The organism is Roseateles sp. P1_C6 (genome assembly GCF_056406315.1).
The window spans coordinates 450,579-505,572 of record NZ_JBFUAK010000005.1 but is presented as its reverse complement, the minus strand read 5'-3'; the positions used below and the strand labels follow the sequence as shown (position 1 = coordinate 505,572).

Genomic DNA, 54,994 nt, shown 5'->3' with positions numbered 1-54,994 from the left:
GGCGACGGAGCGCCTGCTGCGCGGCCTGCCGGGCTGACGGGTTTCGCGGGAGCGAAACAGGGCGCTGGCACGCCCCGTGCTAACCCTAGGGTCAGGAGGGCCGGCATGCCCGCGTGGGAGGCGCCGGTCGTGATCCAGCTCACGGAGTCCACCATGTTGCACCACCCGCGTGCGCCCACCGATGCACCAAAGCGAGCGGCCTCTGCACCCAGCCAGACGGCGGGCGAGCTGTATGGCAAGTTGATCAACCTGTCGGGCCGCCGCCGGTTCACGTCACAGCGCGTCGTGCTCTATGCCGTGCTGGCCTCTCAGGGCCGCGAGGGCGCGCTGGGCACTGCACACGACGCGCTGTCGACGTTCCGTGATGCCCACCGCGCGCTGCTGGAAGGCGAGCTGTCCCCCGCCGTGCTGGGCGGCGACCTGAAGCAGGCCTACTTCGGCCCCGACCGCGCGGACGATCGCATCTGCGCCTTCATCGACCTGGCGCAGCGCGCTCTCGACGCCATCTCCGCCAAGCTGCGCAGCACGCCGGGCCTGCTGGAGGAACTGGTGGAGAGTGCGACGCCGCTGCTCGCGGTGTTGAACCGCCTGACCCAGGTGCACGAGGACCTCGCGCGCCAGCAGGCCGCCTCGGCCAAGAAGCAGCTGACCAACGTGATGGGCGACATCGAGCTGATTGCCAAGCACGCGCGCATCGTGTCCTTCAACGCCCAGGTCGTGGCGGCACGCGCCGGCACCGCGGGCCGCGAGTTCGCCGTCGTGTCGGGCGAGCTGACGCAGATCACCGGCAAGCTGGACGGCCTGGTGCGCGAGGCGGTGCGCAGCGCCGTGGCCTGAGCCGTCAGGCCGCAGGTCGCAGCGGGCAGCTGGCGCCGGTCTCTGGCGTCTCGGCCAGCCGCGTCGCCAGGTCGGCCCGCAGCCCCTGCAATGCCGCGATGCGCGCGTCAACATCTGACAGCTTGCGTGCCAGCGTCGCGCGCAGTGCCGGCCCGGCGTCTTCGCCCTGGGCCAGCAGCGGCAGGTCGGCGGCGATCTCGGCCAGCGTGAAGCCCAGCTGCTGCGCCGTGCGCACATAGCCCAGCCACTGCACGGCTTCCTCGGGGTAGTCGCGGTAGCCGTTGTCGCTGCGGCGCGCCTGCAGCAGGCCGCGCTTCTCGTAGAAGCGCAGGCTGTCGCGGCTCAGGCCGGTCAGCGTGGAGAGGGTGCCGATGCGCATGCGATGACGAACGAGGAAGAAAAGGGCTTGACCCTGGAGCGTAGTCCAGGGTCGAGCATGCCGGCTCTGTCGGCCCCATCGTCCTTCGCGACGCTTCACGCATGCCTTCTTTCAGCACCTCCCGCTTCCTGCGCGTCGTCTGGTTCAGCGCGCTCTACGACCTCCTCGTCACGGCGCCGTTCGCGACGCCCTGGACCTTCGAGCTGAACCGCGCGCAGCTGAGCGCGATCAACCAGGCGCTGGGCGGCCAGCCGCTGCCGGTGTTCGACGCCTTTCAGACGCTGTTCGCGCTGCTGATGGGCAGCATCGTGCTGGTCTGGTCGGTGCTGCGGCTGCGCGGGCCGACAGTGCAGTTCGGTCGCTACGACGCGGCGGGACGGGGGCTGTTCAGCCTGTGGATGGGTTGGGCCTGGTGGCAGACGGGTGCACCGTTGCTGCTGCTCTTCATCGTGCCCGAGCTGGCCTGGGCCGTGGTGCAGGGCTGGCGTGTGCAGCCGGGCCGTGGCAGCGTCACTCGGGGGTTGGGCTTTGCAGGTGGTTGACCGCTTGAAGGTCCTGTCGTCCTGAGCGGCGCCTCGAACGCGAGGCTGACGCTATCGCCGCTCGAGCAGCGCCTTCAAGGCGGCCAGGTCGGCCTGCATCAACCCGGCATCGCGCTCGACGGCGGCGTCGTCCATCCCGGGTTGCCGGAACAGCCCCAGCATGACCTCGCTGCCAGCGCCATTGCGCATCACACGCATCGGCACGTAGACCTCGCTGTCGTCGGCCAGGATCACCGTGTGATCGGCCACGCCGAAGTCGTTGCGCGGCGCAAAGCGCATGCCCACGGTGCCATCCGCCGTGACGGCTTCCCAGTGGTCGCCCGCCTGGCGGACCTCCGCGCCCAGCCCGCCTGCCCAGCGAGGCAGGTTGCGCGGGTCGGCGACAAAGTCATAGACCTCGGCGGTTGGCCGGGCAATGGACACGGTCAGGCAGCGCAGGGCGTTCATCGCTCAGCCGGCGCGTTCGAGCATCGCCTGCAGCAGCACGTTGCACCCCGCCTCGATGTGCTCGGGCTTGGCGTCCTCGATCTCGTTGTGGCTGATGCCGTCCTTGCAGGGGATGAAGATCATGCCGGCCGGTGCCAGGCGGGCCATGTAGACGGCGTCGTGACCGGCGCCGGACACCGCGCGCATGTTGCTGTAGCCCAGCGTGTCAGCGGCCTTCTGCACGGCGGCGATGCAGTCGGCATGGAAGGGCTGCGCCGGGTAGGCGCTGACGGGCGTGATCTCGATGGGCAGGCCGCTGTCGGCACTCAGCTTGGCGGCCACCGCGCGGATGTCGGCGTCCATGGCCTCGCACAGTGCGTCGGTCGCGTTGCGCAGGTCGATGCTGAACTTCACGCGGCCGGGGATGACGTTGCGGCTGTTGGGGTGCACCTGCACCATGCCCACCGTGCCGCGCCCGTGCGGCGGGTGGCGGTGGGCGCAGGCGATCACTTCCTGCATCAGCTTCGTCGCCACCTGCAGCGCGTCCTTGCGCAGCGCCATCGGCGTGGGGCCGGCGTGTGCCTCCATGCCGGTGACGACGCAGTCATACCAGCGGATGCCCAGCACCCCGGTGACGACGCCGATGGTCTTGTCGTGGTCCTCCAGCACCGGGCCCTGCTCGATGTGGGTCTCGAAGTAGGCGCCGATGGGGTGGTCGCCGGGGACTTGCTCGCCGATGTAGCCGATGCGTTCCAGCTCGCCCTTCACCGTCTTGCCTTCGGTGTCCGTCGCTGCGTAGGCGTGCTCCAGCGTGAACGCGTTGGCGAACACGCCCGAGCCCATCATGACGGGCACGAAGCGCGAGCCTTCCTCGTTGGTCCAGAACGCGACCTCGATGGGGGCTTCGGTCTCTATACGAAAGTCGTTCAGCGTGCGCACGACCTCGATGCCGGCCAGCACGCCGTAGTTGCCATCGAACTTGCCGCCGGTGGGCTGGGTGTCGATATGGCTGCCGGTCATGATGGGCGGCAGGCTGTTGTTGCGGCCCGCGCGGCGCATGAAGCCGTTGCCTATTCTGTCGATGGTGACCGTCATGCCGGCCTCGCGTGCCCAGCGCGTGACGAGGTCGCGGCCCTGCTTGTCGAGGTCGGTCAGCGTCAGGCGGCAGACGCCGCCCTTCTCGGTGGCGCCGATCTGCGCCAGCTCCATCAGCGAGTCCCACAGGCGCCGGCCGTTGACGCGCAGTGTGGAGATATCGGGCTTGGTGACGGCGGTGTCCATGATGGGCTCCTCAGAGCTTCGTGCCGAAGCGGAGTTTGTTGTGGTCGGGGTCCACGAGCAGGAACTCGCGCACGCCCCAGGGCATGTCTTCGATGGGCTTCGTCGGCTGCACGCCTTTCGCCATGAAGGCGGCATAGGTGGCATCGGCGTCCGGCACCCAGAAATAGACGGCGCCGCCGGGCGCGCAGTCGCCGGCGTGGCCGCTCAGGAAGATCGTCTGGCCCTCGCGCGTGATCTGCAGGAACAGCGGCAGGCCGGGTTCGAACTGGTGCTGCCAGTCGATGCTGAAGCCGAGCTGGTCGATGTAGAACGCCTGCGTTCGTGCCGCGTCCGTCATGCGCAGCTGCGGGATGACGGTTTGCGTGCTCATCGCGCGACGGCGGTGGGCGCCAGGTCGTGGGCGCGCTTGGCGGCGGCGTCGAACTGCGCGCCGAACGGCGGCCGCTTCAGGTAGCGCCCCTTGCCCTGCTCGGCGCGCAGGTCGCCGTGGGCGAACACGACGCGGCCTTGGGCGATGGTGTGGCTGGGCACGCCGCGCACGGTGCGGCCCTCGAAGATGTTGAAGTCGTTCTTGGAGAACTGTGTCTTGGCGCTCAGCGTCTTGGTGCCAGCCGGGTCCCACAGCACGAGGTCGGCGTCGGCGCCCTCGGCGATGACACCTTTGCGCGGGTACATGTTGAAGAGCTTCGCTGCGTTGGCGGACGTGATGGCGACGAACTCGCTGGGCGTGAGGCGGCCGGAGTTGACGCCCGCGTCCCACAGCACGGCCATGCGCTCCTCGACGCCGCCGCAGCCGTTGGGGATCTTGGCAAAGTTGTCCTTGCCCATGCCCTTCTGCTCGGCGCAGAAGGTGCAGTGGTCGGTCGCCGTGGTGTGCAGTTGGCCCGACTGCAGGCCGCGCCACAGGAACTCCTGGTGGATCTTGGGCCGGAAGGGCGGGCTCATCACATAGGCCGCGGCCTTGGCGAAATCGGGGTCGCGGTAGACGCTGTCGTCGATGAGCAGGTGGCCGGCCAGCACCTCGCCGTAGACGCGCTGGCCACGGGCGCGCGCCCGCGCAATCGCCTCGGCGCTTTCGATGCAGCTGACGTGCACGATGTAGATGGGCACGCCCAGCACGTCGGCGATGGCGATGGCGCGGTTGGCGGCTTCGCCCTCGACCATGGGCGGGCGCGACATCGGGTGGCCTTCGGGGCCGGTGATGCCCATCTTGGCGACCTCGGCCTGCAGCAGGTAGACCAGCTCGCCGTTCTCCGCGTGCACGGTGGGCATGGCGCCCAGTTCCAGCGCGCGCTTAAAGCTGTTCACCAGCGTCTCGTCGTCGCACATGATGGCGTTCTTGTAGGCCATGAAGTGCTTGAAGCTGTTCACGCCTTCCTCGCGCACGAGGGTGCCCATGTCGTCGCTGACGCTCTGGTCCCACCAGGTCACGGCGACGTGGAAGGCGTAGTCCGTCGCGGCCTTCTCAGCCCAGCCGCGCCAGGTGCGGTAAGCCTCCATCAGCGGCTGCTGGGGGTTGGGGATGACGAAGTCGATGATGGACGTCGTGCCTCCGGCCAGTGCCGCGGCCGTGCCGGTGAAGAAGTCGTCCTGCGTGACCGTGCCCATGAAGGGCAGCTGCATGTGGGTGTGCGGGTCGATGCCGCCGGGCAGCAGGTACTGGCCGGTGCCGTCCAGCGTGACGGTGCCGGCCGGTGCCTCGCGCACGGCGCGCTCGCCGATGGCCGCGATGCGGCCGTCGACGCAGAGCACATCGGTGCGGGATTCGGCGTCGGCATTGACGACGATGGCGCCGCGGATCAGAAGGGAAGTCATGTCGCGTTCCTCGCGAGTTGCGGTTGCACCTTGCCGGCCATCAGCGCGCCGTAGATGACGGCGGCAAGCCCCAGGCCGACGAACCAGGCGTAGGTGTAGATGAGCTTGAAGGCCGGCGCCACGTCGGGCACGGCGGCGGGGAAGGCCGCGTTCATGAAACCCGGCACATTGGGCAGCACGCCCAGGACGAAGGCGATGATGGCCGCGCGGTTCCAGCCGCCGTGGTAGTGGTAGCTGCCGTGCTCGCGGTAGAGGTCGTCCACCACCAGATCGGTCTTGCGCAGCAAGTAGTAGTCGACGATCAGGATGCCCGCGACCGGCCCCAGCAGCGCCGAGTAGCCGATCAGCCAGGTGAAGATGTAGCCCTCGGTCGAGGCCAGGATCTTCCACGGCATCATGACGATGGCCAGGCCCGCCGTGATGATGCCGCCCAGCTTGTAGCTGATGCGCCCCGGCGCCAGCGCTGAGAAGTCGTAGGCCGGGCCGACGAGGTTGGCCGCGAGGTTGACGCTGACCGTGTCGATCAGCAGCACGATGAGGGCGATCAGCACGGCGGCGCCGGTCATGCGGCTGGCGAGGTCCACCGGGTCCCACAGCGCCTTGCCGTAGATGACGACGGTGGCCGACGTGACGAACACCGCCAGCGCGGCGAGCAGGCCCATGGGCAGCGGCAGGCCGATGGCCTGACCCACCAATTGGTCGCGCTGCGTCCTGGCGAAGCGCGTGAAGTCGGGAATGTTCAGCGCCAGCGTCGCCCAGAAGCCCACCATGGCCGTCAGCGACGGCCAGAACACGGCCGAGAACTGGCCGGCCTTCTTGCCGCCGTCCACGAACGCCGAGGGCTGGTCGAGGATGGGGCCGAAGCCGCCCGCCTTGTCCCAGGCCCACCACAGCAGCACGAAGCAGATGACGATCTTGATCGGCGCGGTGTAGGTCTCCAGCTTGCGGATGGCCTCGATGCCGTGCACCACGAACCAGAACTGCAACGCCCAGAACAGCAGGAAGCAGCCGAACTGCGCGGCGCTGATGCCCAGCACGGGCAGCGGGTCACCGCCCAGCGGGTGGCCCAGCAGCACGCCGGCCAGCGTGAAGATCATCTGCCCGCCGAACCACGTCTGGATGCCGTACCAGCCGCAGGCGACCAGCGCGCGCAGCAGCGCCGGCAGCCGCGCGCCCTGCGTGCCGAAGGAGGCGCGCGCCAGCACTGCATACGGAATGCCGTACTTGGCGCCCGCATGACCGATCAGCAGCATGGGCACCAGCACGATGAGGTTGCCCAGGAACACCGTGCCCACAGCCTGGCTCCAGCTCATGCCCGACTCGATGAGGCTGGCCGCCAGCGTGTAGGCCGGGATGCACATGACCATGCCCACCCACAGCGCCGCGAAGTGGTACCAGCGCCAGGTCCGCTGGGCGGCCGTGGTCGGGATCAGGTCCGGGTTGCTCAGCGTCGGGTCGGTCATGGGCAGCTTCCTTGCGGTTCAGGTGTTCTGCGGGAAAGCAAATTGCGGACCCTTGGGCAGGGAGTCCGGCCAGCGCTGCATGACGGCCTTGTGCTTGGTGTAGAAGCGCACCGCCTCGGGTCCGTAGGCGTGGTGATCGCCGAACAGGCTGCGCTTCCAGCCGCCGAAGCTGTTGAAGGCCATGGGCACCGGCAGCGGCACGTTGACACCCACCATGCCCACCTGGATGTGGTGCACGAACTCGCGCGCCACATGGCCGTCACGCGTGAAGATGGCGACGCCGTTGGCGTATTCGTTGGCCTCGATCAGTGCGATGGCTCCGGCCAGGTCGGGCACGCGCACGACGCACAGCACCGGGCCGAAGATCTCCTCGCTGTAGCAGCTCATGTCGGCCGACACGCCGTCCAGCAGCGTGCCGCCAACGAAGAAGCCGTCCTCATGCCCCGCCACGCGGTGGCCGCGCCCGTCGACCACGGCCTTGGCCCCGGCGGCCACGCCCTCGCCGATCAGCTTCTCGACACGTTGCTGCGAGGCGCGCGTGATCAGCGGCCCCATCTCGATGCCGGCGGCATGGCCTTCGCCGATCTTCAGCGCGGCGACCTTGGGCGCCAGCGCCGCCACCAGCGCGTCGGCCGCATCGCCCACCGCCACCGCCACCGAGATCGCCATGCAGCGCTCGCCGGCCGAGCCATAGGCCGCGCCCATCAGCGCGTCCACGGCCTGCTCCAGGTCGGCGTCGGGCATGACGACCATGTGGTTCTTGGCGCCGCCCAGCGCCTGCACGCGCTTGCCGTGGGCGGAGCCCACCTTGTAGATGTGTTCGGCCACGGGCGTGGAGCCGACGAAGCTGACCGCGGCGATGCCGGGGTGGGCCAGGATGGCGTCGACGATGTCCTTGTCGCCCTGCACGACGCTGAACACGCCGTCCGGTAGGCCGGCTTCCTTCAGCCAGGCCGCCATCAGCAACGACGCCGATGGGTCGCGCTCGCTGGGCTTGAGGATGAAGGCATTGCCGCAGCCGATGGCCAGCGGGTACATCCACATCGGCACCATGGCCGGGAAGTTGAACGGCGTGATGCCGGCCACGACGCCCAGCGGCTGGCGCACGCTCCAGGCGTCCAGGCCGCGCGCGACCTGCTCGGTGTATTCGCCCTTGAGCAGTTGTGGCATGGCGGTGGCGAACTCGATGTTCTCGATGCCGCGCGCCACTTCGCCCAGCGCGTCGGGCGTGGTCTTGCCATGCTCGCGCACGAGGGCGTCGGCCAGGATCTCGCGGCGCTCCTGCACGATGGCGAGGAACTTGAACAGCACGCGCGAGCGGGCCAGCGCCGGGGTCTGGCCCCAGGCCTTGGCGGCCTTGGTGGCCGACGCCACGGCGGCGTCCAGGTCGGCCACGCTGCCCAGCAGCAGCTTGCCCTGCACGGCGCCGGTGGCGGGGTTGTAGATGTCCTGCTGGCGCTCGCCGCTGCCGCGCGTGACGGCGCCGTTGATCCAATGGCCGACTTCGTAGGGACTCATCGCAATTCCTTCAAGCGCAACCGGCACGCATGGGGTTGTTCGGATGCGTCGTCCAGTTGGCGTAGGAGCCGTCGATGACGCGTCCGGTGCGCGCATCGGTCTCCCCGGGCTGGAGGGCGCGCATCGCGATGGTGCCAGGGACCGGGCAGATCGACACGCACAAGTTGCAACCCACGCACTCGGCGTCGTTGACCTCGAAATGGCGCTGGCCGTTCTTGGTCGCAAAGATGGCCTGGTGCGAGGTGTCCTCGCAGACCACGTGGCAGCGCCCGCACTTGATGCAGCTGTCCTGGTCGATGACCGCCTTCTCGACGTGGTTCAGGTTGAGCTGGTTCCAGTTCTTCACGGTGGGCACCGCGCGGCCCTGGAAGTCCGAGAGGCTCTTGTAGCCCTTCTCGTCCATGAAGTTGGACAGGCCCGAGCACATGTCCTGCACGATCTTGAAGCCATAGACCATGGCGGCCGTGCAGACCTGCACCGTGCCGCAGCCCATGGCGATGAACTCGGCCGCGTCGCGCCAGGTGGTGATGCCGCCGATGCCGGAGATGGGCAGGCCGGCCGTGGCCGCGTCGCGCGCGATCTCGGCCACCATGTTCAGCGCGATCGGCTTGACCGCCTGGCCGCAGTAACCGCCGTGCGAACCGAAGCCGTCGGTGACGGGGCTCATCGTCATGCGGTCCAGGTCCACGCCCATGACCGAGTTGATGGTGTTGATGAGGCTGACCGCATCGGCGCCGCCGTTCTTTGCCGCGCGCGCCGGGAAGCGCACATCGGTGATGTTGGGCGTCAGCTTGACGATGACGGGCATTCTCGTGTGCTTCTTGCACCACTCGGTGACCTGCTGGATGTACTCGGGCACCTGGCCCACGGCCGAGCCCATGCCGCGCTCGCTCATGCCGTGCGGGCAGCCAAAGTTCAGCTCCACGCCGTCGGCGCCGGTGTCGGCCACGCGCTCCAGGATGGCCTTCCAGCTCGCCTCGTTCACCGGCACCATCAGCGACACGATCATGGCCCGGTCGGGGAAGTCGCGCTTCACGCGCTTGATCTCGTCCAGGTTGGTCTGCAGCGGCCGGTCGGAGATCAGCTCGATGTTGTTGAAGCCGATGACGCGGCGGTCCTGGCTCCACAGCGTGGCGTAGCGCGGGCCGTTGACGTTGACGACCGGCGGGTCTTCGCCCAGCGTCTTCCAGACCACGCCGCCCCAGCCCGCCTCGAAGGCGCGGCGGACGTTGATCTCCTTGTCGGTCGGCGGCGCCGACGCGAGCCAGAAGGGGTTGGGGCTCTTGATGCCCAGGAAATCGGTGCTCAGGTCAGCCATGGGCCACCCCCATCAGTTCGGCGTGAATGGATTCGGCGGCGCGCTTGCCGTGCTCGACGGCTTCCACGGTCAGGTCGCGGCCACCGACGCGGCAGTCGCCGCCGGCCCAGACGCGCGCGAGGCTGGTGCGGAATTGCGCGTCCGTCTTGATGCGGCCACCTTCCAGCGCGATGGCGGCGCCGGCCGGTGCCGTCTCGTAGGTCTGGCCGATGGCGCGCAGCACCATGTCGGCCTCGAGGAAGAACTGCTCGCCGGTGTCGACCAGCTTGCCGCCTTCGAGCTTCGTGGCCGCGAAGCGCATGCCGCGCAGCACGCCGCCTTCGGCCTCGACGCCCAGCGGCCGCGCCCAGCAGCGGATGGTCACGCCGTGGGTCTGCGCCCATTGCTGCTCGTGCGTGGACGCCGACAGGCCGTCCATGCCGCGGCGGTAGACCATGGTCACCTGCTCGGCGCCCAGCAGCCTGCTCTGCACTGCCGCGTCCACGGCCGTCATGCCGCCGCCGATGACGACGACCTTGCGGCCCACCGGCACGATCTCGGGCGCGCTCTGGCGCAGCTCGGCGATGAAGTCCACCGCGTCGCGCAGGCCCGCCACCTGCGGCTCGGCAATGCCCAGCGCGTTGACACCGGCCAGGCCCAGGCCCAGGAAGACCGCGTCGTATTCGGCCAGCAGGCCGTCCAGCGTGATGTCGCGGCCGAGCCGGCGGTTCAGCTGGGGCGTGATGCCGCCGATGCTCAGCAGCCAGTCGATCTCGCGCTGCGCGAAGCCGCCGGCCACCTTGTAGGTCGCCAGGCCGTACTCGTTCAGGCCGCCCAGCTTGGTGTTGGCGTCGAACAGCGTCACGTCATGCCCGCGCCGCGCCAGCCCATGCGCGGCGGCCAGGCCTGCCGGCCCGGCGCCGATGATGGCCACGCGCCTGCCCGTTGCGGCTGCACGCTCGAACAGCGGTTTGGCGCCCGGGTTGGCGAGATGACCCTCGACCGCGTAGCGCTGCAGCATGCCGATCTCCACCGGCTTGCTCTCGTTGGTGTTGCGCACGCAGGCCTGCTCGCACAACACCTCGGTCGGGCAGACGCGCGCGCACATGCCGCCCAGCGGGTTGGCCGTCAGGATGGCCTCGGCGGCGCCGCGCACGTTGTCCTGCGCGACGCGCTGGATGAAGCTGGGGATGTCGATGCCCGTCGGGCAGGCCGTCTGGCAGGGCGCGTCGTAGCAGTAATAGCAGCGCTCGGCCTCGATCAGCGCCTGCGTGCGGTTTAGCGGCGGGTGGGCGTCGGCAAAGTTTTGGACGTACTCGTCGGGTGCGAGTCGGCCGGATTTCAGGTCAGCAAGGTCCACGGGAATCTCCGGGTGGGCAACAGGCAAACATTACTACCCTGTAAAACTTGACCTAAGCGTAAAAACCCGCAGGGCCGGCTTGGTGCGCGCCGTCAAAATGCGGTGCATGACCGACACCGCGACCGTGACGCGCACCCCGCGCGCCGCCACCCTGCGCAAGCAGGAGGCCATCCTTGCCGAGGCCGAGCGCCAGTTTGCCCGCTTCGGTTTCGAGGGCGTCAGCCTGGACAGCATCGCCGCCACGCTCGATCTGTCGCGCCAGAACCTGCTCTACCACTGGCCCAGCAAGGAAGACCTCTACCGCGCCGTGCTGGACAGCGTCATGGGCGAGTGGATGGCCAACATGAACGCCATCACCGAGGCCCACGAGCCCAAGGCGGCCATCGAGAGCTATGTGGCCGACAAGCTGCGCTTCAGCCGCGACCGGCCCAGCGGCAACGCCGTCTTCACGCGCGAGATCATGGCCGGCGCGCCGCGCTACACCGACGTGCTGCGGGCCCAGGTCATGCCGCTGCTGCATGCCGACGTCGCGCGCTTCGAAGGCTGGGCGGCCGAGGGCCTGATCCAGCGCGTTGACTTCACGCACCTGATGTTCCTGATCTGGTCGTCCACCCAGGCCTATGCCGACCTGGCGCCGCAGTTCGCCCTCTACATGGGCAAGCCGCGGCTGGAGGAGGCCGATTTCGAGGCCGCGCGCGCGCTGATCACCGGCCTGATCTGGCGCAGCCTCGCGCCATGAGCACGCGCCGCGTCCTGCTGGCTGCGCTGGCGCTGGCGGCCACCGGCCTCGCCCAGGCCGCGCCGCCCGCCGGCCTGGTGGCCCGGCTCAAGGCCCAGGCCGATGCCTGGGACCGGGCCATCCTCGCCAAGGACCGCGCCGCCATCGAGGCCAACATGGCCGCCGACTTCCGCCAGATCGATGCCCGCGGCAATGTCGAGACCAAGGCCAGCTTCGTCGACGGCCTGGTGTCTGCCGACCTGCAGCTGGACCCCTACACCGTCGAGGACTTCGAGGTGCGCGTCTACGGCGACACGGCGCTGCTCAGCGGCCGCACGCGCATGACGGGCCGCTACCAGGGCCAGGCCTTCAACAGCCACTACCGCTACATCGACATCTACGTGCGTCGCGGCGGCGCCTGGAAGATCGTCAGCGTGCAGATCAGCCGCATCCCGGACTGAATCCGGCGCGGGGCAGGGGGTGCGCACCAGTTTCTGCGGCGCCCCGGCCGGGGCCGCGCTTAAGCTGGCGCCATGCCCCCGAACGCCCTGCACACGCTGCTTGCCGACACGCTGGCGCGGCGCCGTGCCATCAACCCGGCCTATTCGTTGCGCGCCTTTGCGCAGTCGCTGGGCGTGCATCACGCGACGCTGACGCGCCTGCTGGCCGGCCGCACCATTGCCAGCGGCCGCTGCGTGCAGCGCCTGGGCCGGCGGCTGGGGCTGGACGACGCCGAGGTCCGCCAGCTGAGTCTGGCCGAAGCCCGCCGCGGCGTCTGCCGCGCGGTCACGCGGCGCGACTTCCGGCCCGATTCGCGCTGGCTGGCCGCCATGACCAACCTGCCGCTGGACGCCGTCAACGTGGCGTTGCAGCGCCTGCTGGTCGACCGCGTGCTGGTCATGCGCGGCCGCGACGACTGGCAACTTCAATCCCCCACCGAGGCCCGCAAATGAGCGCAACCGTTCCCGCCGCCGTCACGCACTGGCAGATCGTCACCCCCGACCCCGACAAGGCCGCGCAGTTTTACGGCCGCGTGTTCGGCTGGGCGATAGGCGCCAACAACGCGATGGGCTACCGCCAGATCCCGGCCGCGCCGGGCGGCATCGCCGGCGGCATCTGGCCCGCGCCGCCCGGCGCGCCCAGCGGCGTGCAGGTCTACGTCAGCGTGCCCGACGTGGCCGCCACGGTGGCCGCCGCGACGGCCCAGGGCGCCAGCGTCATCGTGCCCGTCACGGCGCTGCCGGACGGCGACGTGATGGCCGTGCTGCTGGACCCGCTGGGCATGGCCTTCGGCCTGATGCAAGCCCGCCAGCCCAGTTGAGTTGCGCGCGGCCGCGGCTCAGGCTTCGGTCCGGGTCGACTCGTCGTGCATCACCCAGCGACCCTTGCCGGTGCGCTTGCCGGCCAGCATGGCCTGGTCGGCGCGCGTGATCAGCGTGTTGGCGTCGCGGCCATGCTGGGGGTACATCGCCACGCCGATGCTGATGCCCACGTGCACCTCCGTGCCGCCGGGCAGCGCGATGGGCGTGTCGAAGGCGTCGAGCAGCCGGTTCAGCGCGTGCTTCTCGTCGTAGAGCCCGCTGAGCTGGTTCAGCACCAGCACGAACTCGTCGCCGCCGATGCGGGCCACCACGTCGTTGCCGCGCACTCTGGCGCTCAGGCGCGCCGCGGTGGCGCGCAGCAGCGCGTCGCCGGCGTCATGGCCCTGGTTGTCGTTGACGGCCTTGAAGCCGTCCAGGTCCAGGTAGCAGATGGCCAGCCAGCGGCCGTTGCGCTCGGCGTCGCGCAGCAGGAAGGCCAGCCGCTCGAACAGCAGCTGGCGATTGGGCAGGCCGGTCAGCACATCGTGGAAGGCCAGGTGCCGGGCCTGCTCCTCGCTGCGCTTGATGGCCGTGATGTCCATCATCAGCCACAGCGACTCGCCGTCCGGCAGCGCCGTGCCGCTCAGGTCTATCCAGACCGCGCTGCCGTCCTTGCGCCGCATGCGCAGCTGCGTGCGGTAGCTGTTCAGCGACGCCAGCTGCTGGTAGGCCCGGCCGACCTGGGCATAGGACTCGTCATCCAGGTAGAGCAGCCGCGCCGGCGCGCCGGCCAGCTCGCCCGGTGCATAGCCGAACAGCCGCGCGAGCGCCGTGTTGTGCCAGACCTCCTGCCGTTCGCGCAGCTTGACCATGCCCACCAGCTCGTTGTCCAGCAGCGCACCGCGCTCGGCCGCCAGCAGCGAGATCTGCGCGCGCGCCCGCACCTGGCGCGCCTGGGCGCGGTAGATGACGGCCGAGAACGTCAGCAGCACGGCCTCCAGCAGCAGCAGCAGCGCGCCCAGCTCCGCCATCTGGCGCCGCCAGGGGGCGAAGAAGTCGTCGGTGGCCAGGCCGACCTGGATCAGCAGCGGGTGGCCCGCCACCTGGGTGTAGGCGGTGACGCGCTCGACGCCGTCCAGCGCCGAGCGCGCGACAAAGCTGCCCTGGCTGGGGTTGGTCGCCAGCGCCGCGCTCAAGGCCTCGGACATCCGGGCCGTGCCCAGCCCGGCGTCGGGGTCGCCTTCCTGCGGTGAATAGCGGGCGATCAGGCGCAGCGAGCGCGAGCGCAGCGCCACCGCGCCCTTGGCGCCCACGTCGGCGAGCCGGAAGTCCTCCGTGAAGCGGGCGGTGCCCAGGCCGCCGTAGACGACGCCGATGAAGCGCCCGGCCTCGTCAACCCGGGCGCGGGCCAGTATCAGCCCCCAGCCCTTCTTGAGCCGCCCCTGCAGCGGCTCGGACACGGCCAGCCGCGTCGGGTCCGCGCGCGCGGCCACGAAGTAGTCGCGGTCGGCCACCGACACCGTGCCGGTGCCGTCGGCGTCCGGATTGAGCACCCGGCCCTCGGCGTCGGTGATGCGCGTGATGTCGCGCGCCTCCAGCGGCCCCGTGGCCCGCAGCCGCTCCACCTGGTTCAGCGCGGACAGCAGCGTGTTGTCGACCAGCTGCAGCGTGGAGGCCACGCCGATGCCCAGCGTCTGGGCCAGGTCCGCGGCACTGGCGCGGCCGCGCTCCTCGTGCGCGCGGCGGCTGGCCAGCAGCGTCAGCACGGCGGCCAGCGCAATGATGGCCAGCACGACGAGATTGCCCAGGACCAGGTAGCGCCTGAAGCGCGCCAGGCTGGCGGACAACTGCAGCGGTGAGGTCTGCGGCATGCGTGAGGCAGCGGCGGGCTACGCCATGGCCGTACGCCGCGGCCACTCCCTGTTGTGCGTGCATCCTAGAGCCAGTCGGCCCCGGCCGGGCGGGGTCAGCGCTGCCAGCCGGCGTCGCGCGCGGCACGCTCCTGTTCGGCATTCAGCGCCTCGCCGGCCATCTGGGCGTCCATCGCGGCCAGCACGGCGGCGGGCAGCCCGCTCGCCGCCTGGCGCATCGCGCCGTCGGCCCGGGCCGGCTCCAGCGTGGCCAGCTGCTGCAGCGCCCAGGTGCCGCCGGCTTCACGGCAGGCCAGGCCGGCAACGGCAGAGGTCGAGAAGCTGCGGCAGTAGCGCCCGTCCTTGGCCTTGAAGCTGACCTGCACGGCCACCGGGCCGGCCGGCGCACTGGCCAGCTGGCGGTCCAGCGCCTGCGCGACGGCGCCGGTCGCCACCAGCTGCGCCGTGGCGGTGCCCTCGCCCGACGGCGCCAGACGCGTGCCGATCAGCGTGCCCAGCATCAGCGTGGCGGCCATGCCGCCCCAGGCGGCCCAGCTGGCCATGCCGCGCCGCTGCGCGCGCACGGCACCCAGCTCCACGACCTGGGCCGCTGGGGCCGGCTCGGCCAGCAAGGCCTTGAGCCGGTCCGGCACGGGCTCGTTCAACACGCCGTCGAAGGCGGCCGCCATGCGGCGGCGCTCGGCGTTCAGCTGTTGTTCATCGTTCGGGCTCATGGCCACTCTCCCAGCAATTCCTGCAGCGCCTCGCGGGCGCGGGCCAGGCGGCTTGTCACGGTGCCCACCGGCACGCCCAGCGTCTCGGCGGCTTCCTGGTAGCTCAGGCCCTCGACGAGCACCAGGCCGACGACGCTGCGGTGCTCGTCGCTGAGCCTGGCCACGGCCTTGCGCACGAGGATGGCGTCCAGCTGCGAGCCCGTCGCCGCGCCGTCGCCCACGTGCTCGCCGTCCTCCTCGGGCAGGAAGGTCTGCCCGCGCCGCTCGCGGGCGCGCAATTCATCGATCCAGGCGTTCTGCATGATTCTGAACATCCAGCTGTCCAGACGCGTTCCAGGCGTCCACTGGTCGGTGCGGGTCAGCGCCTTCTCGATGGCGACCTGCACCAGGTCGTCGGCGTCTTCGCGGGAATGGGCCAGCGTGCGGCCGAAACGGCGCAGCCGCGGCAGCAGCTCGGCGATGGCCTGGCGAAGTTCGGGAAGGGCTGCGGGCATCGATACAGGGACAACGGACGAGGCATGGATTTTCTTCCCTGGCTCGCTCGTTATCCTCACAAAAGCATCGAGCGCCATGAAAACCTGTCTCGCCCTGTCCATCGCCGCCGCGCTGAGCCTGCCCGCGCAGGCCCAGTTGCGCCTGCCGCAACTGCCCGGCGTGTCGCGCCTGCCCGGTGTCGTCGACCGTGTGGTGGACCGCGTCGTGCAGCCGCTGCCGGAGCTGCTGTCGTCGACCGCTCAGCTGGTGGACCTGCGCGTGACGAACGTGCGCGATCTGCTGCGCCGCCACCCGGACGTCGTCGAGGCCGACCCGCGAGGCGAGCTGATCCGGCGCCAGGAGCTGGTGCTGGTGTCGCCCAGCGACGCTGCGCTGGCCGCCGCCGCGGGCCTGGGCCTGGTCAAGCTGCGCGACGAGTCCTGGCCCGAGCTGGACCTGCGCGAAGTGGTGCTGCGCGTGCCGCCCGGGCTGGACACGGCCGACGCGCTGGCCAAGCTGCGTGCGCTGCAGCCGGACCTGCAGGCTGACTTCAACCATCTCTATACACGCAGCGGCGATGTGGCGGCTGGCACCGGCGCCAAGCCCGTGGCGCCGCCCGGCGCCTTGCGTGTCGGCCTCATCGACGGCGGCGTGGACCGCCGCCACGCGGCGCTGCGCCACGCGGGCGGCGGCAGCTTCGGCTGTGGCGACAAGCCTGTGCCCAGCGAGCACGGCACGGCCGTCGCGTCGCTGCTGGTCGGCCGTGACCGCGGCTTCTCGGGCGCGGCGGTGAAGGCCGAGCTGTTCGCCGCGGACGTGTACTGCGACAAGCCCGATGGTGGCTCGGCCGAGGCCGTCGTGCGCGCGCTGGCCTGGATGGCGCGCGAGCGCGTCGCCGTCATCAACGTCAGCCTGGTGGGGCCGCAGAACCGGCTGCTGGAACAAGGCGTGGCGGCGCTGGTCAAGCGCGGCCACCTGCTTGTCGCGGCCGTCGGCAACGACGGCCCGGCCGCGCCGCCGCTGTTCCCGGCGTCGTACGGCGGCGTGGTGGGCGTGACGGGCGTCAACCCCAACCGCCGCGTGCTGCCCGAGGCGGCGCAGGGCCCGCAGGTGATGTGGTCGGCACCCGGCGCCGAGTTGGCGGTCGCGCGCAGCGGCGGCGGCTACGGCGTGGCGCGGGGCACCTCGTTCGCGGCGCCGCTGGTGGCCGGTCTGCTGGCCGCCGAGCTGCGCGAGCCCGATGCCGCCGCCGCTGCGGCTGCCGTCGAACGCCTGGGTGCGACGGCCATCGATCTCGGCGCACCGGGCCGCGACCCGGTCTACGGCCGCGGCTTCATCGCCGAGGACTTGCGCGTCGTGCCCGAGCAGTTGCAGGCGCGGCAAAGCCGCTGACACAAAGCGTTGCATTCATCCGGGAAGGATGTCTGCAGCGGGGTCGTTGTGATCAGTGAAAGGGACGGAATGGCCGGCCCTTGCCAAGCAACCACCCCGGAGATCCATCATGTTTGCAACCCGTCGCACCCAAGTTCTTCGCACCACGCTGAGCGTCGCCGCCTTGGCCGCCAGCCTGTTCACTGCACAAGCCCACGCCGGCCTGCTCGGCGGCGGTGCCGGTGGCGGGCTGACCGGTGGCCTCACCGGTGGCTTGAACGGCGCGCTGTCGCCGCGCCAGCTGGACGTCGGCGGCAAGGCCAACGGCAGCGCCAGCGGCTCGGCCGATGGCTCGCTGGTCAAGGGCACGCTGGACAAGACCAAGGGCGCCGTGGGCGGCGCCAAGGACACGGCCGCCGCCAAGGTCGGCGATGCCAAGACGGCCGCGCAAGGCCAGGTCGACACAGCCAAGGGCACCGTCGGCGACGTGAAGACCACGGCCACCGACAAGGTCGGCGAGCTGAAGACCACGGCCCAAGGCGCCAAGGACTCGCTGGGCTCGACGGCCGGCAATGGCGGCGGCAGCGCCGACGGCAGCGTCAGCGGCGCAGTGAACGGCACGGCCAACGGCGTCAGCGGCAGCCTGGCTGGCCAGGGCAGCGGCATGCTGAGCGGCGCGCTGAAGCAAGGCGACACGCCGGCCGCAACGACACCGGCCACGCCGGCGACTCCCGCCGCACCGGCCACGCCGTCGACCAACACGCCTGCGGTGCCGGCCACGCCCGCCGCGCCGGCGGCGCCGGCGACGCCCTCGGCGTCCGCCAAGCCTGGACCGCTGGCACTGGGTGGCACGGCCAGCGGCAGCGCCAGCAAGAAGGAAGTGGGCGGCAACGCCAGCGGCCAGGCCGCCGGCCGCAACGGCCAAGCCTCGGGCAGCGCCTCGGCCAAGGCCTCGCGCACCGACAACGGCGTCGCGCTGGACGCCGCCGCGAACGGCTCGGCCAAGCGCTGATCGACGGTCTGCCTGAATGACAAGGGCGGCCTGCGGGCCGCCCTGTCTTTTGGCAGTGCCGCACGGCCTGCCGAAGATGGCGCAGATGCGCCGCTTCATCCTCACGGTCTGCGCCCTTGGCTTTGTGCTGTGCATGGCACTGCTGCTGCTGTCCTGGCTGGCGCCGTTGCAAGTCGAACGCTGGGCGCGCGCGGCCATCGAGCGCGATGTGCGACGGCGCGCGTCGCTGCAGTTGCTGGCGCCCACCGTCGTGCTGCTGGGTGCGGCGGCGTTGGTGGCCTGCTGCTACCTGTTCTCGCAGAACTGGCTGCAGACCATCCTGCTGAGCGACTACGTCGGCTGGACCTATGCGCCGTGGTTGGGGCTGGTCATCGCGGCGCTGGCGGACGTCGTCTGGAACCGCGCGCGCATTTGCTCGATGCTGGTCAACGGCGTGCTCAACGGGGTGGGCGCAGCGGCCAGCGCGGTGCCCTGCTGAGCCTCAACCCTTGCGGCTCAGCCGCCACATCGCCACGCCGCCGCACAGCACGGTGAACCCCAGCAGCACGGCCATCGCCATCTCCGGCGCGATCCAGCGGAACTTGGTCACGCCGCCGGCGGCGAAGACGAGCTGGTTGAGGTGGAACTGCGGCCAGAACGGGGCCTGGAAGTGCATGGACTTGGGCAGCGGGAAGAACACGCCGGACAGGTACAGCCCCGGCAGGTAGAGCAGGTGGGCATAGGCCGGCGCCGTGGTGCCGCTGGCGAGTGCGCCCACCATCAACCCCAACGCACAGAAAGGGATGGCGCCCGCCACCAGCACCGCGCTCATTGCGGTGAACTGGCCGGCGCTCAGCTGGGCTTGGCCGCTGACGGCCGTGACGGCGAGGATGGGCGCGTAGGCGATCACGCCCGTGACGACGCCGGCGACGATCTTGGCCGTCAGCCACGCGCCGGGCGGCGCGGGCTGGGCGCGCTTGAGCGTCAACAGGCCCAGCTCGCGTTCCATCGCGATGGAGGGGCAGGTGGCGAACACGGCGGCCATGGTCACGGCCATCAGCGAGAAGCCGGCGAACATGAAGCGCGCGGCGTCCGGGTCCTTGGCGGTCTGCTCGCCGGCCACCGCGAAGGCAAACAGCAGGTACAGCGCCACGGGCAGCACGAACATCGGCAGCGCGAACGCCGGTGAGCGCAGCAGGCGCACGAGTTCGAGGCGGATCTCGATGGCGTAGGGCGACGCCGAGCGCCTGGGCGCCGCGCTGGGCAGTGGTTGGGTCAGCGTGGTCATGCGGCCTCCTGGGTCAGTGCGTTGAATGCGTCGTTGAGCCCGGCCTGCTTCACTTCCAGGCGGGAGAGCTTGGGGTCGGCCGCGAGCAGGTGGCGCACGACGGACTCGGCATCGGTGGCGACGATGGCCAGTTGGTCGTGGTCGCAGGTCACGTCGACGACGCCCGGCCACTGCTGCACGTCGCCCGGCACCAGCGAGGTCTCGCAGCGGATGTGCCGGCGCGACACCAGCGCGCGCATCTCGGCCACGCTGCCCGAGGCAATGACGCGGCCCTTGCCCAGCACGGCCACGCGCGTTGCCAGCGCCTCGGCTTCTTCGAGGTAGTGCGTCGTCAGCAGGATGGAGCAGCCCTCGCGCAGCAGCGCGCGGATGTTGGCCCACATCAGCTCGCGGGCCTGGAGGTCGAGGCCCACGGTGGGCTCGTCCAGGAACAACACCTTGGGCCGGCCGCAGATGGCGATGGCGAACTGCACCTGGCGCTTCTGGCCGCCGGAGAGCTTGCCGTAGGGCCGGCTCGCCAGCGCCGTGATGCCAGCGCGCTCCAGCGCCTCTTTCACGCTCAGCGGCTGCGCGTAGTAGCTGGCCGACAGCGCGACCAGTTCGTGCACCTTCAGGTCTTTCGGCAGCTCGACGGCCTGCATCATGACGCCCAGCCCCTGGCGCCGCGTGATCTCCTGCGGCGAGCCGCCCAGCAGCTCGACGATGCCGGCGTCGGCATCGTGCAGGCCCAGCCACAGCGAAATGGCGGTGGACTTGCCGGCGCCGTTGGGGCCCAGCAGCGCCAGCAATTCGCCTCGCCTGAGCTGCAGGTCGACGCTGCTCAGCGCGGCCAGCTGGCCGTAGCGCTTGGACACGCCGCACAGGGACGCGACGACGGCGTCGTTGGCCGGCTGCTGCGCGAGCACCGCCACCGCGTGGCGCGGATAGGCCTTGCCGTTGAGTGCCTTGCCGATGACGGTGGCGCGCACCAGCCAGTGGTAGCTCAGCAGCAGGATGGCGAGGCTGCCCAGCACGACGACCGGGTACTTGACGCCCCAGTGCAGCGGCCAGTCGCCCACCCAGACCTGCAGTGCCATGACCAGCGGCAGATGGGCGAGGTAGATCCAGTAGGACGCGTCGGAGACGTAGCGCAGGGCGGGGTTGTGGCCGGACAGGAAGCGCAGCGCCAGGCCCGTGAGCGCGAAGCTCCAGCACCAGGCGGACGCAACGAAGGACAGCGCGAAGATCAGCTTGGGCTGGTTGGGCATGCCAAACGGCGGCTGGGTCTTCAGGATGTAGAGGCAAACGGCCGATGAGGCCACGGCCAGCGCCAGGTGCAGCCGCCAGCGTGCCCGCAACGCGGTCAGCGCACCCGGCGCGCGATGCACCAGCCAGCCGAACGCGAATGCGGTGCCGAAGCCGACGGTGGCGGGCAACTGCGGGATCAGCGACTGGTCCGGTGTGGGGATGCCGACCCAGGGCATCCACATCGGCAGCGCCAGCAGGCAAGCCGCCAGCGGCAGGCCCAGCATCAGCGCGCCGGCCGGCCAGCGCACGGCGCCGGTGACGACGCGGTCCAGCAGGCCGCGCAAGATCTGGCCCCGGTCCAGCGCCGCGACGGCGGCGCGCACCAGCAGCGCACCGGCATACAACCACAGCAGCTGGTACAGGAACCACAGATGGAAGAGGGGCAGGGCGCCGAATTCCTTGGGCATCTCCGGCGGCGCGGGCGGCGCGCCGTTGAAGACCTTCTGCATGCCCAGCCCCCAGACGAAGATGATGGCGACGAACAACAGTGGCCAGCCGACCAGCATGGGCACGGCGATGCGCTTGCCGCGGTTGGCCCAGAAGCCGGCGGTGCCCAGCTTGCCGTGCAGCAGCCGCGCGAAGTAGCCGGCGATGAAGAAGAACAGCGTCATGCGGAAGCTGTGCGCGACGAAGCCTGCGTCACCCAGGAAGGCGCTGGGCGAGTTGTCGCTCATCGCCCACATGCCTTTGGGGATGCCGGGGATGAAGGACATGCTGGCGTGGAAGGCGACGCCCAGCAAAAGGGCAAAGCTCCGCACTGCGTCGAGGGCGTGCAGCCTCTCGCCGTTGGGTTGGGGGGTCATGAAGTCTCCTTAGAGAGCGTCGCGGCGGCGCGCCGCAAAGAGAAGAGGCAGGGCCAGCGCGATCAGTGTCAGAGCCAGTTCGGCGGTCAACAGCAGCCAGAACGCGGTGTTCCAGACGGGCGACGCCGCCCCCATGTATTGGCCGATCTCGGCGATGCGGCCCACGCCCATCATGAAGAGCGAGACCGACATGTTGGTCAGGATGATCAGCGCGCCCATGGCGGCTTCGGAGTGGATGTGCAGCGCGCCGCACAGCACCAGCGCGAAGTTCAGCAGCAGGAAGACGCACAGCAGCACCCCATAGGGCAGCAGGCCGTCCGCGATGCCCGGCATGGCCAGGATCAGCGCCAGCGCGCCGGCGCTCAAGGCAGCCCAGGGCAGCAGGAAGCAGGCGAGCAGGCCCAGCAGCTTGGCGCGCACGTAGTCGGCAGGTGCCAGCGGCAGGCTCAGCATGAACAACAGCGAGCGCTCCTTGCGTTCCTGTGCCACGCCGAACAGCGCCAGCATGACGCCCAGCGCGATGACGGCCGTCAACCAGACGATGAAGCCGATGTTGAAACCCACGTCGCCGGCGGTCGCGCTCAGCAGGCCGGCAAAGCCGGCGGCGGTGGCGCCGACCAGCAGCCAGCGGTAGACATGCAGCTCCTTGGCGACGAGCTTGCGTGTGATCAGGTTCATGACGGGCGCGCCTCCTGGGCCTGACGGCTGTGCATGACGGTGGCGACGAAGACTTCCTCTAGGCTCATGCGGTGCACGGCCTGCACCGGCGCGCCGAGGCGGGCGAGGAAGTCGTCGCTGAAGCCGTCGACCGTCAGCGTGACGTTGGGGCCGTCCACGTCGCGGCGCACGATCTCCGGCAGCCGCCAATCCGGGACACCGTCCGGCAGGCGCAGCCGGAGCGTGCGCCAGCGTTCCAGGAAGTCGTCCTTGTTGTCCGACGCGACGACGCGGCCGCGGTCGATGAAGCTGATGCGGTCAGAGATGCGCTCCACGTCCACCGTGTTGTGCGACGAGAACAGGATGGCGCGGCTGTCATCTCGCAGCACGTCCATGAACTCGGTCAGCAGTTCCTGGCGGGCGACCGGGTCCAGCCCCGACGTGGGTTCGTCCAGCACCAGCAGGCGCGGCCGGCGGGCCAGCGCCAGCAGCAGCAAGGCCTTGGCCTGTTCGCCGGTGGACAGGCTTCTGGCCGTCTGCCCTGCATGCAGGCCGAAGCGCTTCAGCAGCCGGGTGGCGTAGGCCGCGTCCCAGCCGGCGTAGAGGGCCGCGACAAAGTCCATGTGCCAGGCCAGCGTCGCCTGCGGCAGCAGCCGCATGTCGTCGCTGACGAAGCCCACCAGGGCCTTGGCGGCGGCCTGGCTGCGCGGCATGTCGTGGCCCAGCAGGCGGATCTCGCCGGCGTCTGCGGTCAGCAGCCCCATCAGCAGCCGGATCGTCGTGCTCTTGCCGGCGCCGTTGGGGCCCACCAGGCCCATGATCTGGCCGGGTTCGAGGTCCAGCGACACGTCTTCCAGCGTGAAGAAGCGGAACGCCTTGCGCACGCCTTTCATCTCGATGACCTTGGTGCTCATGGGGCGGGTTCCTGGGTGTTCAGCGCGTCGCGCAGTCGTTCGGTGAGTTCGGGCTCGGTCATGCCGAGCGAGCGGGCGATCTCGCCCGCGGCGGCGAGGTGGGTGTCGAGCTGGGCCAGGCGCATGTCCTTGGCCAGGCCTTGCGCGTCGGCCACGAACGACCCCTTGCCGTGGCGGGTGACGATGACGCCTTCGGACTCCAGGTCCAGGTAGGCGCGCTTGACGGTGATGACGCTGACGCGCAGGTCGGCGGCCAGCGCGCGGATGGACGGTAGCTCCTGCCCCGCCGGCCAGTCCCCGGCGGCGACGCGCTGGCGGATCTGCTCCACGATCTGGAGGTACATCGGCCTCGCGTCGGTCTGCGAGATGAAAAGACTGCTGTGCATAATGTGTATACACAGAATATATGCACAGTCGACTGAATGCAAGCGCCGAAATGACCAAGGGCGGCCCGTGGGCCGCCCTGTCGGTGTGACGTCAGCCGCCGCTCAGAGCTTGAGCAGCGCCTCCAGGTTGACGCGCAGCCTGAATTCCGCCGGCGCCAGGCTGGCGACGATGGCCTGCGCGGCCAGCCGCGTGTCGCGCGGCACCGGGTTGCTCAACGGGCTGCCGCTCTTGCCGATCAGCGCGGCGACCAGCGGCTCCGTCGCGCTGAAGCCGCGCTTGAAGACGATGCCGACCTCGCCATTGGCCAGGCGCACGATGCTGCCCGGTGGATACAGGCCCACGGTCTTGATCAGCGCGGCGCCGGCCTCGTCGGGCTGGCCCAGCTCGTCCAGGTAGACGGCGCGTGCCGCGGCGGCACCGCTGAGCGCCTGGCGGCTGCGGCGGGGCGACAGCCGCGCGCCGAACAAGTCGATGCGGCGCAGCAGCCTCGCCAGCCGCTCGCCATCGCTGCGGCTGCTGAGCGGGCCCGGGCCGGCTTCGTGATGCAGCCGCACCGCCGTCAGCCAGGTGCCATCGGTGACGCCGACCTGTGCCAGCCGAGTGGCGGCGCGGTCGCCGTGCGCGGCCAGCGCCTGGCGCTGCGCGGGCGTCGCCGGGTCCACTTGGTTGGCGAGGCGGTCATGCGCGGGGCCGGCGCCGTAGTTCATCGTCAGCGCACCGCCCTGCAAGGCCGCGCGCAGGTCGGGGCCGAGCTGCAGCTGCTGGGCGACGAGATCCGCCAGCAGCAGCGACAGCAGCGCGTGGCGGGCGCTGTAGTCGCCGAACTCCTGGCTGCTCTCGAAGATGAGCAGCAGCAGCGTCGCATCGGGGTGGAAGTGCAGGCGCTTCAGCGCGGCGTCGCGCACCTGCACCAGGCGCGTGCTGAAGTCGACCGGCTCGGCCTCGCGCAGCAGCGCATGCGTGTGCAGCAGCAGGTCGGACCAGGCCTCGCGTGGGCCCTGCTCGACCTTGCTCGGGACCAGGGTGTCCAGCCGGAAGCCGGTGTCGGCCTTGGCGATGTCCGACAGCGGCACGTCCTGCATGACCAGCGTGTCGAGGCGGTGGGCCAGCGCCCGCTGGTACTCCACCGTCTCCTCGGCGTTCACGAAGGCGCCACCGTCCACGAGGCTGCGCACCAGCGGCGAGTCACGCAACACCTGGCCGCGCGCGAACAGCAGCTTGCCGCTGGCGTCGAACAGGTTGTAGGGCAGCGTCATGCCCAGGCGCAGCGTGCGGGCGGGCAGGGGGATGAGGTCGGCAGGCATGAATCTGTTGATTCTGTACGGCCATTCGGCATCTGCAAGCCGAGCTTGAGCGCTGGCGAAGGGCCGCCTGCGTAGAATTCCCGGCTCATCCGAGGAGCGCTGCGAGGAGTTTCCCCAGGCTCGGATCGTTTCAAACGGCGCTCATCGATCTCCCGCGTGGACCGCCATCGATGACCATCTCGCCGCCCCCTCTCAAACTTTCCGGCCTGGAGCCGGTCGCCATCGACGCCGGCAGCCTGTTCGTCAACATCGGCGAGCGCACCAACGTCACGGGCTCCAAGGCCTTCGCCCGCATGATCCTCGCGGGCCAGTTCGAGCAGGCGCTGGCCGTCGCGCGCCAGCAGGTCGAGAACGGCGCGCAGGTCATCGACATCAACATGGACGAGGCCATGCTGGACAGCCAGGCGGCCATGGTGCGCTTCCTGAACCTGATCGCCGGCGAGCCCGAGATCGCCCGAGTGCCCATCATGATCGACTCGTCCAAGTGGAGCGTCATCGAGGCCGGCCTGAAATGCATCCAGGGCAAGGGCATCGTCAACTCCATCAGCCTGAAGGAAGGCGAGGCCGAGTTCCGCCGCCAGGCCAAGCTGGTGCGCCGCTACGGCGCCGCGGCCGTCGTGATGGCCTTCGATGAGAAAGGCCAGGCGGACACCTTCGCGCGCAAGACCGAGATCTGCGCGCGCGCCTACAAGGTGCTGGTGGACGAGGTCGGGTTCCCGGCCGAGGACATCATCTTCGACCCCAACATCTTCGCCATCGCGACGGGCATCGAGGAGCACGACAACTACGCGGTGGACTTCATCGAGGCCACGCGCTGGATCAAGCAGAACCTGCCCGGCGCCAAGGTGTCGGGCGGCGTGTCCAACGTGTCGTTCAGCTTCCGCGGCAACGAGCCGGTGCGCGAGGCCATCCACACCGTGTTCCTGTACCACGCCATCCAGGCGGGCATGGACATGGGCATCGTCAACGCCGGCATGGTGGGCGTCTACGACGACCTCGACGCCGAGCTGCGCGAGCGCGTGGAAGACGTCGTGCTGAACCGCCGCGCCGACGCCGGGGAGCGCCTCATCGAGATCGCCGACCGCGCCAAGAGCGCCGGCAAGGACGACTCGGCGCGCCTGGCCTGGCGCGCGGGCGACGTCAACCAGCGGCTGTCGCACGCGCTGGTGCACGGCATCACCGACTTCATCACCGAAGACACCGAGGAAGCCTGGCAGGCCATCCTGGCCAAGGGCGGCCGGCCGCTGCACGTCATCGAAGGCCCGCTGATGGCCGGCATGAACGTCGTCGGCGACCTGTTCGGCGCCGGCAAGATGTTCCTGCCGCAAGTCGTCAAGAGCGCCCGCGTGATGAAGCAGGCCGTGGCCCACCTGCTGCCCTACATCGAGGAAGAGAAGCGCCTGCTCATCGAAGGCGGCGGCGACGCCAAACCCAAGGGCAAGATCGTCATCGCGACCGTCAAGGGCGACGTGCACGACATCGGCAAGAACATCGTCACGGTGGTCTTGCAGTGCAACAACTACGAAGTCGTCAACATGGGCGTCATGGTGCCGGCCCAGGACATCCTGCGCAAAGCCAAGGAAGAGGGCGCCGACATCATCGGCCTGTCGGGCCTCATCACGCCCAGCCTGGAAGAGATGCAGCATGTGGCGGCCGAGATGCAGCGCGACGACTACTTCGCGTCGCGCCACATGCCGCTGCTGATCGGAGGCGCGACGACCAGCCGCGTGCACACGGCGGTCAAGATCTCGCCGCACTACGAGGGGCCGGTCGTCTACGTGCCCGACGCATCGCGCGCCGTGGGCGTGTGCACCGAGCTGCTCAGCGACGACCGCGCGGCCGCCTACATCGCCGAGCTGAAGGCCGACATCGAGAAGACCCGCGAGCTGCACGCCAACAAGAAGCAGACGCCGCTGGTGACGCTGGAACAGGCACGTGCCAACAAGGCGGTGCTGGACCTGGCCCGCGTGCCGCCCGCGCCCAAGTTCACCGGCCGCCGCGTGCTGAAGAACCTGGACCTGGCCGAGCTGGCCCGCTACATCGACTGGGGCCCGTACTTCCAGACCTGGGACCTGGCCGGACCGTATCCCGCCATCCTCGACGATGCCGTCGTCGGCAGCGAGGCGCGCAAGGTGTTCGCCGACGCCCAGGCCATGCTGAAGAAGATCATCGACGGCCGCTGGCTGCATGCGCATGCGGTCTTTGGCCTGTACCCGGCCGCGCGGGTCAACGACGACGACATCGCGATCCGCAGCGAGCCACCCATGGTCTGGCACGGCCTGCGCATGCAGTCGGAGCGTCCTGTTGTCGAGGGCGTGAAGCGACCCAACCGCTGCCTGTCCGACTTCGTCGCCGAGCAGGGTGACCACATCGGCCTGTTCGCCGTCACGGCGGGCCTGGGGGTGGACAAGAAGGAAGCCGATTTCCTGGCCACGCACGACGACTACTCGGCCATCATGCTGAAGGCCCTGGCCGACCGCTTGGCCGAGGCCGCCGCCGAATGGCTGCACGAGCGCGTGCGCCGCGAGTTCTGGGGCTATGCGGCGGACGAGGCCTTGTCCAACGAGGCCCTGATCGCCGAGAAATACCAGGGCATCCGCCCGGCGCCCGGCTACCCGGCCTGCCCGGACCACCTGTCCAAGCGCGATCTGTTCCGTGTGCTGGCCCCCGACGAGATCGGCATGGGCCTGACCGACAGCATGGCCATGACGCCGGCCGCGAGCGTCAGCGGCTTCTACCTGGCCCACCCCGATGCGGCCTACTTCAACGTCGGCCGCATAGCCGACGACCAGCTCGCTGACTGGGCCGCCCGCTGCGGCCTGAGCGAGACCGATGCCCGGCGGGCATTGGCGCCGTTGCTCGGCTGATACGCACGACCCGCGGCGGCGGGCCATTTGTAACTGAAGCGGCCTTGTCCTACAGGGTGGGCCGCGGGGTGGCGGCATCCTTTCGTCATCGTTCAAACACAACGGAGTCCCCATGTCGACCCCCACACTCCCCGTCAAGTCCACGCAGATCGTCGCCGGCGTCGCCGTCGTGCTGGCGTTGCTGGGCGGCGCCTACGCGGTGGGCCGTTCGCAGGGCGTCAGCACCGAGCCGGTCGCCGAAGCGACTGCCCCCATGCCCGCGCAAACGCAGGAACGCCAGCCGCAGCGCCTGGCCAGCGCCGACACGGCCCGCGAGACGCACACCGCTCGCCCGGCGCCTGAAGTGCAGGCCCAGCCCGCGCTGTGCCAGAGCTGCGGCCGCGTGACCGCGGTGCATACCGAAACCCGCCGCGGCAAGGGCAGCGGCGTGGGCGCCGTGGGTGGCGCCGTCGTCGGCGGCCTGCTGGGCAACATGGTGGGTGGCGGCAATGGCCGCAAGCTCGCCACCGTGGCGGGTGCCGTGGGCGGCGGCTACGCTGGCAACGAGATCGAGAAGAACCAGAAGAGCTACACCGTCTGGGTCGTGCAGGTCGAGGAACGCGATGGCCGCATCCGCCGCTTCGAGCGCAGCGCCGATCCGGGCCTGCGTGTCGGCGACGAGGTGCGCCTGACCGAAAACGGCTTCACCCGCGCATGAGTTCCGGAGCCCGCGCCATGAAATCCCTCATCGCCGCGGCCCTGGCCGCCGTCCTTTGCACCGCGCAGGCGGCGCCCACCGTGTCCGTGCCGACGCCCAAGCAGCTGTCGCACCTGTGCGATGGCTGCGCCTGGGTCAAGCAGGTGCGGACCGAGTCGCGCAAGGGCTCGGGCAGCGGTGTCGGTGCCGTGGGTGGCGCCGTGATTGGCGGCCTGCTCGGCAACCAGGTGGGTGGTGGCACCGGCAAGAAGATCGCGACCGTGGGCGGCGCTGTCGCCGGCGGCTACGCGGGGAACGAGGTCGAGAAGAACGCCAAGAAGCGCACCGTCTGGGTCGTGCAGCTCGTCAACCGTGACGGCAGCCAGCGCAGCGTGGAACTGAGCGCCGACCCGCAGCTGCGCGCGGGTGACCGCGTGCGAGAAAAAGACGGCCAGCTCAGCCGGACGTGACGCCCGGCAGGCCGCGCCGCAGCTGGATGGCTTCGGCCACATGGCCCGGCGCAATGACCGCCGCGCCCGCCAGGTCGGCGATTGTGCGGGCCACGCGCAGCACGCGGTGAAAGCTGCGCGCCGACCAGCCCAGCCGCTCGGCTGAACGCTCCAGCAAGGCTTTCGCCGGTGCTTCCAGCGCGGCGTGCGCGGCCAGGTCCTGGGCCTGCAGCAGCGCGTTCGCCACCCCCTGACGAGACAGCGCGCGTTCGCGCGCCGCGGTCACGCGTTCGGCCACGGTGGCACTGGTCTCGCCCGGTGCCAGGTCCTGCAAGGCGCTGGGCGCAATGACGGGCACCTCAATGAGAAGGTCCAGCCGATCGAGGAAGGGCCCGCTCAGCCGGCCCTGGTAGCGCGCTACCTGGTCCGGCGTGCAGCGGCAGGCGCGCAGCGGGTTGCCGAGGTGGCCGCAAGGACAGGGGTTCATGGCCGCGACGAGCTGGAAGCGCGCCGGGAACTCCGCCTGGCGCGCCGCACGCGAGATCAGGATGCGGCCGGTCTCCAGCGGTTCGCGCAACGCCTCCAGGGCCGCGCGCGGAAATTCCGGCAGCTCGTCCAGGAACAGCACCCCGTGCTGGGCCAGCGAGATCTCACCTGGCCGCGGCGGCGACCCACCGCCCACCAGGGCCACGCTGGATGCCGAGTGGTGCGGCGCGCGCATCGGCCGCTGCCCCCAGCGCGCGATGTCGAACTGGCCCGCCAGGCTGAGCACGGCGGCCGACTCCAGCGCGGCCTCGTCGTCCAGCGCCGGCAGCAGGCCCGCCAGGCGTTGCGCCAGCATGGACTTGCCGGTGCCAGGCGGCCCCACCATCAGCAGCGAATGCCCGCCCGCGGCGGCGATTTCCAGCGCCCGCTTCGGGCCGGCCTGACCCTTGATGTCGGCCAGGTCGGGCAGGCCGGTCTGGCGCTCTCGTGGCAGCGCGGCGGCGCGGGGCAGTGCCTCGCCTTCGGGCTGCAGCGCGGCGACGACATCGAGCAGGTGCCTGGCCTGCCGCACGACCAGGCCGTCGACCAGGGCGGCTTCCGCGGCACTGGCCTCGGGCAGCAACAACTCCCGCTCGGCGCCGGTCTGGCGCAAGGCCAGCGCCATCGCCAGCGCGCCGCGCACGGGCCGCAACTCGCCGGCCAGCGACAGCTCGCCGGCGCATTCGAAGCGCGCTAGGCGGGCTGCGTCGATCTGCCCGTTGGCCGCCAGCAGGCCCAGCGCCATCGGCAGGTCGAAGCGGCCGCCTTCCTTGGGGAGGTCAGCGGGCGCGAGGTTGACGGTGATGCGCTTGTTGGTGGGAAAGGCCAGCCCGCTGTTCTGCAGCGCCGCGCGCACGCGTTCGCGGGCCTCCTTGACCTCCGTGTCCGCCAAACCCACGACGGTGAACGACGGCAGGCCGTTGGCCAGATGCACTTCCACGGTGACGGGCGCGGCGGCCAGGCCATCGAGAGCGCGGCTGTGGACGGTGGCAAGGCTCATCGGCAGTCGGGAGCGGGGCGGAGTGGGGCCGGGGTGGCGAGGCAGTCTAGCCGGCGGTCGGTGCGTGGCCGGCGTGTGCTTTTACCGGCCGCGCACACCGTTGGTGCGACCCGGGCGCCGCAATGAGCCCAAGTTGGTGCGCAGGCGTGTGGACGGGGCGCTCCATGCCCAGATCCGTGCAGATGACCTGCGGGCAGCCGTTGGCACGGAAGCTGCAAATAGCCCGCCGGACTGTATTCACCCCCAACTTTGATCAGGAGATCCGCCATGAAGTTGTCCCCTTCGCTGCTCGCGCTGGCACTGTCTGCGGCTGCCCTGCCGGCTTTTGCCGACGAGCCCGCCGCGCCGGCCGACCCGCTGTCGTTCAACGTCGGCGTCGTCAGCGAATACCGCTACCGCGGCATCTCCCAATCGCGCCTGAAGCCGGCGCTGCAGGGCGGCCTCGACTATGCGGCTCCCAACGGCTTCTACGTCGGCACCTGGGCCTCGACGATCAAGTGGATCAAGGACATCCCCGGTGGCGGTGGCGATGTCGAGATCGACCTCTACGGCGGCTACAAGACCGAGGTCGCCCCGGGCCTGACGCTGGATGTCGGCGGTCTGTACTACCTCTATCCGGGCAACAAGCTCAAGGGCGTGGCCGGCTTTGCCAACGCCAACACGTTCGAGGTCTATGGTGCGCTGACTTTCGGCCCCGTGACGGCCAAGTACTCGCACAGCACGACCAACCTGTTCGGCAACGTCGATAGCAAGAACAGCAGCTACTTCGACGTGACGGCCAACTTCGATCTCGGTGACGGCATGACGCTGTCGCCCCACGTCGGCCACCAGACCGTCAAGCATGCCTCGGTGGCTTCGTACAGCGACTACTCGCTGACGCTGGCCAAGGACTTCTCCGGCCTGATCCTCAGCGCCGCGGTCGTCGGTACCGATGCCGACAAGACCTTCTACGCCAGCCCGGCCAACGGCAAGTTCCTGGGCAAGACCTCGCTGGTCGTCGGCCTGAAGAAGACCTTCTAAACACTGGAGCTGGACATGAAACTGATCACTGCCGTCATCAAGCCCTTCAAGCTCGACGAGGTGCGTGAGGCTCTGAGCGCGATCGGCGTGCAGGGGCTGACGGTCACCGAGGTCAAGGGCTTCGGCCGCCAGAAGGGCCACACCGAGCTGTACCGCGGCGCCGAGTACGTCGTCGACTTCCTGCCCAAGGTCAAGATCGAGGCGGCGGTGAACGACGACGTCGTCGAGCGTGTCATCGAGGCCATCGAGTCGTCCGCCCGCACCGGCAAGATCGGTGACGGCAAGATTTTCGTGTCGCCGCTGGATCAGGTCGTACGCATCCGCACCGGCGAAACCGGCAATGACGCGCTCTGACGCGTCCATAACAACCGTTTGGAGAACACTCAAATGAAGAAACTCCTCGCCGGCCTCGCGCTTGCCGCCGGCCTGCTTGCGCCGGCCGCCTGGGCCCAGGAACCGGCTTCGGCGCCGGCATCCGCCGTGGCTGCCACGGCTGCTGCGGCCCCCGATGCCGCGTCCGCACCTGCGGCCGCCGCCGAAGCGGCTTCGGCCCCTGCGGCGCCGGCCCTGGTGCCCAACAAGGGCGACACGTCCTGGATGCTGCTGTCCACACTGCTGGTCATCATGATGACGGTGCCGGGCCTGGCGCTGTTCTACGGCGGCCTGGTGCGCAGCAAGAACATGCTGTCGGTGCTGATGCAGGTGATGGTCGGCTTCTCGCTGATCGTCGTGCTGTGGGTGCTGTACGGCTACAGCTTCGCGTTCACCGAGGGCAACAAGTTCATCGGCGGCACGGACCGGCTGTTCATGAAGGGCATCTGGGACAACGTCGCCGGCACCTTCTCGAACGCGGCCACCTTCAGCAAGGGCGTGGTCATTCCGGAAATCGTGTTCGCGGCCTTCCAGGCGACCTTCGCCGGCATCACCGCCTGCCTGATCCTGGGTGCCTTCGCCGAGCGCATCAAGTTCTCGGCGGCCCTGGCCTTCCTGACGCTGTGGTTCACGTTCAGCTACCTGCCGATCGCCCACATGGTCTGGTTCTGGGCCGGCCCGGATGCCTACACGTCGGCTGACGTGGTGGACAAGGTCAACAGCACCGCCGGCATGATCTGGCAATGGGGTGCGCTGGACTTCGCCGGCGGCACGGTCGTGCACATCAACGCCGCCGTCGCCGGTCTGGTGGGTGCCTTCATGATCGGCAAGCGCGTTGGCTACGGCAAGGAGCAGTTCACGCCGCACAGCCTGACGCTGACCATGGTCGGTGCCTCACTGCTGTGGGTGGGCTGGTTCGGCTTCAACGCCGGCTCCGCGCTGGAAGCCAATGGCTTCGCCGCGCTGGCCTTCATCAACACGCTGGTTGCCACGGCTGCCGCCGTGCTGGCCTGGTGCGTGGGTGAAGCGCTGCTCAAGGGCAAGGCCTCCATGCTGGGTGCCGCCTCGGGTGCCGTCGCCGGCCTCGTCGCGATCACGCCGGCTGCCGGCAACGTCGGCATCGGCGGCGGCCTGGTCATCGGCATCGTCGCCGGCTTCGCCTGCCTGTGGGGCGTGTCGGGTCTGAAGAAGCTGCTGGGTGCGGACGACTCGCTGGACGTCTTCGGCGTCCACGGTGTCGGCGGCATCGTCGGCGCGCTGCTGACCGGTGTCTTCAACAGCCCGTCGCTGGGCGGCCCCAGCGCCGTCGGCGACTGGGTGACCGTGGCCATGATCGCGCCGGACGCCTACTCCATCGGCGCTCAGTTCATCACCCAGGCCAAGGCTGTCGGTGTGACCATCGTCTGGTCCGGTGTCGTCTCGCTGATCGCCTACAAACTGGTCGACCTGACCATCGGCCTGCGCGTCACCGAAGAGGAAGAACGCGAAGGTCTGGACATCTCGTCGCATGGCGAGACGGCCTACCACAAGTGATGCCGCGGCCGGCGGATGCCGGCCCCGCGCAACCCGCTTGCGAGCCGCCCTTCGGGGCGGCTTTTTTGTTTGCCGAGCCCTGCGGACCGGCCGTTATGCTGCCGCGCATGGACGTCATCACCCTGCTCGTGGCGGTGCTGGTCAATGCGCTGCTGATGAGCCTGGCGCTGGTCGTCGGCGTGGGCATCCGCGTGCGCAGTGGCCTGCAGGCCTGGCAGTTCATGCTGCTGGGCCAGGCCGTGGGCTTCGGGTTGCTGATCGTCGCGACGCTGGTGGCGCCGCGGCTGCTGGCGACGCTGGGCGTCATGGCGCTGAGCGCCTCGGCCTCGGCGATGGTGCTGACGGCCTGCCGCTTCCTGGGCCTGGCGGCGCCGCAGCGCTGGCTGCTGGCGGCGCCGCTGGTGCTGGGGGCCGTGCACGCGGTCGTGTTTGGCGACCAGCGCCTCGCGACGGCGCTGACCAACCTGACCATCGCCGTGCAGATCCTGTGGGGCAGCTGGCTGCTGCTGCGCGGGGCCGGGCGCATGCGCTGGCGCTGGCTGTGCGGCGTGGCCGCGGCGGCCAACGCGCTGCTGACGCTGGGCCGTGTCGCGCTGGTGCTGGGCTGGCCCGAGGCCTACCCGCGCTTCATCGCGCCCCATCCACTCAACTTTGCCCACCTGATCCTGCTCAACGCCAGCCTGGTGCTGGGCACCATGGGCTTCCTGCTGGCCCACCGCGACGAGGCCGAGCAGGCGCTGGTGCGCCTGGCTTCGCTGGACACGCTGACCGGCCTGCTGAACCGCCGCGAGTGGATGAGCCGCGCCGGCCGCGCGCTGGGCACGGCCGGTGAGATGCCGGTGCTGCTGATGCTGGACCTGGACCACTTCAAGCGCGTCAACGACGAGCGCGGCCACCCGGTCGGCGACGAGGTGCTCAAGCTCGCCGGCGAGGTGCTGCGCGGCGAGCTGCGCGCCAGCGACCTGGTCGGCCGCTACGGTGGCGAGGAATTCTGCCTGCTCCTGCGGCACTGCGAGGCCAGCGCCTTCAGCCGGCTCGACACGCGGCTGCACATGGCGCTGACGCGGCGCTGCGAGGCCAGCCTCGGTTTCGTCGTCGACTTCAGCGCCGGCGCGGTGCGCGTGCAGCCCGGCGAGACGCTGGCCGCCGCCATCCAGCGCGCCGATGACCAGCTCTACCGGGCCAAGCACGCCGGCCGGGGCCGCACCAGTTGCGCCGACGGCGTCTTGTGATCCGGGCGGGCGCCCCCAAGTGGGCCGCCCGCGCCAAGTTTGAGATCATTCGGTCATGGTTCCCCATCTGATCACCGCCCTGAACGGCCCCATCAACGAGTTGGAGGCACGCATCCTGGAGTCCATGCCCGCCACGGAACGCTGGTTCAGGCTGGAATGGATGGAGCACACGCCGACCTTCTACGCGTCGGTGGACCTGCGCAACGCTGGCTTCAAGCTGGCGCCGGTCGACACCAACCTGTTCCCCGGCGGCTTCAACCACTTGACGCCGCAGATGCTGCCGCAGGCCGTGCAGGCGGCCATGGCCGCCATCGAGAAGATCTGCCCCGAGGCGCGCAACCTGCTGGTGATCCCGGAGACGGGCGCGCGTTGCAGCTTCTACCTGGACAACCTGGCCACGCTGGCGCGCATCTTCACGCAGGCCGGCCTGAACGTGCGCTTCGGCACGCTGGACACGGCCATCACCGAGCCTACCGAGCTGGCGATCGCCAACGGCGGCAGCATCACCATCGAGCCGCTGGTGCGCAAGCGCGGCCGGCTGATGCTCAAGGGCTTCGACCCCTGCACGGTGCTGCTGAACAACGACCTGTCCGCCGGCACGCCGCCGCAGCTGATGGGCCTGCACGAGCAATACCTGCTGCCACCGCTGCACGCCGGCTGGACGGTGCGGCGCAAGAGCCAGCACTTCCGCGCCTACGAGGAAGTGGCCAAGCGCTTCGGCAAGCTGCTGGGCATGGATCCGTGGCTGATCACGCCCATGTTCACCAGCGTGGACATGCATGGCAAGAAGGGCCTGGAGGCGCTGCAGACGGCCGCCGACGCGCAGCTGACCAAGGTGCGCCGCAAGTACAAGGAATACGGCATCAACGAGAAGCCCTTCGTCATCATCAAGAGCGACGTGGGCAGCTACGGCAAGGGCGTCATGACGGTGCGCGACGCCAAGGACATCGAGGCCCTGGCCGAGCGGCTGCCGGAGAACCTGGGCCAGGAAGTCATCGTGCAGGAGGGCGTGCCCACGCATGAGCGCGTGCACGAGGCCGTGGCCGAGCCGGTTGTCTACATGATGGACCGCTACGTGGTGGGCGGCTTCTACCGCGTGCACGCCAACCGCGGCATCGACGAGAACCTGAACGCCCCCGGCGCCAGCTACGTGCCGCTGGCCTTCGCCGAGTCGCCGCACCTGCCGCGCCCCGGCGAGAAGCCCGGCGCCAGCGCGCCCAACCGCTTCTACATGTACGGCGTCATCGGTCGGCTGGCCATGCTGGCCGCCAGCTACGAGCTGGAAGCGACCGACCCGCAGGCGGAGGCCGAAGCGGCCTGACCCGTCACACTTTCGTCAGGGCGGCGGCTTTCGCCTAGGCTGGCGGTTTCGCGCCAACCGCCTCCCTCGATGAAGACCCAACGCCTCGCCGCCCTCGTCCTGTCCCTGCAACTCGCCGGCCTGGCGCTGGCCGCCCCGCCGCGCTCCGGGCTGGATTTCGCCGGCGTCGACCGCGCCGTGCGCCCGCAGGACGACCTGTTCCGCGCCGGCAACGGCCACTGGCTGGCCACCACCGAGATCCCGGCGGACAAGTCGTCCTTCGGCGCGGTGGCGCAACTGCGCGACCTGTCGGACCAGCGCGTGCGCGCCCTCGTCGAAGGCCTGGCCGCCGCCAAACCCAAGGCCGGCTCGGCGGAGCACAAGATTGGCGCCTACTACGCCAGCTTCATGGACACGGCCGCCATCGACAAGGCGGGCCTGGCGCCGGTGAAGCCGCTGCTGGACGGCATCGCCGCGCTGCAGACCCGCGAGCAACTGGCCGCGTGGCTGGGCCGCCAGGTGGGCGTGGTCGACATGCCGGTGGTGCTCAGCGTCGATGCCGACTTCAAGCAGCCTGGCATCAATCGTGTCATCGCCACCCAGGGCGGCCTGGGCCTGCCCAACCGCGACTACTACCTGAAGGACGACGCCCGCCTCGTGACGGCCCGCGCGGCCTACCAGACCTATCTGCAAACGCTGGCGCGCGCCGCCGGCCTGGCCCAGCCCGAGGACGCCGCCCGGCGCGTGCTGGCGCTGGAGCAGCGCCTGGCCGAGGCCCAGTGGCCGGCCGAGGACAACCGCGACCCGCAGAAGGCCTACAACCCGATGACGCTGGCCGAGCTGGCGCGCAATGCGCCGGGCCTGGACTGGAGCGCCTTGTTCGCCGCTGCGGCGCTGCCGGGGCAGGACCGCTACATCGTCTCGCAGCCCAGCTACGTGACGGCCGCCGCCAGGCTGCTGGCCGAGGCGCCGCTGGACGACATCCGCGCCTACCTGGCGCTGCGCGCGCTGGACGGCAGTGCCGACGTGCTGCCGCAGGCCCTGCGCGAGGCGCGCTTCGCCTTCCGCGGCACCGCGCTGAGCGGCGCCAGCAGCGATCAGCCGCGCTGGCAGCAGGCCGTGGCCGACCTGAACAACGCGCTGGGCGAGGCGGTGGGCCAGGCCTATGTGCAGCGCCACTTCGCCGCGGCCGACAAGGCGCGCATGCTCAAGCTGGTCAACAACCTGCTCGCGGCCTATGGCGAGTCCATCGACGGCCTCAGCTGGATGACCCCGCCGACCAAGGCCAAGGCCAGGGAGAAGCTGTCCAAGTACCTCATCAAGATCGGCTACCCCGACGTCTGGCGCAGCTACGCCGCGCTGGACGTGAAGGCCGGCGACGCGGTGGGCAACCGGTTGCGCGCGGCGCGCTTCGAGTGGGAGCGCCAGGCCGCCAAGGCCGGCAAGCCGGTGGACAAGCGCGAATGGGGCATGACGCCGCAGACCGTCAACGCCTACTACAACCCGACCTTCAACGAGATCGTCTTCCCGGCCGCCGTGCTGCAGCCGCCGCTGTACAACACGCGCGCCGATGACGCGGTCAACTACGGGGCCATCGGCGCCGTCATCGGCCACGAGATCAGCCACGGCTTCGACGACGAGGGCAGCCAGTTCGACGGCGACGGTGCGCTCGCCAACTGGTGGACGGACGCCGACCGCCTGGCCTTCGAGGCCATCGGCGCCCGGCTCGTCGCCCAGTACGAGGGCTATGAGCCCATCCCCGGCAAACACATCAACGGCAAGCTGACGCTGGGCGAGAACATCGCCGACCTGTCAGGCCTGCAGATCGCCTACAAGGCCTATCTGCGCTCGCTGGGTGGCAAGCCCGCGCCGGTCGTCGACGGCCTGACCGGCCAGCAGCGCTTCTTCATGGGCTGGTCGCAGGGCTGGCGCGAGAAGATGCGCGAACCGCGCCGGCTGCAACAGCTGACCTCGGACCCGCACGCGCCGGCGGAGTTCCGCGCCAACGGTGCCGCGGTCAACCACGACGGCTTCCACGACGCCTTCAAGACCCGGCCCGGCGACAAGATGTTCAAGCCCGCCGACGCCCGCATCCGCATCTGGTGAGCCCGGGCTGACAGCCTCGGCGCGCGCCTACGCCTGCCGCCCGGCAGGCGTCAAGCCACCGGGTTGTGGTTTTGTTGCGCTGCACAAAAACCCAAAAGCGAGCGCAGAATCCCCACTTTCGAACAAACGCCACCCCAAGCCGGTGGCCCTCGCGAAGTGAGTTCTTCCCACGCGGCTCGCAGCCCCTCGGCAATGGCGGGTCTCACTCTCGGTGCCCTGGGGGTGGTCTATGGCGACATCGGCACCAGCCCGCTGTATGCATTGAAAGAGGTTTTCCACGGCGGCCATGTCGCCACGACGCCGGACAACATCCTCGGCGTGCTCTCCCTGCTGTTCTGGACGCTGACCGTCGTCGTCTCGATCAAGTACGTGCTGTTGATCCTGCGCGCCGACAACAACGGCGAGGGCGGCCTCATCGCCATGCTGGCGCTGGCCACCAATGCCGTGAACGACAAGCCGCCGCTGCGCCGCACGCTGCTGCTGGTGGGCCTGTTCGGCACGGCCATCTTCTTCGGCGACGCCGTCATCACGCCGGCCATGACCGTGCTGGGCGCCGTGGAAGGCATCGACGTCTACGAGCCCCATCTGCACGAGGCCATCCTGCCGATCACGCTGATCGTCATCGCCGGCCTTTTTGCCGTGCAGCGCTTCGGCACCGGCGGCATCGGCAAGGCCTTCGGGCCGGTCATGCTGCTGTGGTTCGCCAGCCTCACGTTGCTGGGCCTGCCGCACATCTTCGAGAACCCGCGCGTGCTGGCCGCCGTCAACCCGGTCTTTGCGCTGAACTTCTGCCTGGAGTACCGCTGGGTCGCCTTCGTCGCGCTGGGCGCCGTCGTGCTGGTCGTCACCGGCGGCGAGGCGCTGTACGCCGACCTGGGCCATTTCGGCAAGAAGCCCATCCGCATCGCCTGGTACGGCGTGGTCATGCCGGCGCTGGTCATCAACTACTTCGGCCAGGGCGCCATGCTGCTGGACAACCCCGAGGGCGTGAAGAACCCGTTCTTCCTGTTGGCGCCGTCCTGGGCCGAGATCCCGCTGTTCCTGCTCGCCACCGCGGCAGCCATCGTCGCGTCGCAGGCGCTGATCACGGCGGCCTTCTCGGTCACCAAGCAGGCCGTGCAGCTGGGCATCATGCCGCGGCTGCGCATCCTGCACACCAGCGTGCGCGACACCGGCCAGATCTACGTGCCCTTCATCAACTGGAGCCTGTTCGCGCTGGTCATCGTCGCGGTCGTGTTCTTCGGCTCGTCCAGCAAGCTGGCCGGCGCCTATGGCGTGGCCGTCACCATCGACATGACGATCACGACGGTGATGACCTTCTTCGTCATCCGCTACGGCTGGAAGTACCCGCTCGCACTGTGCATCGCCGCCACCGGCATCTTCTTCCTCATCGACGTCACCTTCCTGGCATCCAACCTGCTGAAGCTGCTGCACGGCGGCTGGTTCCCGCTGCTGATCGGCATCTGCGTGTTCACGCTGATGCTGACCTGGAAGCAGGGCCGCAAGCAGCTGTCCGACAAGCTGCGCGAGGACGCCATCGAGCTGACGACCTTCCTGGAGGCCGTCTTCATCAACCCGCCCACGCGCGTCGCCGGCACGGCCGTGTTCCTGTCGTCCGAGAAGGGCTCCACGCCCAACGCGCTGCTGCACAACCTCAAGCACAACAAGGTGCTGCACGAGCAGAACGTCTTCGTCACCGTGAAGCACCACGAGGTGCCGTGGGTGGGCTTCGACAAACGTTGCGAGGTCGAGGCGCTGGGCCATTGCTGCTGGCAGGTGGCGCTGCACTTCGGCTTCAAGAACGAGCCCGACGTGCCCGAGGCGCTGGACCTGCTGAAGAAGCATGGCGTGCAGCTCGACGAGATGGAGACCAGCTACTTCCTGAGCCGCGACATCGTCATCCCGACGATAGGCTCCGGCATGGCGCTGTGGCGCGAGAAGCTGTTCGCCAGCATGCACCGCAACGCGGCCGCGGCGGCCGACTTCCTGCACCTGCCGACGAACCGCATCGTCGAGCTGGGCAGCAAGGTCGAGATCTGACTTGAGCCCGGCCGCGCTGCCCGAGCGCCGCCTGGGCAGTCGCCACGCCGGCGCGCTGTGCGTCGGCATGGTGATCGGCGCCGGCATCTTCAAGACCTCGCCCATGGTCGCGCAGGCCTTGCCCGACGCGGGCCAGCTCTACCTGGCCTGGGCGCTGGGCGGCCTGCTGTCCTTCGTCGGCGCGCTGTGCTTTGCCGAGCTGGCCGCGGCCTTCCCGGATGCGGGCGGCGACTACCATTTCTTGCGCCGCGCCTACGGTCACCGGGTCGGCTTCCTGTTCGCCTGGTCGCGCTTCGCCGTCATCCACACCGGCTCGATGGCGCTGCTGGGCTTTGTCTTCGGCGACTACCTGGCCCAGGTGGTCGACCTGGGTCCCTGGCTGGGCCCGCATGCCAGCGCCGTGCTGGCCGCCGCCCTCATCGTCGGGCTGACCGGCCTGAACCTGCTGGGCGTGCGCGTGGGCCTGGGCACGCAACTGGGGTTGACGGTGCTGGTGATGGTCGGCCTGCTGCTGCTGGGCCTGGGCGCGGGCGCCTATCAGCTCGGCGGCCACGCGGCGGCGACGCAAGGCGCGGCGGCGAGCCAGGCCGACTGGGGCGTGGCCATGGTCTTCGTCTTCCTGGCCTACGGCGGCTGGAGCGACGCGGCCACCTTGTCGGCCGAGATGCGCGACCCGCAGCGCGGCATCGTGCGCGCGCTGCTGCTGGGCCTGGGCGCGGTGATGGGCCTGTACCTGCTGGCCAACTGGGCCTATGTCAACGTGCTGGGCCTGCCGGGCCTGGCGCGCAGCGAGGCACCGGCCGCCGAGCTGATGCGCCTGGCCTTCGGCCGCGGCGCCGAGCTGTTGATGGTGGGCGTCGTCACGCTGACCGCGCTGTCGGTCATGAACGCCATCCTCATCGCCGGCCCGCGCACCACCTACGCCGCGGCGCGCGACCTGGCCGCCGAATGGCGGCTGGCGCAATGGAACGCGCGCCGCGGCACGCCCAGCGCGGCCGTCGTCGCGACCTCGGCCGTCGCGTTGGGGCTGGTGGCGCTGGGCGACCTGACCCGCGGCGGCTTCGCCACCATGGTGGACTACCTGTCGCCCGTCTACTGGGCCTTCCTGACGCTCAGCGGCGCCGCCCTCATCGTGCTGCGCCGCCGCGAGCCCGACCAGCCACGGCCGTTCCGCGTGCCGCTCTATCCGTGGCTGCCGTTGCTGTTCACGGCCTGCAGCGCCTACCTGCTGTGGGCCAGCTTGGTCTATGTGAAGACGGGCGCCGTCGTGGGCCTGGCCGTGCTGGCGGCGGGCGCGCTGCTGCTGGCTGGGCTGGGTCGGCGCAGGGTCAGGGCAGCAGCGGGAAGCTGAAGTCCTTTGTGCCTTCGCACAGGGGCTGTGCGGGCAAGGCCGCCAGGGCCGGCCCGACGTAGATGAAGGCCTCCGGCACCTTCAACAGCCGGGCCGCCTGGGCCGGGCTGGCGGGCTGGTAGTCGGGCACGTCCAGCCCCAGCTGCCGCAGGCCCTGGGCATCGGGCACCCACCAGAGGCAGGCGTGCCGGGGTGTCTCGAACTGCATGTTGAACCGTTCTTCCGTGAAGCCGATGCTCGCGACCCGCCAGCGCTGCGTCAACGCGGCGGCGAACGCCCGCGCGACCTGCGGCGGCTGGAGCTGCCCGTCCGCCAGTGCGCGCAGTTGCTGCGCACGGGCTATCGCAGGCTGGAAGGCCTCCAGGAGACGTTCGCGAGAGGCCTGGCTGCGGTCGTCGCCGCCGATGAACAGTTCGCCCGCATCGACCTGCGCCTTCACCGTGGCCGGAAATTCCGACATGCCTCCCAGCGCGATCACCGTGCCCGCCTTGATGCGCTGGACGGCTCCGCTCAGCAGAATGGACCTGGCGCAGACCCCGACGCAACTGCCCTTGAGCTGAACTACGGGGCGTCGCTCCTGCAGCCACAGCCCGATCTTCACCACCTCCAGCGGGTCGCTCTGCGGGTGGATGTCGACGCTCAGCGGTTTCTTCAGCCCCTGGGCGAAATCGCGGCTGACCTCGTCGGCCTCGCCCTTGGCGACGAGACCGATGATGTGCGGCGAGAAATCGAAGGGCCCGGTGCCTATCGCAGCGGCGTGTGCGTTGGCCCCAAGCAGTAGCAGCGCGAGACCGGCAGTCGGCAACACCACACGCATCGACGATGACTCCCTGCTCTGATTGGCGGCGGCATTGTCAGCCCAGCTCGCGCTGCGTGATGAGCTGATCCCGCACATGCACCAGCTGACCGCCGGCGATGGCCGTCCAGGCTTCGGCGTCGTCCCCCAGCGGCTCGGACGCGATGGCCCAGCCGCCGCGCTGCGGCTTCAGGTAGAGCGTGGGCGGGTGGCCGTCGCTGGCCCAGCGCACGGCCCACAGCTGCTCGCCGTCGGCCAGCGCGGCCGAGAAGCGCAGCGGCGTGTCGATGCCCAGCGCCACCATCGCGTCGCGTGTGTCGTGCAGCATTGCGCGCAGCGCGTCGGCCACCGGTTCACCGGCCTGCACGCGGGCCATGAGGAGCAGGAACAGCAGCTCCGAATCCGTCGCACCGCGGCGCAGCTCGTACAGGTCGTCGGGCAACTGCGTCTCCAGGCGGCGGCGCACCTTGCCGAAGCCGCCGACCTGACCGTTGTGGATGAACAGGTAGCGCCCGAGGTGGAAGGGGTGGCAGTTCAGCCGCGACACGCCGCCACCGGTCGCGGCGCGCACATGGGCCATGAAGAGGTGAGACCGGACATTGGCGCACAGCGCCAGCAGGTTCTCGTCGCTCCAGGCCGGCATGACCTCGCGGTAGACGCCCGGCGTGTCGCGCTCGCCGTACCAGCCGATGCCGAAGCCGTCGCCATTCGTGGCCGTCTTGGCCTCCGAAGCCTGCAGGCTCTGCCGCACCAGCGAATGGCGCGGCTTGCAGACCAGGTCCTCCAGAAATATCGCCTCACCCGTGTACGCCAGAAACCGGCACATCCGCTTGAACTCCTCGCCTGACCCCCGCAGCTATGCTGGCCGCATGCGTCGTTTGCTGCAAGACTTTTCACCGTCCACCGCCGTTGCCGGCTTCGTCGCGGTGCTGGTGGGCTACACCAGCTCGGTGGCCATCATCTTCCAGGCCACCGTCGCGCTGGGTGCCACGCCGGCGCAGACCGCGTCCTGGCTGTGGGCGCTGGGCCTGGGCATGGGCATCACCAGCCTCGTGTTGAGCCTGTGGACCCGCCAGCCGGTGCTGACGGCCTGGTCCACGCCCGGCGCGGCGTTGCTGGCCTCGACGTCGGGGCTGGAGATGCCCGAGGCCATCGGCGCCTTCATCGTCTGCGGCCTGCTCATCGTCTGGGCCGGCGCCAGCGGCTGGTTCGAAAAGCTGATGGACCGCATCCCCGTGGCCATCGCCTCGGCGCTGCTGGCCGGCGTGCTGGCGCGCTTCGGGCTGGACGCGGTCACCAGCGTGAAGACGGCGCCCGAGCTGGTGCTGGCCATGGCCGCCGCCTACCTCGCCGGGCGCCGCTGGTGGCCGCGCTACGCGGTGCCGGGCGTGCTGGTCGCGGGCGTCATCGTCGCGCTGGCCCTGGGCCGGCTCAGCTTCGCCGGTGCCGACACCTCGCAGATCTTCGCGCTGCCGGTCTGGACGGCGCCGCACTTCACCTGGCATGCCGCCGTCGGCGCGGCGCTGCCCCTGTTCATCGTCACGATGGCCTCGCAGAACCTGCCGGGCGTGGCGGCCCAGCGCGCCAGCGGCTACCAGACGCCCGTGTCTGCCTCCATCGCCGTGACCGGCGCGGCGACCACGTTGCTGGCGCCGTTCGGCGGCTATGCCTTCAACCTCGCGGCCATCACCGCGGCGATCTGCATGGGCCGCGAGGCGCACGAGGATCCGGCGCGGCGCTACACGGCGGCCGTCGCCGCGGGCCTGTTCTATGTGCTGCTGGGCCTGGCTGGCGGCGCGGTCGCGCTGCTGCTGTCGGCCTTCCCGCGCGAGCTGGTCGCGGCCATCGCCGGCCTGGCGCTGCTGGGCACCATCGCCGGCGCGCTCGCCGCGGCGCTGAAGGACGAGGCCCACCGCGACGCGGCCATCCTGACCTTCCTCGTCTGCCTGTCCGGCATCAGCCTGCTGGGCATTGGCGCGGCCTTCTGGGGCGTGGTGGCAGGCGGCGTGGCCACCGTCGTGGCGAGCTGGCGGCGCCGGCAGCCGTCCTAGGCAGCCCCAGGTGGGCGAGGCGGGGCGCGCTGTGCAACACTGGCCGGCGATGAACCGACAGGCCCGCCCCATGAAGCTGCTCTTCGTTGCCGACCCGCTCTCCACCTTCAAGACCTACAAGGACTCCACCTTCGCGATGATGCGCGAGGCCGCCCGGCGCGGCCACAGCATCCTCGCCTGCGAGCCGCAGCAGCTCGTCTGGCTGCGCGGCGGCCGCGTGACGGCGCGCGCGGCGGTGGAGATCGCGCTGACCGGCAAGGCTGGAAAGGACAGCGACGACTGGTACACGGTCACGTCCACGGCCGACCTGGCGCTGGCCGACGTCGACGCCGTGCTGATGCGCAAGGACCCGCCCTTCGACAGCGAGTTCTTCTACACGACCCACCTGCTGAGCCAGGCCGAGCGCGAAGGCGCGCGCGTCTTCAACAAGGCCAGCGCACTGCGCGAGCACCCCGAGAAGCTGGCCATCCTGGAGTTCCCCGAGTTCATCTCGCCGACGCTGGTCACGCGCGACCCGGCCGAGATCCGCGCCTTCCATGCCGAGCAGCGCGACATCATCCTCAAGCCGCTGGACGGCATGGGCGGCATGGGCATCTTCCGCGTCAAGGACGACGGCCTCAACCTCGGGTCAATCATCGAGACGCTGAACAAGGACGGCACGCAGACGGTCATGGTGCAGCGCTTCATCCCGGCCATTGCCGAGGGCGACAAGCGCATCCTCATCATCGGCGGCAAGCCGGTGCCGCATTGCCTGGCGCGCATCCCGCAGGGCAACGAGGTGCGCGGCAACCTCGCGGCCGGCGGCAAGGGCGTGGCCCGCCCACTGACCGCGCGCGACCGCGAGATCGCCGAGCACCTGGGCCCCATCCTGGCCGCGCGCGGCCTGCTGCTGGTGGGCCTGGACGTCATCGGCGAGAACGTCACCGAGATCAACGTGACCAGCCCGACCTGCTTCCAGGAGATCACCGACCAGAGCGGCTTCGACGTCGCCAAGATGTTTGTCGACGCGCTGGAAGCCGCCATGGCCGGTGCAGCATGAGGCGCCGTGATTTCGCCGCCCTCGGCCTGGCGGGGCTGACGCTGCCCGTGCTGGCCCAGGACGCCGACTTCGATAAGCAGGCCGAAGCCTTCCTCGAAGCGCTGTGGCAGCTGGACCCCGATGCGGCGGTCGCGGCCGGTCGCTTCGAGTTCGCCGATCGCCTCAGCCTGCCGGGCGCCGCGCAGCGCCAGCAGCGCCGGCTGTTCCTGAAGCGCTGGCTGCCGCAGTTCGACGGCATCGCCGAAGGCCCGCTGTCGGCCACGCAGCGCATGGACCGCGACATGCTGGTCGCCAAGATCAAGAGCGACCTGTGGCGCCTGGACACGTTGCGCGAATGGGCCTGGAGCCCGGCCGAGCACAACCCGGCCGGCCCCATCGACCTCATCCTCAACACCGAATGGGCGCCGCTGCCCGAGCGCGTGACGGCGCTGCATGCGCGGCTCAAGCAACTGCCGGCCTTCTACGCCGAGGCGCGCAAGAGCCTGGCTGGCGTGACGCGCGAGCACACCGAGCTGGCGCTGCAGCAGGCGCCGGGCGTGCTGGCCGTGCTGGCGGACGTCGAGTCCCACGCCCAGCAGGTCGGCATGGGCGCGCTGATGGCGCCGGCGCTGCACGCGGCCCGCCTGGCAGTGGCCGGCTACCAGGCCCATCTGCAGCGGCTGCTGCCAACGGCCAAACGGCCCTGGCGCCTGGGTGCGGCGTTGTACGAGCCCAAGTTCGCGCACGACATCCAGTCCGCCCGCACGGCCCGCCAGACCTACGAGCTGGCGCTGCAGCGCCAGGGCGAAGTGCTGGCCAGCATGCAGACACAGGCCGCCGCGCTGTGGCCCACCGTCATCGGCAGCGAGGCGCCGCCCGCCGACCGCTTCGCGCTGATCGGCCGCGTCATTGCCAAGCTCAGCGAACGCCATGTCGCGCGCGAACGCTTCGTCGACGAGATCCGCGCGCAGATCCCGCAGCTGGAGGCCTGGATACGCGAGCACGACCTGCTGACGCTGGACCCGAGCAAGCCACTGGTCGTGCGCGAGACGCCGGTCTACCAGCGCGGCGTGGCCGGCGCCGGCATTGAAGCGCCCGGCCCCTACCGGCCGCAGGACCGCACCTACTACAACGTGACGCCGCTGAACGACCTGACGCCCGCCGAGGCCGAGAGCACGCTGCGCGAGTACAACCACTGGATCCTGCAGATCCTCAACATCCACGAGGCCATTCCGGGCCACTACACCCAGCTGGTCTACGCCAACGGCGCACCCAGCAAGGTCAAGGCGCTGTTCGGCAACGGCGCGATGGTGGAAGGCTGGGCCGTCTACGGCGAGCGCGTGATGATCGAGAGCGGCTACGGCGCCTCGCCCGAGATGACGCTGATGTGGGGCAAGTGGCACCTGCGCTCGGTCACGAACACCATCCTGGACTACAGCGTGCACGTGCTGGGCATGGGCCAGAAGGCAGCGCTGGACCTGCTGACCCGTCAGGCCTTCCAGACCGAGCGCGAGGCCGTGGAGAAATGGCGCCGCGTGCAGCTGACCTCCGTGCAGCTGACCAGCTATTTCAGCGGCTACAGCGAGATCTTTGCGCTGCGCGAGCAGCTCAGGGCCAGGCCGGGCTTCGGCCTCAAGGTCTTCCACGAGAAGTTCCTCAGCTACGGCAGCGCGCCGGTGAGGTTGATTGCGGCGGAGATGCTGAAGGCCTGAGTCAGAGCCTGAAGCGGTCATGCAGCTGCGGCGGCGCTGCCGCCGCATCGTCCGCCATCCACACCGGCCCCGGCCCGGCGTTGTGCTGCCACCGCCGCGGCACGCGGTCCAGTGCGATGAAGTGCGCCGTCAGTCCGCCATCCTTGTCGATGCGAAAGCGCAAGAACCCCTTGTGGTCCTGCCCGTCCAGTGCCGCATAGCCGTTGTTGGTCAGCAGGCCCAGGCGCGACATCAGCGCCAGATAGCCGCCGAAGATCAGCGCCCCCAGCAGCGTGCCGCCCAGGAACACGCCCAGCCCCACCAGGCTGGCGTGCGCCATCAGCCCGCGCAGCCCGTCGCGGTTGGGGATCCAGTCCCATTCGCCCACCAGCTGGTGCAGCCAGAAGGTCAGGTTGAAGATGGCCACCACGTGCACGACGGCGTGGATGAAACCGATGCCCCAGGTGGCGCCCCAGCGCCACGCGCGGCCGGCCTTGGGCGGCAGTTCGTCCACGGCCTCGCGGCCCATGACCATGCAGCCGAAGGCCATGCCCGCGTTGATCAGCAGGCCCAGCGGACTGAACACCATGGCCTTGAGCCACAGCGCCATCGCCAGCGGGTACTCGTGCACGTCGAACTCCCACAGCGGCCGGAACAGGTCGGGCTGGAAGGAGCGCGTGAACGGCGTGGAGTTCAGGTAGGCGTTGAAGCAGTACAGCGCCCCCAGCAGCACGGCGAACCAGACATTGCCGCCGCCGCCACTGGCGTCGCGGCGGAACAGCGCCCACAGGTTGCCCACGCAGCCGGCCCGGGACGTCGCGGCATCGGGGTAGGCGGTGGCCTCCTGGCGCTCGAACTCGCAGCCCGGATGGTCGTCCTCGGTCAGGCCGATGGCCAGCGCCGGACGCGCGGTGAAGGGTTCTGGCGGGATGCAGTCGCGCGTGTCGAACTCGGTCAGCCGCACCGGCCGCGTGGTCGTCTTGGTGTGCGTGGGGTGCGTGAAGGCGCCACCCGTGCCGCAGGTGACCAGGCGGCCCCAGCTCACCGAGTCCCAGCGCATGTAGTGGTGCAGGTCGCCGGCCAGGCGCAGCTTCACGCGGCCGCGCAGCAGGCCCTCCAGGCGCTGGTAGCGCTTGGGGTGGCTGGCGTCGGCGCCGTCGCCGATGGGGCGGGTCCAGTAGGGCTCGGGGTAGATCAGCAGGACCTTGTCCGTGTCGGCGATGGCTGGCGGCTTGCCGTGCAGGCCCAGCACCAGCGCCTCGAACTGCTCGTACTGGTCGCGGTCGATGTCGTGCGTCAGCGCGAAGTCCAGCCCCAGCGCCCACCAGCCGCCGGGCAGCTTGATGCAGAAATAGGACTGGCGCTGCGGGATGGCCGCGCCCAGCAGCGGCGCCGAGTCGTAGCCGCGCACGAAGTAGCGGCTGAAGGTGGCCGTCGAGTCCATCCAGTCGTGGTTCTGCGGCACGGCCGCCAGCGTCAGCGGCCGGCCGCGCACCAGCGTCGGCTGGAAGTCGTTGCGCACGGCCTCGAATATCTCGACGAAGCGGTAGCGGTAGTCCTCGGTGCTGGCGGCCGGGTAGGCGAGGTCGCCGCCGAACAGCAGCAGCTCGCCACGCGGCAGCGTCTGGCCATCCAGCGTCAGCCGCTCGGCCAGCGCGGCGCCAGCGACCGCGTAGCCGGCGTTGCCGCCGTCGCCGGTGTCGGCGATGAAGTCGAACCAGAACTCGCCCTTGAACTCGCCGTCGGCCTCCGGCTGGCTGCGGTCGATGACCACCAGCGGCAGCGGCTGGCTCTCGCGCCCGTCGCGGTTGCGCAGCTGGTCCAGCGACGACAGCACCTGCTGCGCGGCCGTCCACAGCACGTCGGGCTGGTACCAGGCGACGGGATGGCGTTCATGCGGCGGGACGGAGCGGCCCAGCTTCGGTGGTGACATGGGCGGCGATGATCCCCGCCGCTGCCACGGCGATCAAGCGGTATCGCGCGTGCGGTGCCCGGCGGCGGCCTTGTAGGCGTTGATCTCGGCGGCCACTTCGGCCGGCGCGATGACGTCCTCCAGCCGCGCGAAGCCCTGCGGCGCCAGCGCCTCCACGCGGTCCAGGATGGCGTCCAGACCCTCGGCACGGTTCATCTCGACGATGCGCGCGCACAGCGGCCGGCGCTCGGCCTCGTAGGCGGCCAGCGCGGCGTCGAGGTCGGCGTGGGCGGCCAGCGCGTCGGCCAGCGCCCGGGCGTCCAGGATGGCCTGCGTTGCGCCGTTGGAGCCGATGGGGAACATCGGGTGCGCCGCATCGCCCAGCAGCGTGCTGCGCCCCAGCTGCCAGCGCGGCAGCGGGTCGCGGTCGACCATGGGCCATTCCAGCATCTGCTCGGCGCGCGTGATGAGGCCGGGCACGTCCAGCCAGTCGAAGTGCCAGGCGCCGAAGGTGGGCAGCAGGTCGTCCAGCCTGCCCGCGCGGCTCCAGTCGGCGCGGTCGGGGGCCGTCAGGCCGGGCGTGGGCTGCTGCACGCGGCGGTCGGCGATCCAGTTGATCAGCTGCAGCCCGTCAGCCCGCGGCGCGCCAATCGGGTAGACGACGAACTTGGCCTGGCTGTGGCCGGCCTGCACCATGGTGCGGCCGTCCAGGAAGGGCGGTGCCCAGGACGTGCCGCGCCACATCATGACGCCGCGCCAGCAGGGTGCACCTTCGTCGGGTGCCAGCCGCCGCCGCAGCGCGGAGTGGATGCCGTCGGCGCCGACGACCAGATCGGCCGCCAGCTCGCGCGCGCCTTCCGCCGTCTCGACGAGCGCGATGGCCCGGTGGCCTTCGTCGCGCACGCCCACGACACGCTGGCCGCTGAGCACCGTCACCTTGGCGCCGGCCTCGGCCCACAGCCGCATCTGCAGCTGCCCGCGGTGGATACTGAACTGAGGATGGCTGTAGCCACCCTCCAGCCCGCGCGCATCGCGGTAGATGGGCTGGCCGTGCTTGTTGGCGAACACCAGCGCCGAGGTCTCGACCCCCATGTCGCGCAGCGCCGGCAGCAGGCCCAGCTCGTCCAGCACCGCCACCGCATGCGGCAGCAGGTTGATGCCCACGCCCAGGGGCTTGGGCTCGCGCACGGCCTCCAGCACGGTCACGCGGTGCCCGCGCGCCTGCAGCGCTAGCGCCGCGGTGAGCCCGCCGATGCCGCCGCCTGCGATGACGATGTCGATGTCTTTCATTTCAGGGTAAGCGAGATAGTTGCAGTGCGCAACAAAACCTAATCTGGTGCTGTGAGCAAGACCGACAGCCTCAGCGACATCACCCCCGAAGGCGCCATGCTGCCCGTGCCTGGGGTGGACTATGGGCCATTGGACCAGTTGCTGGGCTATGCGCTGCGCCGTGCGCAGAACGCGCTGTATCTGGACTTCTACCGCGCCACCGCCGAGTGGGACGTCAGCCCGCAGCGCTTCGCCGCGCTGGTGCTCATCTCGCGCAACCCCGGCCTGCGGCAAGGGCTGCTGGGCCAGGCCATGGGGCTGCACCGCAGCGGCGCGCTGCGGCTGACCGACTGGCTCACCGCCCAGGGCTGGGCCGAGCGCCGCGACGCGCCCGACGACGCCCGCGCCTGGGGCCTGCACCTGACGCCCACGGCCAGGCGCCGCCTCGCCAAGCTGGAGGCGGCGGTGGCCGCCCATGACGCCGCCCTCGCCGCCGAGCTCGGCGAACAAGGCCCCGCGCTGAAAGCCGCGCTGGAGCGGCTGGCGGCGGTCGCGACCGCCCAGTCTCTTTCGCCCCCAACAACCACGACCCGGAGACAAAAGAAATGATCCAACGCCGCCACGCCCTGCTGTCTCTCGCGGCCCTGCCGCTCGCCATCCGTGCACAAGGCCAGCCGCCGCGCATCCTCGTCGGCTTCCCGGCCGGCGGCTCGGTGGATACCACGGCCCGGCGCGTCGCCGAGTCCTGGCGCGGCAAGCTGGCCGAGACCGTGCTCGTCGAGCAGAAGGTCGGCGCCGGCGGCCGCATCGCCATCGCCGGGCTGAAGGACGCCGTGCCCGACGGGCAGACGCTGCTGCTCAGCCCGTCGTCCATGTTCACCATCTACCCGCATGCCTACCGCAAGCTGGCCTACAACCCGGCGACCGATGTGATCCCGGTCGCGCCGCTGGCTCTGTCCACCTGCGGCTTCGGCGTCGGGCCGCAGGTGCCGGCCACGGTGAAGACGCTGGCCCAGCTGGCCGACTGGCTGAAGGCCAACCCCGACAAGGCCGCCTACGCGTCGCCCGCGGCCGGCGCGATGCCGCATTTCCTGGGCAACCAGTTCGAGCATGCCGCGGGCCTGAAGCTCACGCACGCGCCCTACCGCGGCGCCGCGCCGGGCATGCAGGACCTGATGGGCGGGCAGATCGCCGCCGGCTGCTTCTCCATCGGCGACTTCCTGCCCCACCTGGCCTCGGGCCGCGTGCGGCTGCTGGGCGTGACGGACAAGGCGCGCTCCCGCTTCGTGCCCGACGTGCCCACCTTCGAGGAGCAGGGCTTCAAGGGCATCGTGGGGGTCGAGACCTATGGCCTGTTCGTGCCGGCCAAGACGCCGCAGGCCGTGGTCGACAAGCTGGCCGACATGGCCCGCGCCACCGTGCGCGAGCCGGCCGTCGTCGAGGCGCTGGCCAAGCTGGGCTTCGAGCCGCTGAGCCTGCCGCCGGCCGACTATGCCAAGCGCCTGGCCGTCGAGCGCGAGTACTGGGGGCCGGTCGTCAAGGCCTCGGGGTTCAGCTCGGACGATTAGCATCGGCGCTCCACTTCATGGAGCGTGAATGCCCTGGCGTCGACTGGCCGTTGGCCTTGCTGTTTGCCTGACTCTGTGCGCTGCGCAGGCCGCCACCGACACGGCCCGTCTGCGCACGCTGCTGACCGAGCAGCAATACGCCAGCGCGCGGCCCGCGCTCGACGCGCTGCTGCGCCTGCCGCGACCCGGCGCCGACGAGCGCGCCGTCATCTACCAGTGGCTGTTCGCCCGTGACGACGGCGCCGCCATCGACCGGCGCACGCGCGGCGTGCTGGGCGATGCCAAAGCCGACGCCGTCGATCTGCTGGCGGCCGGTCGGCTGGCGCTGGACCGGCGCGACTTCGAACGGGCCAGGCAGTGCTTCGAGCGCGCCCTCGACAAGGCCGACCGTCCCATCGACACGGCGCAGGCCTTGCGCGGCCTGGGCCAGCGCCACTACCAACTGCGCGAGTTCGACGCTTCGCTGGCCAAGCTCGAGCAAGGCCTGGCCGCCGAGCGCACCGCCGACGGCCTGGCGGCGTTGGCCGACACGCTGATCCGCCTGGGCCGCACCGAGGACGCCATCGCCGCGGCCGAAGGCGCCGTGGCGCTGAACCGCCACCACGAGGCGGCGCACTACCTGCTGGGCAACGGCTATGCGCGCGAGAACTACACGCAGCTCGCGGCCCGGCTGGGCGACGGCTTTGCGCTGCTGCTGGCCGACGTGAAGCGCGCGTCCGACGCATTCGCGCAGGGCGACTTCGACACCGCCTTGAACTTGAGTCTTGGCGTGCTGCAACGCTGCCCGCAGCTGGGCCGCGCGCATGCCATCGCGGCCAAGGCGCTGGAGTCGCAGCGCTTTGCCGTCGACGTGCACCGCGCCGCCTACGAGCGCCGCTTTGCCGCCACGCCCATGCCGGTCGTGCCCGGCATCGAGCGCTACGTTTTGAACTGGCAGGATCTGTCGCCGCGCCACCGCAAGCGCGTCGCGCTGTCCGTGGCGCCGTGGAAGGCCTTCATCCCGGTGCTGGTGGAGGGCGGCGCGACGCACTTCATCAAGCCCATGGCCATGCGCCTGTCCGAGACGCCGCAGGCCCATGCGTTGAAGGATGCGCGCATCGACTACGACTCGCGGCTGTGGGACGACGTGCGCGGCATGGGCGGCTACTTCACCGTCACCGGCATCGAGGACGTGGAGCGCAGCATCTTCGACAAGTACAACACCGTGCTGCACGAGCTGACCCACCAGGTGCACGGCGTGCTGACGGCCAACCAGGCGCGCGAGATCGAGGCGGCCTACCAGGTGGCCAAGGCCAGGGACGCGAATGCGACGGACAAGGCCAACGCGGGCTTCCTGTCGCGCTACGCGGGCGGCTCGGTTTGGGAGTACTTCGCTGAGGGCGCGAACGCTGAAGCCTCGCCCCGGCGCGACATCTACGACGGCCGCGAGATCGTGCGCGAGCGCCTGATCGCGATGGACCCGGCGCTGCGCACGCTGGTGCAGCGCTTCTTCGCGCAGCGCGACACGCGCGCCAGCCTGCCCATCGCGCTGGTCAACGCCGGCAACCAGAAGCTGGAGGACGGCAAGCTGGCCGACGCGACGCCGCTGTTCGAACGCGCGCTGACGCTCGCGCCCGACGACGAGAGCGCCCTGGGCGCACGCCTGTATGCGCTGGCGCTGGAAGGCAACGGCGCCGCCGCGCAGGCGCTGGCCGCGCGCGCGTTGGCCCGTCACCCGAACAGTGGGGCTTTGCGCGTGACGACGGCCGACGCGCTGTGGCATGGCGGCGCGCCGCTGGCCACCGAGGTCGTGCCCAGCCTCGCGCGCGACACCGGCACGCTGAAGGGCGAGGACCGCTTCCGCGTCGACCTGGCGCTGGCCGACCACCACCGCCGCCTGGGCAACGTGACGCAGGCGCTGGCCGCCTATGACGCCGTGCTGGCCTACCAGGGCGATCAGCCCGAGGCGCTGTGGGGCCGCGCCGCCACGCTGGCGCTGGCCGAGCGTTGGGACGAGGCCTTCAAGCAGTACGAGGCCGTGCTGCGGCTGCGCACCGGCCTCGTGCCACTGCGCCGCGACTACGCGCTGGACCTGCTGCGCGCCGGCCGCACCGAGCCCGCCCGTGCCCAGGTCAAGGAGGCGCTCATCCTCGACCCGCGCGACCCCGACACGCTGGCGCTGAAGGCCTGGGTGGCCCTCGTCGACGGCGATGCGGTCGCCGCGCAGCGCGGTGCGGATGAAGCGCTGGCGCTGGGCGCCTGGAGCGACCTGGCCACCATCGTGCGCGCGGCCGCGCTGCAGGCGCAAGGGCAGGGCGATGCCGCCCGCGCCGCGCTGGCTCCGCTGCAGCAGCGCATTGCCGCAGGCGCGCCGCCGCAATACATCTACCGGCCGGAGAAGTCGGCCTGGTTCTCGGTGCACGAGCTGCCCGCGAGCGAGCGCCGCGTGATGGCGCTGCTGATCAAGTGATGACGCTGTTCCGGCGCCTCGAAGCCGCGCACCTGAACGGCCTCAGCGTGGCGCTGGGTGTGGCGGCCACGCACGGCGTCGTGGCCGGGTTGTTCGGTGACACGGCGGGCCTCGCAGCCGTCGGCGGCGCCGTCTGCGCCAGCCTGACCGACGTGCCCAACCCGCCGCAACGCGTGCTGCCGCGCGTGCTGCCGGCGGTGGTCGCCGCGGCGCTGGTCACCGGCCTCGTCGGGCTGGCGGACGGCTCGCTGGCGTTGACCGTCGCGCTGGTGGCCGGCGTCACCTTCCTGTCGCTGATGGCGCTGGCCTGGGGCCTGCGCGCCGGGCCGCTGTCGTTCTCGCCCGTGCTGGCCATGGTGTTCGCGATGGCCTGGGACCGGACGGCCGGCGCCACGTCGCCGCTGGCGCATGCCGCCTGGGTGGGTCTGGGTGGCTGTGTCTATGCGGGCTGGGCGCGCGGCAGTGCGGTGCTGCTGCGCCACCGCCTGCGCGAGCTGGCGCTGGTCAATGCGCTGCGCGCGACCGAGCGCCGGCTGCGCTCGCGCGCGCAACGCATCGCCGGTGCGGTGGGCGGTGCGGAGGCCAGCATCCGCGCGTCCATCGCCGACGACGTCGTGCTGGCGGACGCGCTGCAGGCTGCACGCGACCAGGTCTTCGCCGCGCGCCGCTCGCCGCGCAGCCGCCGCCAGACGGACTTGGTGCTGGGCCTCATCGAACTGCGCGACCTGCTGCTGGCCAGCCGGCTGGACACCGAGCTGCTGGGCCAGGACTT

Annotated in this window: 51 protein-coding genes and 1 riboswitch (2 of these 52 only partly in view); of the genes, 28 read left to right on the top strand and 23 right to left on the bottom strand. The window is 70.4% G+C overall.

The window, feature by feature from the left end; genetic code table 11:
* Together AC1D29_RS13705 and AC1D29_RS13700 are read left to right on the top strand one after the other, a co-directional pair.
* Positions 1–37, top strand: the 3' portion of a protein-coding gene (locus tag AC1D29_RS13705; protein ID WP_477898306.1) for a methionine aminotransferase. The gene continues 1,142 nt to the left of window position 1, outside the view; the window shows 37 of its 1,179 coding nt (coding positions 1,143–1,179); its start codon lies beyond the left edge, outside the window; the stop codon is at positions 35–37.
* 68 nt (positions 38–105) lie between these two features.
* A complete protein-coding gene (locus AC1D29_RS13700; protein WP_477898172.1) occupies positions 106–837 on the top strand; it encodes a methyl-accepting chemotaxis protein in 732 nt (243 codons plus the stop codon).
* Between the two features lie 4 nt (positions 838–841).
* On the opposite strand, the gene AC1D29_RS13695 is transcribed toward AC1D29_RS13700, so the two are convergent.
* Positions 842–1,216 (bottom strand): MerR family transcriptional regulator, encoded by a 375-nt coding sequence (locus AC1D29_RS13695; protein ID WP_477898170.1) that lies wholly within the window; start codon positions 1,214–1,216, stop codon positions 842–844.
* A 101-nt stretch (positions 1,217–1,317) separates the two neighbouring features.
* Between AC1D29_RS13695 and AC1D29_RS13690 the strand changes: the two genes are divergently transcribed.
* On the top strand, positions 1,318–1,758 hold the full coding sequence (locus AC1D29_RS13690; protein WP_477898168.1) for a hypothetical protein: 441 nt from the start codon (positions 1,318–1,320) through the stop codon (positions 1,756–1,758).
* Between the two features lie 51 nt (positions 1,759–1,809).
* Here the strand turns inward: AC1D29_RS13690 and AC1D29_RS13685 are convergent, their stop codons facing one another.
* From AC1D29_RS13685 to AC1D29_RS13650, 8 genes are read right to left on the bottom strand one after another with little or no spacing between them, the layout of a single operon-like run.
* The gene (locus AC1D29_RS13685) at positions 1,810–2,205 is read right to left on the bottom strand and encodes an SRPBCC family protein (RefSeq protein ID WP_477898166.1); all 396 of its coding nucleotides are present in this window, start codon (positions 2,203–2,205) and stop codon (positions 1,810–1,812) included.
* Positions 2,206–2,208: 3 nt separating this feature from the next.
* On the bottom strand, positions 2,209–3,465 hold the full coding sequence (locus AC1D29_RS13680; protein WP_477898164.1) for a Zn-dependent hydrolase: 1,257 nt from the start codon (positions 3,463–3,465) through the stop codon (positions 2,209–2,211).
* 10 nt (positions 3,466–3,475) lie between these two features.
* Positions 3,476–3,835, bottom strand: a complete 360-nt coding sequence (locus AC1D29_RS13675) for a bleomycin resistance protein (protein WP_477898162.1) — start codon at positions 3,833–3,835, stop codon at positions 3,476–3,478.
* Positions 3,832–5,280 (bottom strand): dihydropyrimidinase, encoded by a 1,449-nt coding sequence (gene hydA, locus AC1D29_RS13670; RefSeq protein ID WP_477898160.1) that lies wholly within the window; start codon positions 5,278–5,280, stop codon positions 3,832–3,834. The genes AC1D29_RS13675 and hydA overlap by 4 nt, the downstream gene beginning before the upstream one ends.
* Positions 5,277–6,743: an NCS1 family nucleobase:cation symporter-1 gene (locus AC1D29_RS13665; protein WP_477898159.1), complete on the bottom strand. Its 1,467-nt coding sequence runs from the start codon at positions 6,741–6,743 to the stop codon at positions 5,277–5,279. The genes hydA and AC1D29_RS13665 overlap by 4 nt, the downstream gene beginning before the upstream one ends.
* An 18-nt stretch (positions 6,744–6,761) precedes the next feature.
* A complete protein-coding gene (locus AC1D29_RS13660) occupies positions 6,762–8,261 on the bottom strand; it encodes a CoA-acylating methylmalonate-semialdehyde dehydrogenase (protein ID WP_477898157.1) in 1,500 nt (499 codons plus the stop codon).
* Positions 8,262–8,271: 10 nt separating this feature from the next.
* Positions 8,272–9,579: an NAD-dependent dihydropyrimidine dehydrogenase subunit PreA gene (gene preA, locus AC1D29_RS13655; RefSeq protein ID WP_477898155.1), complete on the bottom strand. Its 1,308-nt coding sequence runs from the start codon at positions 9,577–9,579 to the stop codon at positions 8,272–8,274.
* Complete coding sequence (locus AC1D29_RS13650; RefSeq protein ID WP_477898153.1) at positions 9,572–10,918, bottom strand: NAD(P)-dependent oxidoreductase; 1,347 nt, start codon at positions 10,916–10,918, stop codon at positions 9,572–9,574. Before AC1D29_RS13650 ends, preA begins: the two co-directional genes overlap by 8 nt.
* Positions 10,919–11,024: 106 nt before the next feature.
* Here AC1D29_RS13650 and AC1D29_RS13645 point away from each other — a divergent pair, with 106 nt between their 5' ends.
* The 4 genes from AC1D29_RS13645 to AC1D29_RS13630 all read left to right on the top strand — a co-directional run bounded on the left by AC1D29_RS13645 (position 11,025) and on the right by AC1D29_RS13630 (position 12,957).
* Positions 11,025–11,657: a TetR family transcriptional regulator C-terminal domain-containing protein gene (locus tag AC1D29_RS13645; protein WP_477898151.1), complete on the top strand. Its 633-nt coding sequence runs from the start codon at positions 11,025–11,027 to the stop codon at positions 11,655–11,657.
* A complete protein-coding gene (locus AC1D29_RS13640) occupies positions 11,654–12,097 on the top strand; it encodes a nuclear transport factor 2 family protein (RefSeq protein WP_477898149.1) in 444 nt (147 codons plus the stop codon). Before AC1D29_RS13645 ends, AC1D29_RS13640 begins: the two co-directional genes overlap by 4 nt.
* Positions 12,098–12,169: 72 nt before the next feature.
* The gene (locus tag AC1D29_RS13635; protein WP_477898147.1) at positions 12,170–12,589 is read left to right on the top strand and encodes a helix-turn-helix domain-containing protein; all 420 of its coding nucleotides are present in this window, start codon (positions 12,170–12,172) and stop codon (positions 12,587–12,589) included.
* Positions 12,586–12,957 carry a VOC family protein gene (locus tag AC1D29_RS13630; RefSeq protein ID WP_477898145.1) on the top strand — a complete coding sequence of 124 codons (372 nt, stop codon included), beginning with the start codon at positions 12,586–12,588 and terminating at the stop codon, positions 12,955–12,957. The genes AC1D29_RS13635 and AC1D29_RS13630 overlap by 4 nt, the downstream gene beginning before the upstream one ends.
* 18 nt (positions 12,958–12,975) lie before the next feature.
* Here the strand turns inward: AC1D29_RS13630 and AC1D29_RS13625 are convergent, their stop codons facing one another.
* The 3 genes from AC1D29_RS13625 to AC1D29_RS13615 all read right to left on the bottom strand — a co-directional run bounded on the left by AC1D29_RS13625 (position 12,976) and on the right by AC1D29_RS13615 (position 16,015).
* Positions 12,976–14,808: a sensor domain-containing diguanylate cyclase gene (locus AC1D29_RS13625; RefSeq protein ID WP_477898141.1), complete on the bottom strand. Its 1,833-nt coding sequence runs from the start codon at positions 14,806–14,808 to the stop codon at positions 12,976–12,978.
* Between the two features lie 95 nt (positions 14,809–14,903).
* Positions 14,904–15,521, bottom strand: a complete 618-nt coding sequence (locus AC1D29_RS13620) for a hypothetical protein (protein WP_477898139.1) — start codon at positions 15,519–15,521, stop codon at positions 14,904–14,906.
* Positions 15,518–16,015, bottom strand: coding sequence for an RNA polymerase sigma factor (locus tag AC1D29_RS13615; RefSeq protein ID WP_477898137.1), 498 nt, complete (start codon positions 16,013–16,015; stop codon positions 15,518–15,520). The genes AC1D29_RS13620 and AC1D29_RS13615 overlap by 4 nt, the downstream gene beginning before the upstream one ends.
* Positions 16,016–16,091: 76 nt before the next feature.
* On the opposite strand from AC1D29_RS13615, the gene AC1D29_RS13610 reads away from it, so the two are divergent.
* The 3 genes from AC1D29_RS13610 to AC1D29_RS13600 all read left to right on the top strand — a co-directional run bounded on the left by AC1D29_RS13610 (position 16,092) and on the right by AC1D29_RS13600 (position 18,856).
* Positions 16,092–17,387 carry a S8 family serine peptidase gene (locus AC1D29_RS13610; RefSeq protein ID WP_477898135.1) on the top strand — a complete coding sequence of 432 codons (1,296 nt, stop codon included), beginning with the start codon at positions 16,092–16,094 and terminating at the stop codon, positions 17,385–17,387.
* 109 nt (positions 17,388–17,496) lie between these two features.
* Positions 17,497–18,378 carry a hypothetical protein gene (locus tag AC1D29_RS13605; RefSeq protein WP_477898133.1) on the top strand — a complete coding sequence of 294 codons (882 nt, stop codon included), beginning with the start codon at positions 17,497–17,499 and terminating at the stop codon, positions 18,376–18,378.
* Positions 18,379–18,463: 85 nt separating this feature from the next.
* On the top strand, positions 18,464–18,856 hold the full coding sequence (locus tag AC1D29_RS13600; protein WP_477898131.1) for a hypothetical protein: 393 nt from the start codon (positions 18,464–18,466) through the stop codon (positions 18,854–18,856).
* Positions 18,857–18,859: 3 nt separating this feature from the next.
* Here AC1D29_RS13600 and AC1D29_RS13595 read toward each other — a convergent pair whose 3' ends face one another.
* The 6 genes from AC1D29_RS13595 to AC1D29_RS13570 form a co-directional block, all read right to left on the bottom strand.
* Positions 18,860–19,645: an ABC transporter permease gene (locus AC1D29_RS13595; protein ID WP_477898129.1), complete on the bottom strand. Its 786-nt coding sequence runs from the start codon at positions 19,643–19,645 to the stop codon at positions 18,860–18,862.
* Complete coding sequence (locus AC1D29_RS13590) at positions 19,642–21,735, bottom strand: ATP-binding cassette domain-containing protein (protein WP_477898127.1); 2,094 nt, start codon at positions 21,733–21,735, stop codon at positions 19,642–19,644. The genes AC1D29_RS13595 and AC1D29_RS13590 overlap by 4 nt, the downstream gene beginning before the upstream one ends.
* A 9-nt stretch (positions 21,736–21,744) precedes the next feature.
* Positions 21,745–22,413 (bottom strand): hypothetical protein, encoded by a 669-nt coding sequence (locus AC1D29_RS13585; protein WP_477898125.1) that lies wholly within the window; start codon positions 22,411–22,413, stop codon positions 21,745–21,747.
* A complete protein-coding gene (locus AC1D29_RS13580) occupies positions 22,410–23,306 on the bottom strand; it encodes an ABC transporter ATP-binding protein (protein WP_477898123.1) in 897 nt (298 codons plus the stop codon). The genes AC1D29_RS13585 and AC1D29_RS13580 overlap by 4 nt, the downstream gene beginning before the upstream one ends.
* On the bottom strand, positions 23,303–23,650 hold the full coding sequence (locus AC1D29_RS13575; protein ID WP_477898121.1) for a GntR family transcriptional regulator: 348 nt from the start codon (positions 23,648–23,650) through the stop codon (positions 23,303–23,305). The genes AC1D29_RS13580 and AC1D29_RS13575 overlap by 4 nt, the downstream gene beginning before the upstream one ends.
* 144 nt (positions 23,651–23,794) lie before the next feature.
* Positions 23,795–24,997: an HD-GYP domain-containing protein gene (locus AC1D29_RS13570; protein ID WP_477898119.1), complete on the bottom strand. Its 1,203-nt coding sequence runs from the start codon at positions 24,995–24,997 to the stop codon at positions 23,795–23,797.
* A gap of 85 nt (positions 24,998–25,082) precedes the next feature.
* Positions 25,083–25,147, top strand: a riboswitch (S-adenosyl-L-homocysteine riboswitch).
* Between the two features lie 20 nt (positions 25,148–25,167).
* Between AC1D29_RS13570 and metH the strand changes: the two genes are divergently transcribed.
* The 3 genes from metH to AC1D29_RS13555 all read left to right on the top strand — a co-directional run bounded on the left by metH (position 25,168) and on the right by AC1D29_RS13555 (position 29,010).
* Positions 25,168–27,864: a methionine synthase gene (metH, locus tag AC1D29_RS13565; RefSeq protein WP_477898117.1), complete on the top strand. Its 2,697-nt coding sequence runs from the start codon at positions 25,168–25,170 to the stop codon at positions 27,862–27,864.
* Positions 27,865–27,976: 112 nt separating this feature from the next.
* Positions 27,977–28,561, top strand: coding sequence for a glycine zipper 2TM domain-containing protein (locus AC1D29_RS13560; RefSeq protein ID WP_477898115.1), 585 nt, complete (start codon positions 27,977–27,979; stop codon positions 28,559–28,561).
* 17 nt (positions 28,562–28,578) lie between these two features.
* A complete protein-coding gene (locus AC1D29_RS13555) occupies positions 28,579–29,010 on the top strand; it encodes a glycine zipper 2TM domain-containing protein (RefSeq protein WP_477898113.1) in 432 nt (143 codons plus the stop codon).
* On the opposite strand, the gene AC1D29_RS13550 is transcribed toward AC1D29_RS13555, so the two are convergent.
* A complete protein-coding gene (locus tag AC1D29_RS13550; RefSeq protein WP_477898111.1) occupies positions 28,997–30,514 on the bottom strand; it encodes a YifB family Mg chelatase-like AAA ATPase in 1,518 nt (505 codons plus the stop codon). The genes AC1D29_RS13555 and AC1D29_RS13550 overlap by 14 nt on opposite strands.
* 267 nt (positions 30,515–30,781) lie before the next feature.
* Here AC1D29_RS13550 and AC1D29_RS13545 point away from each other — a divergent pair, with 267 nt between their 5' ends.
* The 8 genes from AC1D29_RS13545 (at position 30,782) to AC1D29_RS13510 (ending at position 41,468) form a co-directional block, all read left to right on the top strand.
* A complete protein-coding gene (locus AC1D29_RS13545) occupies positions 30,782–31,534 on the top strand; it encodes a TorF family putative porin (protein WP_477898109.1) in 753 nt (250 codons plus the stop codon).
* A gap of 15 nt (positions 31,535–31,549) precedes the next feature.
* Entirely contained in the window at positions 31,550–31,888 is a 339-nt protein-coding gene (gene glnK / locus AC1D29_RS13540) for a P-II family nitrogen regulator (RefSeq protein WP_056192325.1), read from the top strand.
* A gap of 33 nt (positions 31,889–31,921) precedes the next feature.
* Positions 31,922–33,439 (top strand): ammonium transporter, encoded by a 1,518-nt coding sequence (locus AC1D29_RS13535; RefSeq protein ID WP_477898107.1) that lies wholly within the window; start codon positions 31,922–31,924, stop codon positions 33,437–33,439.
* A gap of 107 nt (positions 33,440–33,546) precedes the next feature.
* Positions 33,547–34,671 carry a GGDEF domain-containing protein gene (locus tag AC1D29_RS13530; protein ID WP_477898105.1) on the top strand — a complete coding sequence of 375 codons (1,125 nt, stop codon included), beginning with the start codon at positions 33,547–33,549 and terminating at the stop codon, positions 34,669–34,671.
* A 55-nt stretch (positions 34,672–34,726) separates the two neighbouring features.
* Complete coding sequence (gene gshA, locus AC1D29_RS13525) at positions 34,727–35,992, top strand: glutamate--cysteine ligase (protein WP_477898103.1); 1,266 nt, start codon at positions 34,727–34,729, stop codon at positions 35,990–35,992.
* A 69-nt stretch (positions 35,993–36,061) separates the two neighbouring features.
* Entirely contained in the window at positions 36,062–38,077 is a 2,016-nt protein-coding gene (locus tag AC1D29_RS13520) for a M13 family metallopeptidase (protein ID WP_477898101.1), read from the top strand.
* 192 nt (positions 38,078–38,269) lie between these two features.
* Complete coding sequence (locus AC1D29_RS13515; protein WP_477898099.1) at positions 38,270–40,117, top strand: potassium transporter Kup; 1,848 nt, start codon at positions 38,270–38,272, stop codon at positions 40,115–40,117.
* A 1-nt stretch (position 40,118) separates the two neighbouring features.
* Positions 40,119–41,468, top strand: a complete 1,350-nt coding sequence (locus tag AC1D29_RS13510; protein ID WP_477898097.1) for an APC family permease — start codon at positions 40,119–40,121, stop codon at positions 41,466–41,468.
* On the opposite strand, the gene AC1D29_RS13505 is transcribed toward AC1D29_RS13510, so the two are convergent.
* Positions 41,446–42,285: a hypothetical protein gene (locus AC1D29_RS13505; protein ID WP_477898095.1), complete on the bottom strand. Its 840-nt coding sequence runs from the start codon at positions 42,283–42,285 to the stop codon at positions 41,446–41,448. The genes AC1D29_RS13510 and AC1D29_RS13505 overlap by 23 nt on opposite strands.
* Positions 42,286–42,322: 37 nt before the next feature.
* Positions 42,323–43,090 carry a class II glutamine amidotransferase gene (locus tag AC1D29_RS13500; RefSeq protein WP_477898093.1) on the bottom strand — a complete coding sequence of 256 codons (768 nt, stop codon included), beginning with the start codon at positions 43,088–43,090 and terminating at the stop codon, positions 42,323–42,325.
* A gap of 43 nt (positions 43,091–43,133) precedes the next feature.
* Between AC1D29_RS13500 and AC1D29_RS13495 the strand changes: the two genes are divergently transcribed.
* The 3 genes from AC1D29_RS13495 to AC1D29_RS13485 all read left to right on the top strand — a co-directional run bounded on the left by AC1D29_RS13495 (position 43,134) and on the right by AC1D29_RS13485 (position 47,045).
* Positions 43,134–44,315: a benzoate/H(+) symporter BenE family transporter gene (locus tag AC1D29_RS13495; protein ID WP_477898091.1), complete on the top strand. Its 1,182-nt coding sequence runs from the start codon at positions 43,134–43,136 to the stop codon at positions 44,313–44,315.
* Between the two features lie 70 nt (positions 44,316–44,385).
* Positions 44,386–45,354, top strand: coding sequence for a glutathione synthase (gene gshB / locus AC1D29_RS13490; RefSeq protein ID WP_477898089.1), 969 nt, complete (start codon positions 44,386–44,388; stop codon positions 45,352–45,354).
* Positions 45,351–47,045 carry a DUF885 domain-containing protein gene (locus AC1D29_RS13485; protein WP_477898087.1) on the top strand — a complete coding sequence of 565 codons (1,695 nt, stop codon included), beginning with the start codon at positions 45,351–45,353 and terminating at the stop codon, positions 47,043–47,045. The genes gshB and AC1D29_RS13485 overlap by 4 nt, the downstream gene beginning before the upstream one ends.
* A gap of 1 nt (position 47,046) precedes the next feature.
* Here the strand turns inward: AC1D29_RS13485 and AC1D29_RS13480 are convergent, their stop codons facing one another.
* Entirely contained in the window at positions 47,047–48,957 is a 1,911-nt protein-coding gene (locus AC1D29_RS13480) for a hypothetical protein (protein WP_477898085.1), read from the bottom strand.
* A 33-nt stretch (positions 48,958–48,990) separates the two neighbouring features.
* Positions 48,991–50,226: an FAD-dependent oxidoreductase gene (locus tag AC1D29_RS13475; protein WP_477898083.1), complete on the bottom strand. Its 1,236-nt coding sequence runs from the start codon at positions 50,224–50,226 to the stop codon at positions 48,991–48,993.
* A gap of 51 nt (positions 50,227–50,277) precedes the next feature.
* Here AC1D29_RS13475 and AC1D29_RS13470 point away from each other — a divergent pair, with 51 nt between their 5' ends.
* The 4 genes in view from AC1D29_RS13470 to AC1D29_RS13455 are tightly spaced (at most 28 nt apart) and all read left to right on the top strand, a layout consistent with a single transcriptional unit that may run on beyond the window.
* Entirely contained in the window at positions 50,278–50,814 is a 537-nt protein-coding gene (locus AC1D29_RS13470; RefSeq protein WP_477898081.1) for a MarR family winged helix-turn-helix transcriptional regulator, read from the top strand.
* The gene (locus AC1D29_RS13465) at positions 50,811–51,773 is read left to right on the top strand and encodes a Bug family tripartite tricarboxylate transporter substrate binding protein (RefSeq protein ID WP_477898079.1); all 963 of its coding nucleotides are present in this window, start codon (positions 50,811–50,813) and stop codon (positions 51,771–51,773) included. Before AC1D29_RS13470 ends, AC1D29_RS13465 begins: the two co-directional genes overlap by 4 nt.
* Positions 51,774–51,801: 28 nt before the next feature.
* The gene (locus tag AC1D29_RS13460) at positions 51,802–54,222 is read left to right on the top strand and encodes a tetratricopeptide repeat protein (protein ID WP_477898077.1); all 2,421 of its coding nucleotides are present in this window, start codon (positions 51,802–51,804) and stop codon (positions 54,220–54,222) included.
* Positions 54,222–54,994 carry the 5' portion of an FUSC family protein gene (locus AC1D29_RS13455; protein WP_477898075.1) on the top strand. The gene runs 1,351 nt beyond the window's last position, so only the first 773 of its 2,124 coding nucleotides appear in the window; it begins with the start codon at positions 54,222–54,224; the stop codon falls past the right edge of the window. The genes AC1D29_RS13460 and AC1D29_RS13455 overlap by 1 nt, the downstream gene beginning before the upstream one ends.

What these genes read in the sequence shown, in the direction of transcription:
- AC1D29_RS13700 (WP_477898172.1), top strand. Translation starts at nt 106, where the DNA reads ATGCCCGCGTGGGAGGCGCCGGTCGTGATCCAGCTCACGGAGTCCACC.
- AC1D29_RS13695 (WP_477898170.1), bottom strand. Translation starts at nt 1,216, where the DNA reads ATGCGCATCGGCACCCTCTCCACGCTGACCGGCCTGAGCCGCGACAGC.
- AC1D29_RS13690 (WP_477898168.1), top strand. Translation starts at nt 1,318, where the DNA reads ATGCCTTCTTTCAGCACCTCCCGCTTCCTGCGCGTCGTCTGGTTCAGC.
- AC1D29_RS13685 (WP_477898166.1), bottom strand. Translation starts at nt 2,205, where the DNA reads ATGAACGCCCTGCGCTGCCTGACCGTGTCCATTGCCCGGCCAACCGCC.
- AC1D29_RS13680 (WP_477898164.1), bottom strand. Translation starts at nt 3,465, where the DNA reads ATGGACACCGCCGTCACCAAGCCCGATATCTCCACACTGCGCGTCAAC.
- AC1D29_RS13675 (WP_477898162.1), bottom strand. Translation starts at nt 3,835, where the DNA reads ATGAGCACGCAAACCGTCATCCCGCAGCTGCGCATGACGGACGCGGCA.
- hydA (WP_477898160.1), bottom strand. Translation starts at nt 5,280, where the DNA reads ATGACTTCCCTTCTGATCCGCGGCGCCATCGTCGTCAATGCCGACGCC.
- AC1D29_RS13665 (WP_477898159.1), bottom strand. Translation starts at nt 6,743, where the DNA reads ATGACCGACCCGACGCTGAGCAACCCGGACCTGATCCCGACCACGGCC.
- AC1D29_RS13660 (WP_477898157.1), bottom strand. Translation starts at nt 8,261, where the DNA reads ATGAGTCCCTACGAAGTCGGCCATTGGATCAACGGCGCCGTCACGCGC.
- preA (WP_477898155.1), bottom strand. Translation starts at nt 9,579, where the DNA reads ATGGCTGACCTGAGCACCGATTTCCTGGGCATCAAGAGCCCCAACCCC.
- AC1D29_RS13645 (WP_477898151.1), top strand. Translation starts at nt 11,025, where the DNA reads ATGACCGACACCGCGACCGTGACGCGCACCCCGCGCGCCGCCACCCTG.
- AC1D29_RS13640 (WP_477898149.1), top strand. Translation starts at nt 11,654, where the DNA reads ATGAGCACGCGCCGCGTCCTGCTGGCTGCGCTGGCGCTGGCGGCCACC.
- AC1D29_RS13635 (WP_477898147.1), top strand. Translation starts at nt 12,170, where the DNA reads ATGCCCCCGAACGCCCTGCACACGCTGCTTGCCGACACGCTGGCGCGG.
- AC1D29_RS13630 (WP_477898145.1), top strand. Translation starts at nt 12,586, where the DNA reads ATGAGCGCAACCGTTCCCGCCGCCGTCACGCACTGGCAGATCGTCACC.
- AC1D29_RS13625 (WP_477898141.1), bottom strand. Translation starts at nt 14,808, where the DNA reads ATGCCGCAGACCTCACCGCTGCAGTTGTCCGCCAGCCTGGCGCGCTTC.
- AC1D29_RS13620 (WP_477898139.1), bottom strand. Translation starts at nt 15,521, where the DNA reads ATGAGCCCGAACGATGAACAACAGCTGAACGCCGAGCGCCGCCGCATG.
- AC1D29_RS13615 (WP_477898137.1), bottom strand. Translation starts at nt 16,015, where the DNA reads ATGCCCGCAGCCCTTCCCGAACTTCGCCAGGCCATCGCCGAGCTGCTG.
- AC1D29_RS13610 (WP_477898135.1), top strand. Translation starts at nt 16,092, where the DNA reads ATGAAAACCTGTCTCGCCCTGTCCATCGCCGCCGCGCTGAGCCTGCCC.
- AC1D29_RS13605 (WP_477898133.1), top strand. Translation starts at nt 17,497, where the DNA reads ATGTTTGCAACCCGTCGCACCCAAGTTCTTCGCACCACGCTGAGCGTC.
- AC1D29_RS13600 (WP_477898131.1), top strand. Translation starts at nt 18,464, where the DNA reads ATGCGCCGCTTCATCCTCACGGTCTGCGCCCTTGGCTTTGTGCTGTGC.
- AC1D29_RS13595 (WP_477898129.1), bottom strand. Translation starts at nt 19,645, where the DNA reads ATGACCACGCTGACCCAACCACTGCCCAGCGCGGCGCCCAGGCGCTCG.
- AC1D29_RS13590 (WP_477898127.1), bottom strand. Translation starts at nt 21,735, where the DNA reads ATGACCCCCCAACCCAACGGCGAGAGGCTGCACGCCCTCGACGCAGTG.
- AC1D29_RS13585 (WP_477898125.1), bottom strand. Translation starts at nt 22,413, where the DNA reads ATGAACCTGATCACACGCAAGCTCGTCGCCAAGGAGCTGCATGTCTAC.
- AC1D29_RS13580 (WP_477898123.1), bottom strand. Translation starts at nt 23,306, where the DNA reads ATGAGCACCAAGGTCATCGAGATGAAAGGCGTGCGCAAGGCGTTCCGC.
- AC1D29_RS13575 (WP_477898121.1), bottom strand. Translation starts at nt 23,650, where the DNA reads ATGTACCTCCAGATCGTGGAGCAGATCCGCCAGCGCGTCGCCGCCGGG.
- AC1D29_RS13570 (WP_477898119.1), bottom strand. Translation starts at nt 24,997, where the DNA reads ATGCCTGCCGACCTCATCCCCCTGCCCGCCCGCACGCTGCGCCTGGGC.
- metH (WP_477898117.1), top strand. Translation starts at nt 25,168, where the DNA reads ATGACCATCTCGCCGCCCCCTCTCAAACTTTCCGGCCTGGAGCCGGTC.
- AC1D29_RS13560 (WP_477898115.1), top strand. Translation starts at nt 27,977, where the DNA reads ATGTCGACCCCCACACTCCCCGTCAAGTCCACGCAGATCGTCGCCGGC.
- AC1D29_RS13555 (WP_477898113.1), top strand. Translation starts at nt 28,579, where the DNA reads ATGAAATCCCTCATCGCCGCGGCCCTGGCCGCCGTCCTTTGCACCGCG.
- AC1D29_RS13550 (WP_477898111.1), bottom strand. Translation starts at nt 30,514, where the DNA reads ATGAGCCTTGCCACCGTCCACAGCCGCGCTCTCGATGGCCTGGCCGCC.
- AC1D29_RS13545 (WP_477898109.1), top strand. Translation starts at nt 30,782, where the DNA reads ATGAAGTTGTCCCCTTCGCTGCTCGCGCTGGCACTGTCTGCGGCTGCC.
- glnK (WP_056192325.1), top strand. Translation starts at nt 31,550, where the DNA reads ATGAAACTGATCACTGCCGTCATCAAGCCCTTCAAGCTCGACGAGGTG.
- AC1D29_RS13535 (WP_477898107.1), top strand. Translation starts at nt 31,922, where the DNA reads ATGAAGAAACTCCTCGCCGGCCTCGCGCTTGCCGCCGGCCTGCTTGCG.
- AC1D29_RS13530 (WP_477898105.1), top strand. Translation starts at nt 33,547, where the DNA reads ATGGACGTCATCACCCTGCTCGTGGCGGTGCTGGTCAATGCGCTGCTG.
- gshA (WP_477898103.1), top strand. Translation starts at nt 34,727, where the DNA reads ATGGTTCCCCATCTGATCACCGCCCTGAACGGCCCCATCAACGAGTTG.
- AC1D29_RS13520 (WP_477898101.1), top strand. Translation starts at nt 36,062, where the DNA reads ATGAAGACCCAACGCCTCGCCGCCCTCGTCCTGTCCCTGCAACTCGCC.
- AC1D29_RS13515 (WP_477898099.1), top strand. Translation starts at nt 38,270, where the DNA reads ATGGCGGGTCTCACTCTCGGTGCCCTGGGGGTGGTCTATGGCGACATC.
- AC1D29_RS13505 (WP_477898095.1), bottom strand. Translation starts at nt 42,285, where the DNA reads ATGCGTGTGGTGTTGCCGACTGCCGGTCTCGCGCTGCTACTGCTTGGG.
- AC1D29_RS13500 (WP_477898093.1), bottom strand. Translation starts at nt 43,090, where the DNA reads ATGTGCCGGTTTCTGGCGTACACGGGTGAGGCGATATTTCTGGAGGAC.
- AC1D29_RS13495 (WP_477898091.1), top strand. Translation starts at nt 43,134, where the DNA reads ATGCGTCGTTTGCTGCAAGACTTTTCACCGTCCACCGCCGTTGCCGGC.
- gshB (WP_477898089.1), top strand. Translation starts at nt 44,386, where the DNA reads ATGAAGCTGCTCTTCGTTGCCGACCCGCTCTCCACCTTCAAGACCTAC.
- AC1D29_RS13485 (WP_477898087.1), top strand. Translation starts at nt 45,351, where the DNA reads ATGAGGCGCCGTGATTTCGCCGCCCTCGGCCTGGCGGGGCTGACGCTG.
- AC1D29_RS13480 (WP_477898085.1), bottom strand. Translation starts at nt 48,957, where the DNA reads ATGTCACCACCGAAGCTGGGCCGCTCCGTCCCGCCGCATGAACGCCAT.
- AC1D29_RS13475 (WP_477898083.1), bottom strand. Translation starts at nt 50,226, where the DNA reads ATGAAAGACATCGACATCGTCATCGCAGGCGGCGGCATCGGCGGGCTC.
- AC1D29_RS13465 (WP_477898079.1), top strand. Translation starts at nt 50,811, where the DNA reads ATGATCCAACGCCGCCACGCCCTGCTGTCTCTCGCGGCCCTGCCGCTC.
- AC1D29_RS13460 (WP_477898077.1), top strand. Translation starts at nt 51,802, where the DNA reads ATGCCCTGGCGTCGACTGGCCGTTGGCCTTGCTGTTTGCCTGACTCTG.